32 protein-coding genes and 2 pseudogenes are annotated in these 49,375 nt (G+C 62.8%); 15 read left to right on the plus strand and 19 right to left on the minus strand.

Annotated features, from left to right (window positions below):
- Positions 1–278: 278 nt before the first annotated feature.
- Positions 279–1,163, minus strand: coding sequence for a DMT family transporter (locus VV867_RS25205; protein ID WP_328567867.1), 885 nt, complete (start codon positions 1,161–1,163; stop codon positions 279–281).
- A gap of 270 nt (positions 1,164–1,433) precedes the next feature.
- Here VV867_RS25205 and VV867_RS25210 point away from each other — a divergent pair, with 270 nt between their 5' ends.
- Positions 1,434–2,132: a B3/B4 domain-containing protein gene (locus VV867_RS25210; protein ID WP_328567868.1), complete on the plus strand. Its 699-nt coding sequence runs from the start codon at positions 1,434–1,436 to the stop codon at positions 2,130–2,132.
- Positions 2,133–2,237: 105 nt separating this feature from the next.
- Here the strand turns inward: VV867_RS25210 and VV867_RS25215 are convergent, their stop codons facing one another.
- Complete coding sequence (locus VV867_RS25215) at positions 2,238–2,510, minus strand: hypothetical protein (RefSeq protein ID WP_328567869.1); 273 nt, start codon at positions 2,508–2,510, stop codon at positions 2,238–2,240.
- Between the two features lie 789 nt (positions 2,511–3,299).
- On the opposite strand from VV867_RS25215, the gene VV867_RS25220 reads away from it, so the two are divergent.
- Positions 3,300–6,116 (plus strand): filamentous hemagglutinin N-terminal domain-containing protein, encoded by a 2,817-nt coding sequence (locus VV867_RS25220; protein ID WP_328567870.1) that lies wholly within the window; start codon positions 3,300–3,302, stop codon positions 6,114–6,116.
- 501 nt (positions 6,117–6,617) lie between these two features.
- Positions 6,618–9,728 (plus strand): annotated as a pseudogene (locus VV867_RS25225) (hemagglutinin repeat-containing protein); the annotation flags it as partial.
- Between the two features lie 721 nt (positions 9,729–10,449).
- Here VV867_RS25225 and VV867_RS25230 read toward each other — a convergent pair.
- Both VV867_RS25230 and VV867_RS25235 read right to left on the minus strand, forming a co-directional pair.
- Positions 10,450–11,340, minus strand: coding sequence for a serine hydrolase domain-containing protein (locus VV867_RS25230; RefSeq protein WP_328567891.1), 891 nt, complete (start codon positions 11,338–11,340; stop codon positions 10,450–10,452).
- Positions 11,341–11,541: 201 nt separating this feature from the next.
- The gene (locus tag VV867_RS25235) at positions 11,542–12,393 is read right to left on the minus strand and encodes an AraC family transcriptional regulator (protein WP_328567872.1); all 852 of its coding nucleotides are present in this window, start codon (positions 12,391–12,393) and stop codon (positions 11,542–11,544) included.
- 149 nt (positions 12,394–12,542) lie between these two features.
- On the opposite strand from VV867_RS25235, the gene VV867_RS25240 reads away from it, so the two are divergent.
- On the plus strand, positions 12,543–12,926 hold the full coding sequence (locus VV867_RS25240; RefSeq protein ID WP_089391299.1) for a hypothetical protein: 384 nt from the start codon (positions 12,543–12,545) through the stop codon (positions 12,924–12,926).
- A gap of 19 nt (positions 12,927–12,945) precedes the next feature.
- Complete coding sequence (locus tag VV867_RS25245) at positions 12,946–13,302, plus strand: antibiotic biosynthesis monooxygenase family protein (protein ID WP_328567873.1); 357 nt, start codon at positions 12,946–12,948, stop codon at positions 13,300–13,302.
- Between the two features lie 654 nt (positions 13,303–13,956).
- On the opposite strand, the gene VV867_RS25250 is transcribed toward VV867_RS25245, so the two are convergent.
- The gene (locus tag VV867_RS25250) at positions 13,957–18,492 is read right to left on the minus strand and encodes a putative Ig domain-containing protein (RefSeq protein ID WP_442965052.1); all 4,536 of its coding nucleotides are present in this window, start codon (positions 18,490–18,492) and stop codon (positions 13,957–13,959) included.
- A 986-nt stretch (positions 18,493–19,478) separates the two neighbouring features.
- On the opposite strand from VV867_RS25250, the gene VV867_RS25260 reads away from it, so the two are divergent.
- Positions 19,479–22,472 (plus strand): hypothetical protein, encoded by a 2,994-nt coding sequence (locus VV867_RS25260; RefSeq protein ID WP_328567875.1) that lies wholly within the window; start codon positions 19,479–19,481, stop codon positions 22,470–22,472.
- A gap of 258 nt (positions 22,473–22,730) precedes the next feature.
- Here VV867_RS25260 and VV867_RS25265 read toward each other — a convergent pair whose 3' ends face one another.
- From VV867_RS25265 to VV867_RS25285, 5 genes are all read right to left on the minus strand, one after another.
- Positions 22,731–23,894, minus strand: a complete 1,164-nt coding sequence (locus VV867_RS25265) for a hypothetical protein (protein ID WP_328567876.1) — start codon at positions 23,892–23,894, stop codon at positions 22,731–22,733.
- Positions 23,895–24,225: 331 nt separating this feature from the next.
- Complete coding sequence (locus VV867_RS25270) at positions 24,226–25,302, minus strand: RES family NAD+ phosphorylase (protein WP_328567877.1); 1,077 nt, start codon at positions 25,300–25,302, stop codon at positions 24,226–24,228.
- 241 nt (positions 25,303–25,543) lie between these two features.
- Complete coding sequence (locus tag VV867_RS25275; RefSeq protein ID WP_328567878.1) at positions 25,544–27,937, minus strand: TonB-dependent siderophore receptor; 2,394 nt, start codon at positions 27,935–27,937, stop codon at positions 25,544–25,546.
- 75 nt (positions 27,938–28,012) lie between these two features.
- Positions 28,013–28,927: a FecR family protein gene (locus VV867_RS25280; protein WP_328567879.1), complete on the minus strand. Its 915-nt coding sequence runs from the start codon at positions 28,925–28,927 to the stop codon at positions 28,013–28,015.
- Complete coding sequence (locus VV867_RS25285; protein WP_328567880.1) at positions 28,924–29,436, minus strand: sigma-70 family RNA polymerase sigma factor; 513 nt, start codon at positions 29,434–29,436, stop codon at positions 28,924–28,926. Before VV867_RS25285 ends, VV867_RS25280 begins: the two co-directional genes overlap by 4 nt.
- A 355-nt stretch (positions 29,437–29,791) precedes the next feature.
- Between VV867_RS25285 and VV867_RS25290 the strand changes: the two are divergent.
- The 3 genes and pseudogenes from VV867_RS25290 (at position 29,792) to VV867_RS25300 (ending at position 32,710) form a co-directional block, all read left to right on the plus strand.
- Positions 29,792–30,563: pseudogene (locus VV867_RS25290) on the plus strand (NERD domain-containing protein).
- A gap of 177 nt (positions 30,564–30,740) precedes the next feature.
- The gene (mauJ, locus tag VV867_RS25295) at positions 30,741–32,069 is read left to right on the plus strand and encodes a methylamine utilization protein MauJ (protein WP_328567881.1); all 1,329 of its coding nucleotides are present in this window, start codon (positions 30,741–30,743) and stop codon (positions 32,067–32,069) included.
- Positions 32,070–32,209: 140 nt separating this feature from the next.
- Positions 32,210–32,710: a hypothetical protein gene (locus VV867_RS25300; RefSeq protein ID WP_328567882.1), complete on the plus strand. Its 501-nt coding sequence runs from the start codon at positions 32,210–32,212 to the stop codon at positions 32,708–32,710.
- Between the two features lie 35 nt (positions 32,711–32,745).
- On the opposite strand, the gene VV867_RS25305 is transcribed toward VV867_RS25300, so the two are convergent.
- Positions 32,746–33,750, minus strand: a complete 1,005-nt coding sequence (locus tag VV867_RS25305; protein ID WP_328567883.1) for a hypothetical protein — start codon at positions 33,748–33,750, stop codon at positions 32,746–32,748.
- 282 nt (positions 33,751–34,032) lie between these two features.
- The gene (locus tag VV867_RS25310; protein WP_109933073.1) at positions 34,033–34,722 is read right to left on the minus strand and encodes a GNAT family N-acetyltransferase; all 690 of its coding nucleotides are present in this window, start codon (positions 34,720–34,722) and stop codon (positions 34,033–34,035) included.
- A gap of 282 nt (positions 34,723–35,004) precedes the next feature.
- Between VV867_RS25310 and VV867_RS25315 the strand changes: the two genes are divergently transcribed.
- Positions 35,005–35,247 (plus strand): YdcH family protein, encoded by a 243-nt coding sequence (locus VV867_RS25315; RefSeq protein ID WP_058488385.1) that lies wholly within the window; start codon positions 35,005–35,007, stop codon positions 35,245–35,247.
- A 164-nt stretch (positions 35,248–35,411) separates the two neighbouring features.
- Here the strand turns inward: VV867_RS25315 and VV867_RS25320 are convergent, their stop codons facing one another.
- The 3 genes from VV867_RS25320 to VV867_RS25330 all read right to left on the minus strand — a co-directional run bounded on the left by VV867_RS25320 (position 35,412) and on the right by VV867_RS25330 (position 38,613).
- Positions 35,412–36,410: an NAD(P)H-dependent flavin oxidoreductase gene (locus VV867_RS25320; RefSeq protein ID WP_328567884.1), complete on the minus strand. Its 999-nt coding sequence runs from the start codon at positions 36,408–36,410 to the stop codon at positions 35,412–35,414.
- Positions 36,411–36,621: 211 nt separating this feature from the next.
- Positions 36,622–37,716, minus strand: coding sequence for a polyamine ABC transporter substrate-binding protein (locus tag VV867_RS25325; RefSeq protein WP_109933071.1), 1,095 nt, complete (start codon positions 37,714–37,716; stop codon positions 36,622–36,624).
- 81 nt (positions 37,717–37,797) lie between these two features.
- Positions 37,798–38,613, minus strand: a complete 816-nt coding sequence (locus tag VV867_RS25330) for a carbon-nitrogen hydrolase family protein (protein WP_109933070.1) — start codon at positions 38,611–38,613, stop codon at positions 37,798–37,800.
- 130 nt (positions 38,614–38,743) lie between these two features.
- Between VV867_RS25330 and VV867_RS25335 the strand changes: the two genes are divergently transcribed.
- Entirely contained in the window at positions 38,744–39,535 is a 792-nt protein-coding gene (locus VV867_RS25335) for a helix-turn-helix transcriptional regulator (RefSeq protein ID WP_109933069.1), read from the plus strand.
- A 395-nt stretch (positions 39,536–39,930) separates the two neighbouring features.
- Here the strand turns inward: VV867_RS25335 and VV867_RS25340 are convergent, their stop codons facing one another.
- A complete protein-coding gene (locus tag VV867_RS25340) occupies positions 39,931–40,563 on the minus strand; it encodes an acetyl-CoA hydrolase/transferase C-terminal domain-containing protein (protein WP_263901696.1) in 633 nt (210 codons plus the stop codon).
- Positions 40,564–41,126: 563 nt separating this feature from the next.
- On the opposite strand from VV867_RS25340, the gene VV867_RS25345 reads away from it, so the two are divergent.
- On the plus strand, positions 41,127–41,336 hold the full coding sequence (locus tag VV867_RS25345) for a DUF6434 domain-containing protein (protein WP_328567885.1): 210 nt from the start codon (positions 41,127–41,129) through the stop codon (positions 41,334–41,336).
- 59 nt (positions 41,337–41,395) lie between these two features.
- Here the strand turns inward: VV867_RS25345 and VV867_RS25350 are convergent, their stop codons facing one another.
- On the minus strand, positions 41,396–41,617 hold the full coding sequence (locus tag VV867_RS25350; protein WP_089391266.1) for a DUF1654 domain-containing protein: 222 nt from the start codon (positions 41,615–41,617) through the stop codon (positions 41,396–41,398).
- 320 nt (positions 41,618–41,937) lie between these two features.
- Here VV867_RS25350 and VV867_RS25355 point away from each other — a divergent pair, with 320 nt between their 5' ends.
- Together VV867_RS25355 and VV867_RS25360 are read left to right on the plus strand one after the other, a co-directional pair.
- Positions 41,938–42,720, plus strand: coding sequence for an alpha/beta fold hydrolase (locus VV867_RS25355; RefSeq protein WP_328567886.1), 783 nt, complete (start codon positions 41,938–41,940; stop codon positions 42,718–42,720).
- 187 nt (positions 42,721–42,907) lie between these two features.
- On the plus strand, positions 42,908–43,558 hold the full coding sequence (locus VV867_RS25360) for a cell wall hydrolase (RefSeq protein WP_328567887.1): 651 nt from the start codon (positions 42,908–42,910) through the stop codon (positions 43,556–43,558).
- A gap of 322 nt (positions 43,559–43,880) precedes the next feature.
- Here VV867_RS25360 and VV867_RS25365 read toward each other — a convergent pair whose 3' ends face one another.
- A complete protein-coding gene (locus tag VV867_RS25365; RefSeq protein ID WP_328567888.1) occupies positions 43,881–46,055 on the minus strand; it encodes a TonB-dependent siderophore receptor in 2,175 nt (724 codons plus the stop codon).
- Between the two features lie 910 nt (positions 46,056–46,965).
- Positions 46,966–48,675 (minus strand): amidase, encoded by a 1,710-nt coding sequence (locus tag VV867_RS25370; RefSeq protein WP_328567889.1) that lies wholly within the window; start codon positions 48,673–48,675, stop codon positions 46,966–46,968.
- A gap of 239 nt (positions 48,676–48,914) precedes the next feature.
- Here VV867_RS25370 and VV867_RS25375 point away from each other — a divergent pair.
- Positions 48,915–49,375: alpha/beta hydrolase (locus VV867_RS25375; protein ID WP_328567890.1), on the plus strand; the 461-nt coding region annotated here is incomplete at its 3' end.

A 49,375-nucleotide genomic window follows, 5' to 3' on the forward strand; every position in this document is an offset into this window, starting at 1 on the left:
TTTACGGCTCATGAATGACTCCTCTATTCAGTGGATTTTCCACCTATCGAGGTGTCCGAGGAAATTGAACCACCACACCGTGCTTGCCGGCTGACTGTGAAATACCCAAGCACTCCGAACGGTCCCCTCTCCCTTCAGGGAGAGGGTTAGGGAGAGGGAGCGGAGTTAATCCAAAATGCCACAACCACCGGCAAACACCATTCGCAAACAAGCCCACCCCTACCATAACCTGAAGCCTGAAGCCTGAAGCCTGAAGCCTGAAGCCTGAAGCCCCAAATTCAACCCGTCCCCCGCCGCCGCACCCCAGGCACCAACCCCAGCACCAACGCACACCCCGCCAGGATGATCAGCGCCCCCAGCCCCTGCACCAGCGACAGCGGCTCGTGCAGCCAGAGCGCCCCCACCAGCACCGCCACCACCGTCACCACGAACTCCACGCTGATGGCGCGGGTGGCGCCGATGCGTGACACCAGGCGGAAGTACACCACGTAGTTGAAGGCGCTCATCATGCAGCCGCACAGCAGCAGGTAGAACACGTCCAGCGCCGAGGGCACGCCCGGTGGCGGCACCCAGTACAGCAGCGGCAGGGTCAGCAGCCCGCCCACCAGGAAGGCGCCGCAGGTCACCTCCCAGGAGCCCGCCGTGCGCAGGCGCAGCGCCGCGTAGTTGCTGCCGTAGGCCGCGCACAGTGCGCCGAAGATGGAGCCGGCGCAGCCCAGCACGAAGGCGCGCGTCACCGGCACCGCCGGGAAGCCCACCAGCAGGAGCATGCCCAGCAGCCCAAGGGCCAGGCCGGTGAGCCCGGCCAGGGTGATGCGCTCCAGCCCCCATAGGCGGCCGATGACCATGGAGAACAGCGGGATGGCCGCCACGAAGATCGCCGCCATGGCGGTGCCGATCAGCGGGGTGGCGAAGGTCATGCCGATCAGCTGGCCGGCCACCGTGGTCGCGCCCACCACGCACAGCGGCCGCCACAGGCCGTGGAAGTCCAGCACCCGGCCGCTCAGCCGCGCCGCCGCCAGCAGGGTGAGGCTGGCGATCAGTGCGCGGAAGCTCACCGCGCCCACCCAGCCGAAGCCGGCTATCGCCTTGAGCAGCACCAGGAACGACAGGCCCCAGGCCAGCGCGAGATACAGGTAGGCGACGAGATCGCGAGGTTGCATGGGGCACCGGCAGCAAAGGGAAGGGGAGGCGCGCGAAAGCGCCCCGGCGGGGCGCGCCTATCTTGTCCGAACGGCCAGCTCGGCGGGAAGGGGGCTGTCGTTCCTGGCGGGTTGCATGCCGCAGCGGTGCCTGCCGGCCTATTAGCAAAACTGATCGTGCATTCGCTGAAATCATCGGAATCGATATGGAACCCGCCCGCCCCGCGGTGCTAGAAAGGGCCCGCGTCATCCAGGTTTGGCGCGCTCGACCACCGACATGGAGACGCCACAATGCAACCCGTACTGCCCCGAATCGACCCCCGGGTCGCCACCCTGGCCCCCGGCTTCCGCGCCCTGAGCCTGACGGTGGAGGCCGCGCCCATCCTGCACCCGGTGGTGCCCGGCCAGGCCGTGGAGCGCGCCTGCCGGGTGCTGCTCGATGGCGGCCCGGCCTGGGCCGAGGCCCATATCGCCGCCTGGGCCGAGGTATTCCGCGGCTTCGGCGCCAAGCCCCAGCGCACCCCCTGTTCGGTGGAGGCCCTGCGCAAGCGCGTGCTGCGCGACGGCAGCCTGCCGAGCATCGACCCGGTGGTCGACCTCTACAACGCCATCAGCATCCAGTACGCGCTGCCGGTGGGTGGCGAGAACCTGGCGGCCTACGTCGGCACGCCGCGGCTGACCCTCGCCGACGGCAACGAGCCGTTCGACACCTTCAAGGAAGGCCGGCCGGCCAACGACCCACCGCTGCCCGGCGAAGTCATCTGGCGCGACGACCTGGGCGCCACCTGCCGCCGCTGGAACTGGCGCCAGGGCGTGCGCACGCGCTTGAGCGCCGAGGCCCGGCAGATGTGGTTCATCCTCGAAAGCCTGCCGGCCATGCCGCTGGAGGCCCTGCACGAAGCCGGCGAGCGCCTGGCCGAGGGCCTGCGGCAGATGATGCCGGGGGTGCGGCTGGAGCGGCATCTCGTGGGCGCCGTCGAGCCGAAATGACCCGGCGATCGCCGACTTCATGAAGCCGAAGGCCGGGGCCCGCCACCTCCCGCAGGAGAAGTGCAGGCCCCGGCCTTTGGCCATGCGGGCAGGCAACCGGCGTGATCAGCCGGCGCCATGCTCGAGCCGCAGCTGGGCCAGCTCGTACAGGTGCCGCGCCTCACCGGCCAGCGGCACCAGCGCGGAAGCCAGCCGCGAAGTCTCCTGCACCAGCACGTCGTCGCCATCGTGGCATTCCAGCACGCGCAACAGGTCTTCCAGCGCCGCCAGGCGGCGCACGGCGGCATCGTACAGATGCGCCGCGGGCGCACCGGCATTCACGAACAGAACGTCATCGAAGGACTGATGGTGCAGCGGCACCAGTTTCCGATCAGCCATGGCACACCTCCAGGGCGAGGGCGCAGGGCAGGGGGGACGGCAAGGCGAACACAGCAAGGCAAGAGCGGCAGTGCATTTCCGTTGCTCCTTCTGGGAGGGAGAAACCGCCAACCCGGAAAGAGGGGCGGCGGATCGTGCGGGGGTCGCAGTACCGGGACGAAACGCGTAAAGAACCGGCCAGGCTTCGGGGCCTGCCCCGCACGACCCGCCATGACTGCACAATGCAACAGGCAAGAAAAAGCGCCTTTGCTGGTGCCGAGGCGCTTCGTGCACGCAATTCATCCGACGGGCTGCGACACCCGGCCACGGGATTGACCATGATATCGGAGGCGCTTACTGGTCTATGGACGTTTACGCGCTTCCCGTTTTTGTCCTGGCCTATACAGCCGCTGATTGGAAACTCGCACGCACGTCATATGGCCGAAGGCATCCTTCGTTGACCTGTGCAGGTCTGTGCGTTCTGGGCGTCGCCCTCTATTGGCCAGGCACCATGGCTGTTCTGTGGGGTGCCAGGTACCTCGCTTCATACGGATAGCAGTGGCTGGTCTGTCCTGTCGGCGATCGGTCTGTTCCGTGGAGCAGCCCCGTAGGATGGGTTGAGCGAAGCGATACCCATCGCCACAGCCGCGTGCGAAGTGCGCCCTGGCGCCCCCTGGGGCGAGAAGTTCCGCCAGGCGGCTTGATTCGGAAAAGGCCTACAAAAGGGCGCGGGAAACCCTCAAGGCCCCACGCCATGCAGGGGAATAGAGTCCGTCGGGTCAAGGTCCACCCCCGTGCGAGCCCCCCGATATGGACATCCGCCGCCCCCTCCACCAGGCCATCGCCAGCGCCCTGGCCGGCCTCCTGTTCCTCAACCCCATAGTCGCGGCCGCTGCCCAGCTGGCGGTGGATGCGGCCGCCGGTGGCAACACACAGCTCGGCGCGGCAGGCAACGGCGTGCCCATCGTCAACATCGCCACGCCCAATGGCGCGGGGTTGTCGCACAACAAATTCAGCGACTACTCGGTGGGCCAGCAGGGCCTGATCCTCAACAACGCCACCGGCAAGACCGCCAGTACCCAGCTGGGCGGGATCATCATCGGCAACCCCAACCTCAAGGGCCAGGCGGCGCAGAAGATCCTCAACGAAGTCACCGGCGGCAGCCCCTCGCAGCTCAAGGGCTACACCGAAGTGGCGGGGCAGGGTGCCCACGTCATCGTCGCCAACCCCAATGGCATCATCTGCAACGGCTGCGGCTTCATCAACACCCCGCGGGCCACCCTCACCACCGGCAAGCCGATCCTGGCCGGCGAACGCCTGCAGGGCTACGACGTGGACGGCGGCGAGATCGCCGTCGAAGGCGCCGGGCTCAACGCCAGCAACCTCGACCGGTTCGAGTTGATTACCCGCAGCGCCAAACTCAACGCCGACCTGTACGCCAAGCAACTGACCGTGGTGGCCGGGCGCAACCAGGTGGACGCCGAGACCCTGGCTGCCAGCGCCAAGGCCGACGACGGCCGCGCCAAGCCGCAACTGGCCATCGACAGCGCGGCATTGGGCGGCATGTACGCCAACACCATCCGCCTGGTGGGCACCGAGCAGGGCGTGGGCGTGAAGCTGGCCGGCAACATGGCCGCCAGCGCCGGCGACATCCGCATCGACGCCAACGGCAAGCTGGAACTGGCCCAGGCCGCGGCCAGCGGCGACCTCGCCCTGAAGGGCCAGGACGTGGCCCTGAACGGCCCGGCCTATGCCGGCGGCAATGCGAGCGTGCAGGCCGGTGGGGCGTTGAGCAATACGCAGAGCCTGGCCGCGGGCTCGACCCTCGAGCTGAAGGCGAACCAGCTCAGCAACAGCGGCGTGATCGAAGCCGGCGTGAATGCCGACAACAGCCGCAACGCCGCCGGCGATCTCTCGATCACTGCGCAGCACCTGCGCAACGCCGGCAGCCTGATCGCCTCGCGCAACCTGGATGCCCATGCCGCGCAGCGCCTGGACAACCGCCAGGGCAAGATCGGCGGCCAGCATGTCCGCGTCAGCGGCGGCACCCTGGACAACCGCCTCGGCCTGTTCGCCGCCGAACAGGGCCTGCGCCTGGACCTGGCCAGCCTGGACAACCGCGAGCAGGGCCTGCTGAGCAGCCAGGGGCGGCTCGAGGGGCGCGTCGGCCGGCTGGACAACCAGCACGGCGGCATCACCGCCCAGGCCGTCGAGCTGCAGGGCGATAGCCTCGACAACCGGGGCGGCCAGATATACGCCGAGGCCGGGCTGGCGCTGGACCTCGGCGCCAACCTGGACAACCGCGGCGGGCGCCTGGAAGGCAATGGCGTGCGGGTGCGCGCCACCCGCCTGGACAACTCCGCCGGCGGCGTTCTCGGCAGCGCCCAGGGCCTGCTGCAACTGACCGTCGGGCACTTCGACAACCGCGACGGCATCGCCCAGGGCGCGGCACTGCTGCTCGACGCCAACAGCGTCGCCAACACCGATGGGCACCTGGCGGCCACCCATGGCGACGCCCGGGTGAACAGCGCCGGCTTCGACAACCGCTCCGGCGGCCTCTTCGCCAGCCAGGCCCTGCGCCTGCATGGCGGCGACTTCCTCAACCACGGCGGCCAGGTCGGCGCCCAGGACATCGACTTCAGCCTGCGCGGTGCGCTGGACAACGCCCACGGCCTGATCGAGGCCGGCAACCAACTCACCCTTGCCGCCGCCGAACTGTCCAACGTGCAGGGCCGCGTACGTGCCCTCGGCCAGCAGGGTGCCACGCACCTGAGCATCGGTGGCCTGCTGGACAACAGCGACGGCCTGCTGGAAAGCGCCGCCGCCGACCTGCTGCTCGCCAGCGGCGAACTGCGCAACGACGGCGGCAGCGTGCGCCACCTGGGCAGCGGCGGATTCGGCATCGACCTGGTGCAGCTCGGCCAGGCCGGCGGCAGCTTCGTCACCAACGCCGCGCTGAGCCTGAGCGCGGCCAGCTGGAGCAACCGCAGCAGCCTGCAGGCGCGCGAACTGACCCTGGACATCGGCCAACTGCAACAGGCGGCCGGGGGACGGCTGCTGGCCAGCGAAAAGCTCGAGGGCAGCGGCGGCGACTGGAACAACGCCGGGCTGATCGCCAGCGACGGCGACCTGGCACTGCACCTGGGCGGGCGCTACAGCGGCAGCGGGCAACTGAGCAGCCTGGGCGAGCTGGGCCTCGATGCTGCCAGCCTCGCCCTGGATGGTAGCGCCAGCATCACCGGCGGCGCCGCCACCCGCATCAACGTCGGCGGCAGCCTGGACAATGCCGGCCGCATCACCGCGGCCGGCGACCTGCTGGCCCGCGCGGCGAACCTGAACAACACCGGCACCCTGGGCAGCGCCGCCAACCTGCGGATCGAAAGCGCGGAGCTGCGCAACGAAAACGGCCTGCTGTTCAGCGGCGGCGACATGGCGCTGCGCGTGCAGCGCTTCGTCAACCGCTATGCCGACGTCTACAGCCTGGGCGCCCTGGACATCGCCGCGGACGACCAGCAGGGGCGCGCCGGCGTGGTGGAGAACCGCTCGGCCACCCTGGAGGCGCAGGGCGACCTGGCGATCGCCAGCGCCAGCCTGAAGAACACCCAGGACGGCTTCCGCCTCGGGTAGAAGCTGATCTCCGGGGAAATCATCGTGCGTTGCTACGACTGTTCCGGCGACCACTACAACGTCGACTACATCGCCCGGGAGGTCTACGCCAGCGAGGTGCAGGAGGCGTCCCCGGCCGCCTTCATCCAGGCCGGCGGCAACCTGCGGGTGGACGCCCAGGACTTCGAGAACACCGCGAGCACCCTGGCCGCCGGCGGCGACATCGCCATCAGCGCCGCCAGCTTCGTCAACCAGGGCATCAGCGGCGGCGAGAGCATCCGCACGCGGCTGTTCAACAGCGGGCGGGTCACCGACGGCACCATCGAGCGCTTCGTCGGCCATTACGTCCTGCCCTACAACCTGGCGAACAACGCCGACCCCTCGGTGTTCAGCTACTGGGACGACCTCATCGGCGGGCTCAACCAGGGCACGGTAAGCCCCTTGGAGCTGGCCAACGGCATGCTTCTGCACGTCTACCGCGACGCCAATGGCAACATCTACCGGCCGCTGCACGTGCCGGACTACCAGGCCAACCACTACGACCCGGACAACCTGCTGGAACTGCCAGCGGCGCTGTACGACCTCGGCCTGCTCAGCGACATCTGGGAATACCGGCCGGGCGGCGCCACCTCCGCCAACGCCGTCATCCAGGCGGCCGGCACGGTGGAAATCAGCGCCGGCGAGCGCCTGGACAACGGCGTCATCCACCCGGGCATCGCCTACGACGGCGGGGTGGCACGGGTCGAGGACGTGCAGGTCGACGGCCAGTCGCAACCCCTGGTGGTGGTGCTCAATCCACAGCTGCCGCCGGACCTGGCCCAGCAGGCGGTCAACCCCATCGCCCTGCCGGGCTTCCGCCTGCCCCAGGGCGAGCACGGCCTGTTCCGGCTCAACGCCCCGGACAGCGGCCACCCCTACCTGATCGAAACCAACCCGGCACTGGCCGGGCTCAAGCCGTTCCTCGGCTCCGACTACCTGCTGGCCCAGCTGGGCTACGACCCGGCCCGGGCGCAGCAGCGCCTGGGCGACGGCCTCTACGAACAGCGGCTGATCCGCCAGGCCCTGGTGGCGCGCACCGGCCAGCGCTTCATCGCCGGGCTCTCCAGCGACGAAGCGCTGTTCAGGTACCTGATGGACAACGCCATCGCCCACAAGGACAGCCTCGGGCTGAGCGTCGGCGTGGCCCTGAGCGCCGAACAGGTGGCGGCACTGACCCACGACATCGTCTGGCTGGAAGAGGCCGAGGTGAACGGCCGGAAGGTGCTGGTGCCGGTGCTCTACCTGGCCCAGGCCGAACATCGCCTGGCGCCCAACGGCGCGCTGATCCAGGGGCAGGACCTGGCCCTGATCAGCGGCGGCGAGCTGAACAACGCTGGCACCCTGCGCGCCAGCAACGACCTCGGCGCCACCGCCGCCAACATCGGCAACAGCGGCCTGATGGAGAGCAACCGGCACCTGCAACTGCTGGCCACGCAAAGCATCCGCAACGCCGCCGGCGGCATCCTCAAAGGGCGCGACGTCAGCCTCGCCACGCTGACCGGCGACGTCGTCAACGAACGGACATTGACCCAGGTGCAGGGCCAGGCCAGGGGCGCCAGCCTGCAGACCAGCCTGCTCGACAGCGCCGCGCGCATCGAGGCCGACGACGACCTGTCGATCAGCAGCGGGCGCGACCTGCTCAACCTGGGCGGCCAGCTGCAGGCCAAGGGCGACATCCAGCTGCAGGCCGGGCGCGACGTGCTGATCGGCGCCGTCGAGTCCGTCGACGGCAATGCCCGTCGCGACAAGCGCCATCACTGGGAACAGACCGAGGTGCGCCAGCACGCCGCCGGCGTCCGGGCCGGCGGCGACCTGCAGGTCAGCGCCGGCCGCGATATCGGCGTGCAGGCCAGCCACCTGGAAACCGGCGGCGACGCCAACCTGGCCGCCGCCGGCAACCTGCTGCTGGGCGCCGCGCAGGAGCAGAGCAACCGCGAATACCACTACCGGCGCAGCGGCAAGAAGATCGACAGCGAAGACAGCCGCGTCAGCCAGCGCGGCACGACACTGGACGCCGCCGGCGACGTCACCCTCAGCGCTGGCCAGAACCTGACCCTCGAAGCGAGCCGGGTGGACGCCGGCAAGGAAGCCTTCCTGGTGGCCGGCGACAAGCTCCAGCTACTGGCCGGCCATGACAGCGACTACTCGCTGTACCAGAAGCAGAAGAAGGGCAGCCTCGGCAGCAAGAGCTTCAAGCGCGACGAAGTCACCGACGTGAAGGCCGTCGGCAGCCAGATCAGCGCCGGCGGCGACATCACCCTGCTCAGCGGCGGCGACCAGACCTACCAGGCCGCCAGGCTCGAAAGCGGCAACGACATCGCCATCGTCAGCGGCGGCGCGGTCACCTTCGAAGCGGTCAAGGACCTGCACCAGGAAAGCCACGAGAAGAGCAAGAGCGACCTCGCCTGGCAGTCCGCCAAGGGCAAGGGCCAGACCGACGAGACGCTGCGCCAGAGCCAGTTGATCGCCCAGGGCGAACTGGCGATCAAGGCCGTGGACGGCCTGAAGATCGATATCAGGCACATCGACCAGAAGAGCGTCGGGCAGACCATCGATGCGATGGTGCAGGCCGATCCGAACCTGGCCTGGTTGAAGGAGGCCGAGGCGCGGGGGGATGTGGATTGGCGGCGGGTGAAGGAAGTGCACGATTCCTTCGATTACAGCAGTTCGGGTATTGGCACCGGGGCTGCAATTGCCATTGCCATCATCGTGGCTGCTGCAACCTACGGAGCTGCAACCAGTGCAGTAGGTTCTGCTGCAGGCGCTGGGGCCGGCTCTGGAACTACGATGGCGGCTGCAGGTAATGCCGCTCTGGTTGAAGCTGGTGCTGCGGTTGGCACTGCTGCCGCAGGTTGGGGGAACGCGATGGCGGCGACTGCTATTTCTTCTGTCGCTGGAACCGGGGCCGCCAGTTTTGTTGGGAACAAGGGCGATCTGAGGCAAACACTCAAGGACATCACCAGTGAGGACAGCCTGAAAGGTTTTGCCACTGCAGCACTTATTGCGGGATTCGGCGCTGGCTATACGGAGGGCTGGGGTAGGGAGTTGACTGCCGAGGGGAACTACAAACTGATCAGCTATGGCGACCGGATCAAGGCTTATGCTGCCAATACAGCACTAAAAGGCATCCTTAATGGGAGCGACAAGGATACGTGGCTGAGTATTGCTGCTACGGGAGCCTTGATGGAGTTGTACCAATATTCGGTTGGGCGAGGGCCAGATGCAAGGCCTGGTGTTGATCGACCTAATGGCTCGGCCTTTGATAGTGATGGTGGTTTTGTCCCGATGGTACTTGATCGAGAGGGAAAGAATATTGGGTTGAACCTGCCTCTAAATGATCTCGCTTGCTCCAGCTTTTATTCGATCTGTCATGGTACTCCTATAAGTGATGCCTTGAATCAAGTCCCAGGCTTCAATTCTTTTGCAACTTTGCATGACCAATGGATGATAAGTTTGGAAGCTCTGAAAGGGAGTAATATGAGTGTCCTTGAGAACTTGGGAAGTATGTCGCCGGCTATGCTGGTTAACTATGGGGCCTTGTATGATAAGTATCGAGAGATGATAAAGAGTATCCGAAATGCTGCCGATCATTAGTAAGTGGATGGTTGCTTCATTCTTAAGTGCCTTTTTGTTTTTAGGGCTTTCAGGGTGTCTGTCCTATGATGCTTGGGAGAAAAGCAGAGATACATTGATAGGAATGAAGTTCGATCCGAAAACATCATTGGTGGGAAAGGAGAGAGTCTATTTTGTTAGGGGGGTCAATAGCAGACGGTCAATTGACTATTCAAAGGTTGAGAGTGGGGGGATTCGCTACTATATAACATATACAGTCCCATTTTGTCAGTACTCCATATTTGTATCCTCCGACGGTATTATACGCTCATGGCGTCGTGAGTCTGTCGACAGAAAAAGCTGTTATGTTTATTAGAAGGGTAAGCCTGTCCGATGGGCTGTAGAGAGTGTGCGTGATCTCTGATCGCTTTCCTTTGAGACAAGAGGGTAGCCTTCTAGATGTTTGAGGATGAAATGGGGCTGAAATGGAGCGAATTTATTTCGGTCATCCCAATTTTGGTCGGAGATAAGCTCGGTGTTCGCAACTAATCTCCCTGGCTGGCTGATTGTATGCTTTCGGGTCGCATTATTTATATGTTGTTTGGGGGCGTTACCTGGTCTTCTGAAAGCGTCGCGAAGAAGGGGCGATTTCGCTGCTGACCGGTTTCTGCTGCCAGTGAGCGATTTTCTTTCGACGCTAAACGAACGTCGAATCGGCGAGTGGGTGATATCCATCGCAGGCTGCGACAAGACCTACGACGTCTCAGCGCGCCATCTCAAGTGCCTCGCGTATTTCCTGTACGGCCAGCGCTTCGACACTTCCCTCATCTGACCCCGTCGAGAAAACTGCGCAGCAGGCGGCTGTTTCTCCAACTGCGCATCGATAGACCGCCACCACGCTTCCGGGGCCACACCCGGTATGCCCGGCCAGGGTCAGGCCGCCCTCGATCGTCCCTCGCATCAGGCCCAGGGCATATCCTGGCGTGACCCACGGCCGGCCGGGCATCGGGCCACCCAATGTCCGTGTCGCCTGCATTTCCTGAAGCAGGTTGGCAGGGAGCAGTTCTCCGGCGAGCAGGCGATCCAGGAAAAGGGCAGCCTGCGAAACAGGGCCCGTCAGCAATCCGTGGTAGACCCAGCCGGGGTCGTAATTCAACGAATTGCCGAGGTACGCCCCGTTCAGGTCTGCGCGTTCCGTTGCGAAGCGAACCGCCGAGATGCCGAGCGGGGCCAGGACTTGCTGCCTGAGCGCTTCTTCAAGCGGCAGGTCTGCGGCACGCTCGATGAGCCGGGCGACAAGCATGAAACCCACATTCGAGTAGCGCCAGCCAGCCCCAGGGCTGTAGCGGAGCCGGTGGCCATCCAGGCGCTGCATCATCTCGTCCGCGGGCCACGCCGGTTCATGATTGGCAACGGCGGCGTGGTACTCGGGAAGCTCGCCATAGTCAGCGAGGCCTGCTTCGTGGCGTAGAAGTTGACGCAAGGTGCAAGCGGTTTCAGGAAGCGCAGCATCCAGAGCGAGTCGACCGTCGCGTACCAAGGTCAGGGCGGTCGCGGCTAACACCGTTTTGGTGAAACTCCACCATGGCACACGGGGTTCGACCTGCGGGGAGGCTGTTATTGATCGACCGTTGGAAAGGGTGGAGATCAGCATCGAATACTCAAGCGGTAATGGCGGGCCGGTGCGAAAGCGTAGAGGCAGCAACATACCCCATTCCCGGCGATGCAGGCCCAGTTGGCTTTCTTCTTCTACCGGGACGGGTTCGCGACGTCCGCACTTTGACGAAAGAGAACCATGGTTCGCTTATCCAGGACGAACCGTCGATCGTGACGCTTAACCTGCCCAACCCGACGCTCAAGGCGCCAGCACGATGCCGCCCCCAGGCATGGCATCACCAGCACTCCCCGCAGTGGCTGCACGCTCCAGCAGGTAGCGCGCCGGTGGCTTGCCCATCGCCTTGCGGAACATGGTCACGAAGCCGCTGGCACTTTCGTAGCCCAGGTCCAGTGCAACCGCCTGCACGCTCTCTCCATTGGTCAGGCGCCGCAGCGAAAGGATGATGTGCAGCTGCCGGCGCCACCGGCCGAAACTCATGCCGACTTCCTGCATCAGCAGGCGGCTCATGCTGCGTTCGCTCATGCCGATGCATTTGGCCCATTTAGCCATCGACGTCTTGCTCGAAGGATCGGCAAGCAGCATTTGCGCGAGCTGGCGCAGGCGCTGGTTTTGCGGCATCGGCAAATGCAGGTGCTCGATGGGCGCATTTCGCAGCTCGTCCAGCAACACGGCGATCAAGCGCGCCTCCGGGCCGTTCTCGGCGTACAGCTGCTCGAATCCCGTCGCTTTGAGCAGCAGCTCGCGCAGCAGGGGCGAGACCGAGAGGGTGCAGCACTGGGTAGGCAGGCCTTCGATCGCGTCCGGTTCGACGAACAGGCAATAGCACTCGGTTTCTCCCGAGCCCCGGGTCGAATGCGGCATGTCTCCGGGAATCCAGATTGCGCACTGTGGCGGAACGATCCACACGCCCCTGTCCACCTCGCAGTTGAGAATCCCGCGTACCGAATAGATCAACTGCGCCTTGCGATGGTGGTGAAGCGCATGTTCCCAGTCCTTGGCAACCTGCGATGCATTCAGCGCAGTGACCTGGCGCGCGATGCTATCGATGTCCCACGTGAGCGATGGGTCGTCAGCGGTAGTGGAGTCCATGACGCTTCCCCGAAGCTGTTGGCTGAAATGAGAAACAGTGTGGCTAGATTGTGCAATGACGCACTTCAGCCGGGCTAGTTATCTTGCAGGTGAATTGATGGCGCCCTGTATCCGGGACGCCACCCACCTCAACGCAGGGGACGGCTCGCATGGTTATCGATTCCACACACTTTCCGCTGGTCTGGATGAAGGTTGGCGCATCCGGGATTCACACCGACGACGAGGGGTTCAAGGCTTTCGAAGCATTGCTGGCGCGTGCGGAACCCTTCGTCCTGCTGGATGAGCGAGCGCAACAGGAGGAGCACGAACATTCCCACGAAGAAAGAAAACAGTTGTCCCTTTGGATGAAACGCCACAAGGCCGCCTTGCGGTCGTTCGTCAAGGCGCAGATTTTCATCGAGCCGGATCTCGCCAGGCAGAAGGCAGCCGAACTGTTTGCGGGCAAGTTCGAAGCGTTCTGGGGCTACCCATTGCTGGTCGTCGCTACCCGGGAGGAAGGCCTGGAGTTGGCGCGCAAGTTACTGGGCCGGTAAGCGGCAGGAGATGACGCCCATGTGCCTAGTTGCAATCAGCACCGTCGAGATCAGACCAGCCAGCGGCTCGGCAGCGGTGCTGCGAACGAGATTGGAAGCGTTGCTGGCGAACTTGAACCGCGCCTCGGGCTGTGCTGCCTACCGCCTTGCCTGCGAAAACACCCCTGGCGACACCTGGATCCTCACCGGGTACTGGGATTCGACCGAACACATGACCGCGCACTTCGACCTGCCGTGCCTCGCCAGGCTGTTCGAACTGCTGGTGCAGAGGCTGATTGTGGGGCTCCGGTTCGGGACATTCTTCGTGTCATCCCCAATCGAACGCGCTGGCGGGGCGGCAGTGCCAGGGCACCTTGAGTCTCCCAGGCCCGGATGACGGGCGGGTTCTGGCGGAAAGCGGCGCATGGTTCGTTTATCCAGGGCGAACCATGGTCACCGGTAGCAATCGATCCATAGCGGACTCACTCAGTTGCGTTTTATTGTACGCCCCGCCTTGAGCCAATATGTTTTGCCCCTGCATCTATCAGGAAGAATGCCGAAACAGGTAGCGATAGCCAAAATAGGATTGGGCTCCAGAACATGCTGAGGCCTAACCAAGGCAATAGGTCAAAGCTGCCCGCTGAGCAAGGGGCGAGGCCTTTGATACTCCCATGGCAATCAAAGTGGTGATAGGCGAACGTTCCTAGCTTCCAGATCGCAAAGAAAACTGCGGGAGGAGTAACTGCAAGAGCGTATCTAGACATCCATGACATGTTGATTCCTGCCTATGAGTAAGTAGCCTACGCGGGCTCTGTGTCTACGCCGCGGGCGTCGCAAACACTTCTTGTTCATCAGTCACCACTCTCTCGAAGCGCCACATCAGGGCGAAGGACGAGTTGGAGTGAGGCTACAAAGCCGTTTGGGCTGTGCCGGGATTGGGTAAACCTTGCAGTTGCTGTATGTCCGCTGGCCGATAGCTGTCGTTCAACAATGCCCCTGAGCCAAAGATCAAGGCCCACCTTGCGGTGGCCTTTTTGTTGCTGGACCTCGATCAGAATTTCCCGTCCAGGCCGATGCGGAACATCTGGTTGCGCTCGTTGGTGCCCAGCGCGGTCTTGTACGACAGGGCGACGCGCCAGGCACGGCCCAGGCTCAGGCCCAGGCCGGAGTCCATGTCGATGAAGTTGGTGTCCATCGGGTCGGGCGACAGCCGATAGAGCATGCCGTCATCGCCCTGGTCGGCGTAGCGCATGCGGTAGCCCTGATTGCGGTTGAAGTTGTGGCCCCAGGCGAGGCCCACGCGCGGGGTCAGCACACCCAGGCTGGTCTGGATGTCATAGCTTGTGCGCCATCCCAGGAACGAGGTGAAGTAGCGCAGATCCTGTTCTTCATAGGACAGCGCATAGATCCCGCCACCGTGCTCGCTATACCCGTCGAGGCGGGTGTAGCTGCTGTTCACCCGGGCGTATGGCGCCAGTGATAGCGCGCCCTGGCGATATTCGTAGCTGGCGGTCAGTGAGGCGAACAACTGGTCGGCGTCGCGGGAACCGCTGGCATAGCCGTTGGAAGGGTCGGCCGTGACGTAGCGCCGCGAGTCGAAACGGATGCGGTTGTAGCCCAACAGGGCATCGATATAGACCTCCGACAGCGGGTTGGCGCTCAGGTAGGCCGCCAGTCCCAGAGCATCGCCTTCGCTACGGCTGTCGTGCTCGCCGATGTCGGTACGGTCGTTACCGTAGCCGACGCCTAGACCGACCACGGTACGTGGCGAGAGGCGATAGTCCATGCCGGCGCTCAGGCCAAACGTGGTGAAGCTGTTGTCCTTGGCGCCGCGTGCCTGGTTGGAACCGCTGTTGATGAAGCCGTCGGTCCAGAAGGCGAGGGCTTCTTCGGAACATTCGCCGGCACTGGCGCGAGCGCTGTCCTTTTCCTTGCGACGTTGTTCGTCGTCGTCCGCGTCGACGCCGTTGCCTTCGAGTTCGTCGCGCAGCGCCTTGCCCAGGCCGCCGAGGTTCAGGTTGTCGCGCCCGCGTCGTACATCCGCGTTGAACGAATCGCGGTCGCAAGTCGGGCGGTGCAGTTGCTCCAGGCGGCGGTTGAAGTTGTCCATCTGGGTACTGGCGAAGCGCTCTGCGGCCCGCGACTGAGCGTTGAGCAGGCCGATCACTTCGGCGTCGCGAGTCGGGTCAGGGCGCGGTTGCACGCTGAAGGTCACTGTACTGGTTGCCGTGTTGCCGCCTGTGTTTTCCAGGCTGAAGCTCACCACTGCGCTGCCGGCGAAGGCGGCGGCCGGCACGAAACGCAGGGTGAACGGACCACTGAGGCTGGCGGTGCCCGCCGACGCCGGGCTCACCGACAACAGGCGCGCGCGCAGGAACGGACCGCCGCTGGCATCGCGGGTGAGATCGACACTGGCGCTCTGGCCCGGGGCCAGCGTTTCGCTGGAAGGCGGCACCACGACGGCCTGGGCCACGACCGTCAGGCTGTAGCTGCGGGTCCCGCTGGCGCCATTGGCGTCCGTCACGTTGATGGTGAAGTTGCTGTTGACCACCGCCGTGGGCGTTCCGGTGATGGCGCCGGTGGCGCTGTCCAGGGACAGGCCTGCTGGCAGGCTGCCGCTCAGCGCATAGCTGTAGGGCGCCATGCCACCGCTGGCGGCAAGGCTGGCGCTGTAGGCCATGCTCTGGGTCGCGCCGGGCAGGCCCGGTGTGGACGGCGTGATGACCAGTGTCGGCGCGGTGACGGTGATGTTCACCGTGGCCGCTGCCGAGGTGCCCCCTGGGCCGGTGACGGCATAGGTGAAGCTGTCGTTGCCCGAATAGCCGGCGGTGGGGGTATAGCTGAGGTTGGTACCGCTGACTGAAGTGGTGCCGTGGCTTGGAGCGCTGGCCACGCCGATGCCGGTGATGCCGCCGCCGCCCAGGTTCAGGGTGATGGGATTGGCGGAACTGTTGGCTGCCACCGTGACGCTCACCGGCCCGGCGACCGGCGCCTGGTAGGCGACCGTCAGGGCAAGCGCCTGCGAGCCGGTTGCGCCGAGGCTGTCGGTAGCCTGCACGGTGAAGTTGAAGGTACCGGCGGCGCTCGGAGTACCGCTGAGGATGCCGGCGGACGACAGGCTCACGCCGGAGGGCAGGGCGCCGCTGGTCACGCTGAAGCTGTACGGCGCGGTGCCGCCGTTGGCAGCAAGGCCTTGCGAGTAGGCCGTGTTCGCTGTGGCGCTGACCAGGTTGGCCGGCGTGAGTGCCAGGGTCGGTGCCGAGATGGTAAGGCTTACCGTGGCTGGCGCCGAGCTGCCGCCGCTGCCGGTGGCGCTGTAGGTGAAGCTGTCGCTGCCCGAGTAGCCGGCGGTGGGGGTATAGGTGATGGTGGTGCCGCTGACCGAGGTGCTGCCGTGGCTCGGGCTGCCGGTCACGCTGACGCTGGTGGCGGCGCCGCCGCTCAGGTTCAGGGTGATGGGGTTGGCCGAGCTGTTGGCCGCCACCGTGGCGCTCACCGGGTCGGCCACCGGGGTCTGGTCGGCGGTGACCACCAGGGTGTAGGCCTGGCTGGCGCTGAAGCCGCCGTTGTCGGTGGTGCGCACGGTGAAGCTGAAGGTGCCAGTGGCGGTCGGGGTGCCGCTGACAACGCCGGCGGACGACACGTTCAAGCCCGCTGGCGGGCTGCCGGTGACCACGCTGAAGGTGTACGGCCCGGTGCCGCCGCTGGCGGTGAGGGTCTGCGAGTAGGCGGTGTTCTGCGTCGCGTTGGTCAACGTGGCTGGGGAAATGATTATGGTCGGTGCCGTGACCGCGACGCTGACGGTGGCGACGCTGGAGGTGCCGCCTGGGCCGGTGGCGGTATAGCTGAAGCTGTCGCTGCCGGCAAAGCCCGGGTTGGGGGCATAGGTGATGCCGCTGCCTGTTGCGGTGGCGGTCCCGTTGGTGGCGAGGGTGGTGATGGTGACCAGAGTCACCGAGCCGCCGCTCAGGTTCAGGGGAACCGGGGTGCTGCCGCTGCCGCCCTGTACGGTCAGGCTCGAGTTGCCGGCGACTGGCGCCTGCTCGTTGACCGTCACGCTATAGCCGCGCGAGCCGGGCGAGCCCAGGCTGTCGGTGGCCGTGACGATGAAGCTGTAGTTGCCGGCGGTGGTCGGTGTGCCGCTGACCAGGCCGTTGCTGTTGACGGTGATACCCGGCGGAAGCGTGCCGCTGGTCGACCAGATGTAGCTGCCGTTGCCGCCACTGGCGCTCAGGTTCTGGCTGTAGGCCGAGCCGACGGCGAGCGAGCCGAGGGTGGTAGGCGTGATGGCGATGGTCGCGGCATCCACCGTCAGGCTGTAGGTGCGGTTGCCGGTGGCGCCGTAGGCGTCGGTGGCGGTGATGGTGAAGTTGCCGGTGGTGACGGCGCTGGGTGTGCCGCTGAGAGTGCCGCCGCTGTTCAGGGTGAGCCCGGCCGGCAGGGCGCCGGCAGTCACGGCGTAGCTGTACGGCGCCGTGCCGTTGGCACTGCTCAGGCTCTGGCTGTAGCTGTTGCTGGCGGTGGCGTTGGGCAGAGTGGTCGGACTGATGGCCAGGGTCGGCGCGTTGACGGTGATGGTGACGGTCGCTGGGGCCGAGGTGCCGTTAGCGTTGGTGGCGGTGTAGGTGAAGATGTCGGTGCCGGAATAGCCGGCGACCGGGGTGTAGGTGATCGAGGTGCCGCTGGCTGTGGCCGTGCCGTGGCTGGCCGCGGAGGCGACGGCCACAGAGGTGGGGGAGCCTGTGATCGCCAGGGTAATGGCATTGTTGGTCGAGTTGGCTGCCACGCCGGCTGTGACGTCGGTCGCCAGCGGGGCTGCTTCGGTGCGTGTCACGGTGATGGAATAGGTTTTGGTCGTCTGGCCATCGGCGGCGGTGACCCCCACGGTGATCGTGTTCGCTCCGACCGCCAGGCTGATCGCCGACGAGTCCGAGCCCGAGGCAACTGCAGCGCCATTGACCGTAATGGTGCTGTCACTGGCCCGGGCGGTAGGTCGCACCACGACCGCGCTGGCGCTGTTGCTCACGGCTGCCGTGTAAGTGGTGGTGGCGGTTGCGAACGTCGGCGACAGCGTGCCGACGGACAAGCTCAGGCCGGCCAGGGAGGCGTCGGCGACTACGGCCGCGGAGCAGGTGATGCTGACCGCACTGATGTACGTGCCGGTGGAAATCTGCGCGTAAAGGCCGCCAGCCGCCAGTTGGGCGGAGGAAACCGTCGCCGTATACGACCCGGCGCTGCCGGTATAGCTGCGGTAGTCGGAATAGACAGTGGTTATGGTGCGTGAACGCAGGTTCACGAGATCCGAGGTTATCGGACTGCCACCTGCACCCTGGCCATTGTCGGTATACGAAAAAGTGATGCTTTCGCCGCTGTCGAAGTCGGTGCTGGCGAACCGCCCGGTGTAGGAGGTGGTGCCACTGTTCGCGTTCAGTGTCGAACAGGCCGTGGACAAGGCATGTGCGAGGGTGGCCTGGAGCAGCATGACCAAAGCGACTACGCATCGAAGGGCTGGCCCCTTGCGCGTCATGCCTGATACACGGTTGTTTTCCCTGTGCGAAAGTAACGAAGAACTCAAGGTAAATTCCATTTAGAAAAATCTGCCAGGGCACTTCGAATGACTGGCGTGGGATTGAAGCGGAGACCACGGGGATAGGGGTAGGCGACCTGTCCTGGGCAGCGGAGGCGGGTGATGGCATTATGCCTTTACCATGAAGCAATTGCATCAGCCAGCGGTCGATACTTGCCCCCGACCAGCCCGTCTCAAACGGGTTGTTTCCAGCTCATTGCAGCCCGCCGCCGATCCTGCCTTCGGAAGCAGACCTTGGCGTCAGCCCACTTCCTGGTCGGCTGCTGCCCCAGGTAGCAGCAATTCCGAGTCGACAGGGCACTCTCGACCTAAGCGCATGTTCTCCAGTGCCTCCAGGGCAATCAGCAGTTCAGCGGCTGACTTGGAGGCATGCAGATCGACGCCGGTTTTGCTCTCCACTAGTTCGAGGAGAGCATCCCGCTTCAGCCCTGACTTCCGGGCCACCAGAAGGGCGCACGAGCGCGCGTGCGAAGCGCGGTGCGAGAGCTTTCATCCAGCAGCTTTCGTCTATGTGAATTGAACGACATTCCCTTCCCTGGCTATCAATGGTGTTCCCCTGTGCAGGGGCTGCTTCCGACCCATAGCTGCATTTCGCAGGGGCCGGCTAACAGCCAGAAGCGGGCGCCCGACGGTGCGCAATAGCGGTGGCCTGACTCGCTTTGTGTGGGCATGTGAAAGGGGCAAGACTGCCTTCACTAGAAAGGCCTAGAAAACAGTGCCCGGACGAACTGACGTTCTTGAGACAGCCGGTTGATGAGCGCAGCGAAATCAGGAGCGTGGCGATGGTGAAATCCGCCAGGGCTAACAATCGTTTTGCAAGCTATCTTCCTTCTATTGGCCGTGCGCTGCTTTGAGTATGCCGGATGCGGGCTGTCATCAGAGCTCAATTCGGCAACCAACTCGAGTTGCGAACCAATCCCTATCTTTATTGATAAAGCTTTAAAACCGCCGCACTGAACTACAAAGCCGCCCAATGTGAGCCGTCAATGACCGAGACTTTGAATGAAAAATCGACCCGGAGGGTGTTAATAACTGTCCACGGTATTCGAACGTTTGGGCAATGGCAAGAAAGACTAGGAAAGTTGTTTAATGAACATGAAGTTGATTCGGAAATAGAGCACTTTAAATACGGATATTTCTCAATTTTCGCGTTTCTTTTCCCACCACTGAGATGGTTGGCGGTAAATCAATTTCTTTCCTCGCTGACTGCGGCGCTAGAGCGGTATCCCGCACATAGAATTAGTTTGGTCGGACACAGCAACGGTACCTACCTAATCGCCTGGGCGCTTAACAAACTGCCAGGCAAATATGTCGGGCGGGTCGAGACAGTAATCTTGGCCGGTAGTGTGCTCAGAACGGATTTTCCGTGGAATCAACTCATTGATAGATTGAAGATTGATAGAGTAATCAACGACTGCGGTACCGGAGACAACATACTAATTTTGAGTCAAGTCGGCGTGCTTTTCACTGGCATGGCGGGAAGACTTGGATTTAGAGGAATGACTGGCCGAAGGCTAATAAATAGATACTTCAAGGGCGGACATAGTCACTATTTTGAACCTGTTGGAGATAACGCTTCATATTTCATGGAAGAGTATTGGGTTCCGGTGCTAAAGGGAGGGGAAGCAACGCTAGTCGACCAACGGCAGGGTAATAGTGATCTAAGCGGCCTCCAAGCTTGGCTACTACAAAACGCTGATTTTAGCAAAGGCGCAGCTTATTCATTGATGATCTATATTTTTATTAACTTCTTATACCTTGAGCCGCGGATGGCGGCGGAGACAACAAAAAAAATTAATGCCGTTCAATTCGCTGTTAGCGCCTTTTCGGACGAGCAGTTCCCAGAACGGGGCCTTGCAGAATTGGCGATTAATTTTTCGCCCAAAGAAAGGGACTTGGGGAATAATATAGAGTTGCTGTCATACTATTTGCCTCGATTCGTCGATATAAGGGATATTTTTAAAAAGAGCGGCTTATTTAGAGTCGACAGGCGCGAAAGCGAAACATATATGTCAACAGGGACCACCGTTAGGCGCCTGGATGTAGACCCAGAAAACCCAATTTGGCCGCTGGAAAACATTGGATTTATTTCGGTAAGCAGAGATAATGATGAAATTGATTTAATTCCTGACAAGGGCTATCTGGCGTCGACTCTGAAATCCGATATAAGGAACCTCGAATATACGCTATATCTAAGTGGCGACTGGGCAAAACCAGTGCCCTCCGAAATTCGAACTCTGTCGGGCCGGATAACAGGTGGGCCGCTTCTATTGCCTGTTCGATCCAACGCAAATGTCGTCCGCTTTATTTTCCCATTTCAACTCGAAGAAGGCCAATCTCCGAACGAAGAAGAGGGCTACAACAGTTTACTCGTGACATACGAATTAAAAACAGGCGCTGCTTCGGCGCTTATATTGCCCGGCTCCTCGGATAATCAGCTAAGCAGCGATTGCTCTACTTTGCTATATGGGGGGTACGACATTTGGAACATGGTTGTAAGTTTAAGTGATGAGCAGCTGAAGAGCATATCTTCTGAGGTTTATGAAAAACGCGACCATTTGTTTATCCCAGTTATTGAATTTTCAAACAACGATGGTCCGAAAGAAAGAATTAGCTACCTCACACTTGAACAGGCAAGAAAAATTGATTGGGATCGCAATGACGGTTTCATTGAACAAACAAACGAATGCAGGAGACGCGCCAAAATTGGCTCCTCCAATTCAATATATTCAGCATATGGATACCCTTTCGCATTCCAGTTTCCAAGTTTTCTTGATGAAGCAAATTTTTGGGTGCGCGCCGACTCCACGAAATTTAAACCGATTCAGCGCGGGTATAAGTTTGTTACTGGAGAGGACAGGAAACTTATTGAGCAGCGTGTGAGGCGGATCGTCGACGCATTACCGCAAGGCACCGCGGAAAGCGAGCAGCACGTTGCTCAAGATATATCCTTGCTACTGTCACTGACTTATGTTAGCTATCGCGAAAGCGGAGATTATCTATTTCTAATGGGGCAAAGTAATTCTCAAAATTTTGGAATTTCTAGTTGGGCTTTTGCGACATTAAATGAAAAGAAAAAATCAGCTTCTATTATTGGCGGAGTTGCTAATACATATGACACGCCGATAACGACTTCAGCAGGTGGACGTTATGCAGTCATTAGGACAGAGAGAGAGTTGAGTGGCAAGAGTGCGATTGTGATTGACACCAATGAACCATCTGAACTGGACTTAGATTTGGTTCATGCCCAATATACGATCGCACAAGCTTTTAGTAGCGATGAAAGCAAAGTGGCTATTCTCGGAAGTGACGGCAACCTCGTTATAGGCTCTTTGCCAGACGGAAATATCGTCAGCTCGACCAATATCAGGTCGTCTACCTTCAAGCCGCCGGGGCATTCCTTCACGAATGAAGTCGCGTTTTCGACGATGGCATTTGTAGGGCCATCTGTTGAAATCGTCACACAAGCCAAAAGCTTGTACTCGATTAACGCCAAAAATGGAGCAGTAAATTGGTGGAGCAAGCCGTTTACTGAACTGAATGAGCTAAGAGAGGCGCGACTTGCCTCCGACGAGAACGCAGGACTCATGTTTTTGCACGACGATAAAGTCGGGAGGCTTATATCTTCGACAACCGGAGATTGGTTGTCAGGCCCAATAAATGTTGCAAACTTAGTTGATTCGGCAAACGAAGATTGCTTCCCTGGCTCCGCGGAGAAAACTTGGGAAGAGAGAGAAGCTCAATTCACAATATCCTCGGTTAGCTTCAATGAAACAGCCACGATCGGAATAAAGATCGGTAAATGCTGGTTCACACGAAAGCCACCACTTTCCATTGAAAAAACGCTTAAGACATTTAGAGATGTAAGATTTCTCCTCGGCGAGGATCTTAAAATAGACGGCGCGCTCGGTGATTCAAGTATGCCGATTGAAAGCCGGGGTGAACGGGTTGTTGAATGGCTCTCTGAAGAACGGGATTAGGCAGCAAATTCACGCGAGCCGTCTTGGCTAGACGACCTTGATGCTGAGTGTTCTTGCAATCGAACGTCCGTCTTTGGCCAGTGTCGGCCAGTCGCGAGTGGCTGCAACCGACCCATAGCTACCGATCATGAGGGGAGAGACCGGCCAAAAGCTCATCCATCTCCCAAAACTTTCGCGTTGCATCGATGGTGCTAATCTCCAACTAAGGACGAACGAAGCATCAGTAGTGCTTGCCAGAAATTCCGCTACGCCGCCAACTCATGCAGCGTACAACTCCCAAAAATAGATATTGTTCGTATTGTCACGCTGAAGCTCTTCAATCGGCACACCATGAACCGCTGAGTAGCGTACGAGTGCCGCGATGCCAGCAGGAATTGCGTACTTCAAGCCAAGGATCGATCCCAGGTCGTGAACGCCACCGATGAAGTAGCGCGGGTCATATGTTTTGCACTGATCCTCGAAAGCAGATCGATCTTCAGCATCGATATCAATATAACCGACGAGTTTAGGATGAGCTGGGATACCGATTTTGAGAGGCAGGCAGTTGAGGCGCGAAATCGCTCCAGCAATGACCTGAGGCATAAGCCGCCGCATTGTGGCAGCAGTTTCAAGCCAGCAGGCGCCGACTAGCCAAGGCGAGCGAAGTACTTCGTCAGTAAGGAGAAGGCGGGCTGCGACTTCCGCTCTTCGTATCTTTGGGGATAGGTGGGTTAAATATTCCCGAAGTCCAGACCGTGCTGTCCGTGCTTTGGCATCCAGGATCTCCATGGCCTCGATTTCTGAGATCATCACTATGGCACGCTGTTCGTCAACGTGATCAATAGCGAATACGACGCTAGGATCGTTCTTCAACTCCCAGCTCGCTTCTGAGCAAAATAGCGCGAGTTCTTCATCAGAGAGCATGATGTTCAACTCGCTGTCCAGCGGCAGGCGGAGAGCAGGAGACGGAGGTTCCATAGCTCTGTCGGCCGTACTGAAGAACTCGGGGAAATGCTTGTGAGCGACCGATTGATGATCTTCAAGGATACGCAGCAGATCGTCCCAGCCATGGTAGGAAACTGAGAACAGATTTGACTGCTTGTGCTGCCTTGTAAGCGTTTCGGTATAGCTCACGAGCTTTGCATCGTGAGGCGCTGTGGTAAGGACCACGAGCTCACTGATCGAAGGCGTGAACCTTTTTGCTCGGTCAACCTCAGCTTCTATAGTTATTTGATCCAGCTTTCTTACTGCCTTGCACTGTAAACCGATTAGGCAGTCGCCGCTGTGAACCACGACATCTACACCATTTTGTCCCTGTCCATTCCTGCCGTACAAAGTCGACTTGGAGCCCGGGTGCTGAGCTCCCCAGAGATCCAGGGCGAATTTTTCAAACATCGTGGGATCTGAGATTTCTGGTAGTCGTTTACCTTTGAAGCTACTCATCCTGGGTCATTACTCGTTTAGATAATGTGGTTATTTGCTCAGAGGAAGCGGCTTGGCATTAGCAGGCCAGCAGCGGCTGCTGATCGCCCGTCAGGTGCATGCCGATCATCGCAAGATAATGCCAATGTTCCGCTCCCCTTTCTCTTACTTTTAGTCAATGTATCTGGGCAGAGCTTAGCCGCGACGGCACGAATCGTGAATCACCGCCTCTGGCCGCTTGCTGTCCCTGGTGAGAGGTAACTGCCATTGCAGCCGCTCACAGGTGACCTAAACAGGCCAGAAGAGATCATTGCTGGCTATAAGATTTGGCTCGATTGACCTCGCCAGTCGCTTAATACTCGACTGGCCCGAAATGCCCCCGATAGCCAACTTGGGTGAGGATCAGGCGATTGATGCACTCGACGCTGACCAAGCCACTTTCCATGGGCCTACCAAATAGGGCGAGATTACGAATGGTAGTCGCCTCAACATATTTCTCTCTCTCTTGATGGAAGCGTCGAACCGACATGCCATAAACCGTCTCGAAAGGATGGCTGCCAGTGCGAATCAGGCTGAAAAATGACGGATAGATCACGCCATCAAAGCCGGCCACTTTCGCAGCAAGAGCAATGTCTCGGGCGATCTCATATGAGTGAGAGCGAGCAAGAAACAGCATGTGAATTGCCATGTCTAGGCTTTCGAATTCGGTTTCTGTTTCCTCCAAAGGGTAAGACAGATCCAATAATTTCAGATCCTGCCGATTCTTTAATGTTGCGACGTACAGTTCATCCTCCGTTGATGCCCTGCATTCATGGATGCAGACATCAAGGTCTTGCGATCCGTACATCACGGAGAAGCCTGGAGAATCTAAGCGCCCTCTACCTGCGAACGCTACTGGCGGGCTGTCGTACTCGGATGGATTTGCTGGATGGTCTGGGTTGACACGCAGACGGTAGAACTTGCTGCCTTTGCTAAACGTTATTTCTGGATACTCTCTCAGCACACGTTCGATGAGCTGAGGACGTGTCGCCGGATCCTGTAGCGCCTTTAGTGGCTCGACTTCACCGACCATCCACAGTCGCGGGCCGTAATGGAAAAATCCAATTTTAGCGGCCTCCTCCATAAGCTTGATGTCATTCTCAAGCCACGCTGACGGAGTGATGTCGCTCCTACCGTAATGGTACTCGTTGAACTGAATCACTGGCGCTGCGCCGTAGTCACACCGGACAGTAGTTCCGCTCACGAAGAAGCGCCACGCCAGACCTAGAATGTGCTCTCGGGTCAGCTTTTGACCATCCAGGCTTTGGCAATTCGGACACTCGCCTTGTTGTTCAACGCCATGCTTTGCAGCATCGATCCTCAGCCCTTCATCTGTGAAGCAATTTGAGCAGAGCAGAACCTGACTGGTTGGCTCGGTTACGTCGGACATACAGGCTCCCTGCGATTTTGTTGCCGGACTTAGCGGTTAAATTGGCCTGAATATCCTAAACGTAAGATGACTGCTTTTGGCCGATAGCTTCCCTCTACCAGCCACGACTTCCGACCTTCAGCGCTCAGTCATACAGCGGTGATCTGACCGCCCCAGTTGGGGAGGGGACTTGCGAGCCCGCGCTTTGCCTCGTTCCCCGGGGGCGGTCACGTTCCCACGCGGAGCTTGGGAGCGGTCGACGTCAATAGGTACCGCGCAGGGTCAGGACCAGGTTCCGCGGCTCGCCGTAGAAGTTCGAGCCCCAGGCGCTGTCGACGCGGTCGTAGTACTTGCGGTCGAAAATGTTGTTGGCGGTCAGCGTCGTGCTCAGGTGCTCGTTGAACCTGTAGCCGAGCTGGGCGGTGGATACCGCATAGCCGGGCTGCACGAAGTCGGTGTCGCTGCGGGTGTAGAGCGTCTCGCTGACCACGCGGGTGCCGCCGGCGACATGGAAGCCCTTCAACGCACCGTCGAGGAATTCGTACTTGGACCACAGGTTGAAGTTGTGCTTCGGCGTGATGGTGCTGTAGGTGTCCCCCGAGCTCAGGCCGTTGTTCGGGTCGTCTTCCAGCAGGTGCGTCATGGTGAAGGCATAGCCGGTGACGATGCTCCAGTTGTCGGTCAGGTTGCCGGTCAGCTCGGCTTCCCAGCCCTGGCTGCGCACCTTGCCCTGGGCCTCGTAGGCGTTGACCGGGCTGCCGCTCCACTGGGCGCGGTTCTCGTCGTAGATGCGGAACAGCGCGATCGAGGCATTGAGGCGGCCGTCGAGCAGTTCCTGCTTCAGGCCCACCTCGTATTGCTTGCCTTCATGCGGGTCGATCATCTTCTGGCCGGTGGCATCGGTCTCGCTCTGCGGCTTGAACACGCTGGTGTAGCTGGCGTAGGCCGATAGCTGCGGGGTCAGTTTGTAGACCACCGCACCGTAGGGGATGGTCTTGGCGCTGACCTGGGTGGACGGGCTGCCGAAGTTGTTGAAGAAGGTATTGGCGTTCTTCGCGTCGGCGTCGTACCAGGTCACCCGGGAGCCGAGGATCAGGTCCAGCTTGTCGGTCACGCTGAGCCTGGTGCGGCCATAGACGCCGTATTGCCTGCTCTTGGTGTAGTTGAAGTTGGTGTGCGGCATGTCCAGGCGCGGCAGGTCGTTGGGCCCATCGATGCCGATGGGCAGCTCGTCGGCGTAACCATCGCCGTCGAGGTCCACCGAGCCATAGGTGAAGGCCTTGTCCAGGTGCTGGTACTCGCCACCGAGCGTGAATTCGTGGGTGCGGCCCGCGAAGTCGAATGGCGTGGTGACGAAGCTGTCCAGGCCCAGCGTCTTGATGCGCTCGTAATACGAGTAGCGCGCCGCGTCCGCGGTCTGGGTCTGCGGGTCGATCACCCAGGTGGTCCAGCTGAACTCCCGCAGGGGCAGGCGCGCGTCACGATAGGTCAGCGAGGTCTTCCATTGGCCGCCGTTGTCCAGGGCGTGGTCGAGTTCGCCGAAGGCCTCCCAGGTTTCCTCCTTCATCCGGTTCCACCTGGCATCGATGTAGGTGGAGCGCGGCATGTCGAGCAGGGTGCCGTCGGCATAGGCCGGCAGGCCGAATGCGGGGGTGGAGTTGTTCTTCTGGTAGGCGCCCCCGAGCGACAGGGTGGTGCTCGGGGCCAGGTCCACTTCAAGGCGGCCGTAGAACATCGGGCGCTCGTTCTGCACGTAGTCGACGAACGACTGGTTGTTCTCGTAGGCCATGATCGAACGGCCACGTATCGTGCCTTCGGCGTTCAGGGGGCCCGTGACGTCGACCATAGTGCGATAACGGTCCCAGGAGCCGGCGGAAACTTCCCCGCTCAGGCCAAAGGTGCCCAGCGCACGCTTGCGCACCAGGTTGATGGTGCCGGCCGGCTCCCCGGAGCCGGCGTACAGGCCGCCCGGGCCGCGCAGGACTTCGACGCGGTCGTACATGGCCAGGTCGAAGCTGGTGGCCATGTCGCCCTGGCCGGTGATCTGCGACACCCCATCGACCTGCACCTGGTCCACCAGGAAGCCGCGCATGTACACGTCGTTGAGGCTGGAGCCGGTGTTGTAGGTCTTGATGGTGGCGCCGGTGACCTGGCGCATAGCGTCCTGCAGGTTGTTCATGTTCTGATCATCCAGGCGCTGGCGGGTGATCACGGTTACCGACTGCGGGGTTTCGAGCAGCGGGTGCTCGCCCTTGCCGATGGTGACGGCCTTGCTGGCGTAGGAGTGGGTGCCTTCGGTGGTGGCGCCCAGGTCCCGGCCGCTGACGGTGGTGGAGGAGAGGTCCAGCACATCGGAGGCGTTGCGACGGACGATCAGCCACACGCCGCCCTGCTGGCGAACGCCCAGGCCCGAGCCTGCGAGCAGCTCGTCCAGCGCGCGGCTGAACTCATAGTTGCCCTTGAGGGCGGGCGCGGAATGGGCCGCCACCAGTTGGTCGTCCATCGCCAGGGTCACGCCGGCGAGGTTCGCCAGCTGCTTGAGCGAGGCTGCCAGCGGCTGGCGGGGCAGGTCCAGCGCCACCGGCGCGGCGAGGGCGTTGAGGGTGAAGGCCAGGGTGCTGGAGGCCGCCAGGGCCTTGAGGGAAATGTACTTCATGACACAGCTCGTCAGGGATTTGGATAACCATTGACGGAGCAGCGCGAAGAAACCCCTACCTGGTCGTGAAGAAAATCAGCGAGGCACCAGCAGCGTGGCTCCGCCGCGCTCCTCGATACGGACATCGGCCAGCTCGGGCAGCAAGGCGAGGAAGCTCTCCACATCGGCGAGCTGGACCACCGCCGTGATCGAGCGCGAGGCCGGTTGCAGCGCCTTGACGGGCGTTTCCCGGTAGCGCGAAAGGTTGGCGGCGATCTCGCCCAGGTTGGCGCGGTCGAAGGCCAGGCTGCCGTTGGAGAAGCTGAAGGCACTGGCCGCCGAACGCTGCAGCAGGTGCAGCTTTCCCTGGGCATCGAGCTCGCCGACCTGGTCGCGCTCGAGCACCATGCGCTGGCCTGCGCTGGAGAACTCGACGCGCCCCTCGGCCACGCTGACCTGCACTTGCGGCTCCAGCCGTTCGACGACGAAGCGCGTGCCCAGCACCCGTACCTGCGCGGCGCCGGCATCGACCACGAAGGGGCGCGAGGGCGCGTGCTGCACGCTGAAGATGGCGCGGCCGCGAAGCAGGAACACCTGGCGGGTCGACTCGCCGAAGAGCACATGGAGGCGGGTGTCGGCGTCGAGGAAGAGTTCGCTGCCATCCTCCAGCGTGACGCGGCGCCGCTCGCCGATGCCGGTCGCCAGCATCTGCTCGCCCTGGCGGCTGCGCAGCGACACCAGCCAACCGGCGGCTACCGCCAGCAGCAAGCCGCCCAGCGCGCCATTGCGCACGAAGCGTCGACGGCTCAGGTTCTCCATGGCACTCGCGAGCGCCTGGGTCTGCGGGGTGCTCGAGAAGTTGCCCCAGAGTTCGCTGAAGGCCTGGTATTCCTTGGCGTTCTGTGGGTCGGCGGCAAGCCAGCGGGCGAAGGCCTGGCGCTCGGGGTGGTCGTTCGGCAGGTCCAGCAGGCGGGTGAACCAGCGTGCCGCCTGGTGGCGTCTGGCGCTCACGGGGACAGCAGCTCGCGGGCTTCGCGCAGGTTCAGCAGGGCGCGGACCAGGTGGCGCTCCACCATGGAAACGCCGATGCCGAGCATGCGGGCGACCTCGACCTGGCGGTGGCCTTCGATGCGCGCCAGCCAGAAGACCTCCCGGCAGCGCGCCGGCAGGCACTCGAGGATGCGCTGGATGGCTTCCAGGCGCTGCTGCAGGTCGGCCAGGTGCTCGGCGGAAGGGGCGAACTCGGCATCCTCGCGGGTATCCATCCAGGGCTCCAGGTCACCGTCCGGCATGGGATACAAGTGCGAGGCGTTGCGGTAATGATCGATCAGGACGGAATGCGCGACGCGCCGCAGATAGGCGTTGGGCTGGTCGATGGAGGTGCGCTGGCTGGCGAGGATGAAACGGATGAACGCGTCGTGCAGCACGTCATAGGCGAGCTGTACGCATTGGGTCTTGCGGCCCAGGCTCAGCAGCAGATCGGTGTAGGCCCAACGCAGATTGATTCCGTTCCATTCCATTCTGCAGGCCTTCACGAACAGTGGCTTCCGGTGTCAGGCGGCAGAGTCTACTGTTTCGTATCAGGCGTGTAAATGAAAGTGATTAGCATTTGGTGTGCGGCCAATTCTGGGCCGGGGACGACGAGTGGGGGCTGTGCGGAAGCTTCTCTGTCAGGGGCGTCTGGGGTAGGGGTGAAACCCGGTGAGACCCCGTCGAACGGGTATGGGCCGTCTGACTGGTGGAATCTATGGTCACTGGTAACTATCGGCCAGGAGAGGACATCGAGCGTCTACAAAAGCAGTGCCATTTACTTTCGCCCCTTTGCGCCGGCCTTAGGTAATATCCGGCCAACTCAGGATTGCCGAAGGTCAGGAAATGGACTTCACCCCCATCATGGCTCAGGTCTGGGGCACGCTGGGCTGGTTTATCCCGCTGATGCTGCTGATCGGCCTGCTCAAGTCACCTTGGGCCAAAGGGCATATTGGCGAACTGCTGGTGCGGCTCTTTGCCCACTGGCAACTGGACAAGTCGATCTACCGTCGCCTGCATAACGTCACGCTGAACACGCCCGACGGCACCACGCAGATCGATCACGTGTTCCTCTCGCCCTACGGCATCTTCGTGCTGGAAACGAAGAACATGAGCGGCTGGATCTTCGGCAGCGAAAAGCAGGCGCAGTGGACGCAGAAGATCTACAAGCGCACCTACAGATTCCAGAACCCGCTTCGGCAGAACTACAAACACCTCAAGGCCCTGGAGGCCTCCCTGGGTGTTAGCCCCGAACACCTGCACTCGGTTATCACCTTTGTCGGCGGCAGCACCTTCAAGACCGAGGTGCCGGCCTGCGTGACCCAGGGCATCGGCTTCATTAGCTACATCAAGTCATTCCAGCAGCCGGTATTCAACGAGGCCGACGTCGACGCCATGCTGAAAGCTCTGCAGACCGGCCGCCGCGCACCCTCGTTCACAACTCACCGAGAGCATGTGCAGAACCTCAAACGCCGCAGCGACCCGACCGCCGAGCAGCAATGCCCGAAATGTGGTAGCGCGCTGGTGATTCGCACGGTGAAGTCTGGCCCGAAAGCGGGGCAGCAGTTCTGGGGTTGCTCGGGGTTCCCCCCGATGCCGAGTGATGCAAAGCCTCTAGCAGGTGAGCGGTAGCTTTCGGCCAGAGGCGGTCATTGAGCATCTACGAAATCAGGGCATATTCAGAAACACCGAGTTCGGCCATCTTTAGTCCATGCCTCACTCCACTCGGCAGCTGCCTCGCGGGCTGGGCGTAGATTTATCCTGTACAGCACAAACTCATCCTGAGGCTATGCCCATGCTGGCGACACAAGACCCTTTCGAAGAAGCTGAAAAGCTTCAGCAGCAGCGCGGACACTGGATAACGGCAGGCGTGGAAACCAGAGCCTTTTGGCCCAAGCGGGCACAAGTTCTCTCCTTCGAGGGCATACGGTTCTTGCTCCAGCCTGCAGAGCGCGGTGAACGCGGGGACGCTCTACCCGCTATCGCGCTTCGTACCGATGGTCTAGACCTGACTGACCACCAGTGCAGGGCAGTAATCATGCGGCTCGCAACCGCCATAGCTTGGCGTGAAGGTCAAAAAGTAGAGCTGGTCATGTGGGCCGGTGGGAGTTCTCCTTTCCGATTAGGTATGTCACGAAACAATGCAATTACGGACTACCTTCCAGCTGACAACCTTTGCGCACCTGCCAGCGACGAGGCTCGCAAAGCGCTGGCTTATTATCGGGAGGGCCTGTCCATAGATAACCCCTTTTACTCGTTTCTGGGGTTCTACAAGGCCTTTAGTCGATCATTGCCCAATGGGAAGGAACGCGGGCCCTGGATCGCCGCGGCGCTACCGCGGCTAACCGACAGGGAGGCCATCGAACGAAGAAACGAATTGATACGAGCAGGCGAGGACATTTCAACCTATGTAGCCAACCAAGGTCGTCACGCGATCGCTCACGCTGAGCGGGATGACATTGTTGATCCTGACGATCCCTCCGACCATCAACGAATCATCCAGGACCTTCCTCTCATGCGCCATCTGGCTGAGATTGCCATGGAGGAACGTCTTGAAATTACCCGACCTGACGCTTACCAGAGAGACCACCTCTATGAGCTTGCAGGCTTCAGGGAACTCTTCAACGATGTCGAGCTGGAAGCACTTCGACGTGGAGCGTTGGCGCCAGGTGAGAAGTACGAAGGTCCGGAGCACTACTTCGTCCTTGCCCGTAAGCAAGGCAAATTCTTTCCGTTGGGGAAAATGAAAATGTCCGGGGGCGGGCTACTCGAAGGGAAGCTGGTTATTGATCTCGAAAGTGAGAGCCAGAACGTCCTAGTTCGAATGACGCTCGATTTCGTTAACGAGCGCTTACTGTTCGATCCATTGCGGGATGTAGGTTTCCGCCAGGATCGCAACAGCCGCGCCTCAATTCTGGAGGAACTGGCAGTCCACGCATTTCTCTGGTGCATGTACTGCAATGGTCGAATAGAGGTGTGGGATGAAACGGGGGAACAGCGAATGGCAATGTCGCAACCTTGCATCCTCACGAATATGGATCTGAACCCAGCAGGTCATCAGCGTATGGTAGACGAGCTGACCGCGCTGCTTGATCAATTCCCGCCTGACGAACCCACCGCATGATCCTGTAAAGAAGTCGCCGGTATCGGGCTGTTCTTCCTGGTGCCGCTGGCCGACCTGCTTGAGAACCGTAAGCTGATTCTGCACATGCTCGCTTGTCCAAGTTAGGATTCAGTAACCCATAACCACTGCATGGACGCTCTATGAAACTTGATCGTGATCTACAGCGTAAGCTGCTGGAAGAGTTGCGCGAACACTACCCGGCGCCATTTTTCACTAACCGTATGGACCATCTACACGCTGATCCTCAGCATCTGATGGCAAACGCTGCTTATCTGATCGAGCACGGTTTGGTGGCCGGTGATTTACGGATGACCTCCACAGGTCGTGGCGACTTCTTGCCGACGAAACTTGCACTGACAGCCAACGGATTGGATTTCTTGGAGGATGACGGCGGCCTCACAGCAATTTTGGGCACCCTGACTGTTCGGCTGCACGCTGACAGTGTCCGCGACCTACTTGCCAAGCAGATCGAAGCTTCGGAAATGGAAGACAGCGTTAAGAGCCAGTTGATCGCAGAGGTGAAGGGCTTGCCGGCAAAAGGTTTGGAAGCAATGGTAACCGGGCTCGCTAAAGAGGGACTAGCTCGCTTGCCAAACGCCATTCAGTGGCTGCAAACATCGCTAACTGGTATGCAGTGGTAAAGTCCGAGTCCGGCCAAAACCAGCTGTGGATGAGCTCACCGTTTATCCTTGGCGTCCTCGCGGATGCCATGCGTCAATTGCTCGACCAGAGTAAGTGCTTCAGCCACAGCCTCGCGCTTGATCACCAACCGCTGCCCAGACTTATACCGTGTGTCACCGGTTTTCCGGATGTAATCATCATCGACGACGCCCTGTGTGTGAGCGAGCAGGTGACGCTGTTGGAAGGCCGTTGTCAGTTGTTCCATCTCGACGGCCGTAAGATGCTTATCGTAACCGCGCCCTAGCGCGGCAGCCCAAAGAGCTGAACCCTCGGCAAGGTTCTGAAATGCGTTGCGCCGGATCTTGATTGTCGGCTCTACGCGCGCGTGAAGCGCTTCTGCAATCCTCTGGAATGCCGTCACCGCGTTCTGCAAAGCGCTCTCAACGATTAGACGACACGTGTTCTCAGCAGTGTCTGCATCTGCAATGGCAGCTCTGATGGCATCAACGGCTTCAAGCGACTGCCGGATGCCCTGGGCCGTGAGATCGAAGACAAGTTCCGCAGCGTTTGCCCCGCAAGACGGACAGAAATACGCCGCACCGACAACGGCATACCGACATCCGCATTCACCACAGGTGATCTTGAGACGCATGGGCGCTGCCGCGGCATAGGGGATCGGGACATGCTGAGGTCTGCTGTCCACCTTCATGCTCATCGAGATGAATCCACCCTTGGGCTGCCTCCGATTGAATCTCTGCGCGTCAAGGCGAAGTGCACCGCCTAAAGCCGCTTGAACCTTTGCCAGAGCGACGTCCCGCGCGTGGTTCAGCTGTTCCTGCGTCCACCACTTCTGAGCATCAGCGGTGTGGCCGCAGAACGGACAAAAGACCTCCTCGTCCCTCACCTTGTCCTTCCAATCTGCCATCAGAACCTTGAACTGAGCTAAGCATTCTGGGGCGGGACATTCGCGATCGAAGTAGTTGTCATCGTCTGCGGAGATGGCGACGGTAGATTTTTCGTCGCCAAGCTTTTTCAGTGCGCGAATTGTTTCTTCAAACATAGCCAGTCTCCCTGCAGAGGCACCGTGAGTAAGCATTTCATCCCATCCAAGCTAGCATCGCCGCATCCCCCGAGCCATTTTCCTAGCCGCCTCTAAATGCCTTACCACATTGTTGCGGAGGGGGATTCACTGGGAGCCACATCGTTTTTTATGCAGACACATCCGCAGATATCCCGCAATGAAGAAAAACCACGTCGAACTACTACTTTGGGTAGGAAGCTGCCTCCGGTGAGAGGCGGCTATTGGCCGGAAACGGACATTCAAGGCAGGAAAAATCGACCCTCAGTGAAGCGTAGGGAAACGCTCTTTCACCAATGCCTGAGCCTGGTAGGCCAACTGGTCGAGCAGGCGGTCGCGTTTGTTCTCGGCGTCGCTCATGGCCTTCTTGCCGCGTTGCTGCAGCAGGTAGGCGTGGATCTGCCGCACTTCCCTGGATTGGTAGATCGGGGCCAGGTCCTGTACCGCCACCATGCCGTCCGAGCGGTGGTCGCGGGTGTTCAGCAGCACCTGCGGCCCCTGCGCCGCCAGTACCTGGAAGCCCAGCGACTCGAAGACCGGCACCTTGCCCGCTACGCAGGCCAGCTCGGCGTGGGGCCGGTGCTCGACCATCTGCCGCAACATGGCCCGGGCAATGCCGCGGCGGCGGTGGCTGGCCTTGACGGCCAGGTAGGCCAGCGTGCAGGCCTCGGCGTCATCCAGGCTCGGCAGGTACAGGGCAAAACCCAGCACCTGGGAGGGATCGTCGTCATCCAGGGCCAGGATCAGCCGCGCGGGGCTCTCCGGGGTGCCGTTCATGGCCTGCAGGTACAGGTGTACCTCGTAGCCGATCACGTACTGGTACAGCTGATAGAGCGGATTGCTGGGCGTCAGCGGCACCGGGCTGATGTCGCTGAAGTAGTCCACCACCATCTGCAGAACCTGGCTCTTCAGGGATTCGGGTGGCGATGTGTCGAGGTTTGCAAGGGTGAACATCTGAAGCTGGCTCCGGGCATGCCCGATCGGGAAATCGGCGTTGGCGCCATTGTAACGCCCGCGGGCAGCCGGCGTTCTCGCCGTATCTGCGTGGGCGCTCAACGAAGGGGAGGGCGGATCGATTGTTGCCGTTGGTTTTCGGCTCGAGTCAGTCGGTGGGATCCGGCAGACACCGGCCAGGAGCGGACACGCCCTTTCTTTGCGCTGCCTTCAGTGATCTACCTCAACACTGGCCCAGCCCGGATCCTGCAAAGTGCTTTTTCACTCTCCTGGAGAACCCTCATGTTTCCCGAATTCCGCGAAAAGATTTCCCGCCTCAAGACCGAGGATCCGCATTTTGCAAAGCTCTTCCATAGCCACAACGATCTCGACCAGGAGATCAAGAACATGGAAGCTGGCATCACTCCCGCAACCCACGACACCATCGAGTCGCTGAAGAAGCAGAAGCTGCAGCTCAAGGACGAACTCTACGAAATTCTGCGCAAGAAAGACGGCTGCCAATGTGGACATGGCTGCGGCGGTTGATTAGCCCTGGGGCATAGATCTCGGCCTTCGATGCAACGGCAGAAATGCCGTGCACATATGTAACGCCCGCGGGTATCCGGCGTTCTCGCCGTACCTGCGTGGGCGCTCAACGAAGGGGAGGGCGAATCGATTGTCGACGTTGGTTTTCGACCTGCAGCGGACGTTCAGGCCTGGCAGCGGAGCCCTTCAAAGCGAAGCATCGCCTGCCGTGCATCGTCGAGAACTTCATCGAAGATGGCTTCCACCGGCTGTACGGCATCGGCAAATACCACTGACGGGCCATAGTCGAGCATGCCAAGGCTACTGTCGCCGGTCAGGTATGCCTGGGTGGTCAGCGCCCCCATGACATGCGGGCGGTAGCGTTCGAAGTCGCTGGTCCCCGTCGCATCCAGGGCTGCAACTGCTTTTGCGCTTTCGTTGTTCAGCACCCTGTGATGCTGTCGCAGCCCGGTCTTTACAATGACGCTATCGGTACCATCGCTTTCAACCAGCAGATCCTTGTATTGGCGGTGGATCCACAGTTCCTCGGAGACCAGCATCCTCGAACCCATCAGGACGGCGTCCGCCCCCATCATGAGCGTGGCAGCCAACTGGCGGCCGGTTCCCATTCCTCCGCCAATCACCAGCGGAATGGATATCTCTTTTGAGGCATGGGGCGCCTGGACCATGCTGCTGATGCCATAAGTACCCGGATGGCCTCCACAGTCATTGCCGACGACGATCACTGCATCCACGCCAAGCCGTTCAGCCGAACGCGCGTAACGGACCGCGGGAACCTTGTGCAGCACCTTGATACCCGCATCCCGCAGGGCTGGAAGAATACCTTCGGGACTTGCGCCAGAAGTCTCGACGCAGAGGGCATCCTCTTCCGCGAGAATCTTCACTTGCTCCTGCAGGCGATCAGCCGCCTTGGCTTGCCCTGAAATGTAGAGGTTCACGCCGAACCGCTTTCCGCAAGTCAGCTGGCGGCACTTCCGAAGCTGCTCACGAAATTCTTCCGGATCAGGGAAGCCGGCGGCAACGATGAATCCCATTCCGCCGGCGTTGACTACAGCCGCGACATAGGTCGCGTCGGAGAGACCAGGCCCCATGCCTCCGCAAAGGATGGGATGGCGAATGCCGAGCATTTCAGTGATACGGGTCTTGAACAATGGGCTTTGCATGGGAGCACTCCAGTTCATTCACGACACGGGGCGGGCAAGCCGAGCCGGGCAAAGGAAATCGACCCCACAGGGTGGTGCCGCGCAGAGCCGGAAGGTTGCGATCTTATAACTGAACAATTGTTCAGCAGTAAAGTGCCCTGCGACGCCAATCGACCCAAAAAGGATGCGCAAGACACTCCTCGCACATCCTCCATGGCCTGGACCCAGCCCGTCAGGTACCTGTCTTGATCCTGGTCCACATGCGGGTACGCACGCGCTCGAGCCGCAGGGGCAGGGTTTCCAGCGGGTACAGGGTGCTCATGACTTCCTTGGACGGGTACAGCGCCGGGTTGTCGCGCAGCTGGGCGTCGATCAGGGCGGTGGCGTCCTTGTTGCCGTTGGGGTAGCCCACGTAGTTGGAGTTCCTGGCGGTGATCTCCGGGCGCAGGATGTAGTCCATGAAGGCGTAGCCCTGTTGCGGGTGAGGCGCGTCCTTCAGCAGCACCATGTTGTTCACCCACACCGGCGCGCCCTGGCGGGGGATGCTGTAGGCGATCCTGATGCCGTTGTGGGCGCGCTCGGCGGTCTGCTTGGCGCCGTAGACCGAACCTCCCCAGCCGACCACGGCGCAGATGTTGCCGTTGGCCAGGTCGGAGGGGAATTTCGAGGAGTCGAAGTAGCGGACATAGGGGCGGATGTCGCGCAGCAGCGCCTCGGCCTTCTTGTAGTCGTCGGGGTTCTTGCTGTTGGGCGGCAGCCCCAGGTAGTGCAGGGCGATGGGGATGATCTCCACCGGCGCGTCGAGCATGGCCACGCCGCACTCGCTCAGCTTGCTGATGTTTTCCTTCCTGAAGATCAGGTCCCAGGAGTCCACCGGGGCATCGGGCCCCAGCCGTTGCGCGACCTTGTCCAGGTTGTAGCCGATGCCGGTGGTGCCCCACATGTACGGTACCGCGTAACGGTTGCCCGGATCGTTCACCTGCAGCTTGCGCAGCACTTCGGCGTCCAGGTGCGGCCAGTTGCCCAGTTGCGAGCGGTCCAGCTCCTGCAGCACGCCGGCCTTGGCGAAGTTGGGGATCAGGTCGTCCGGGATGATGACCACGTCGTAGCCGCTGCGGCCGGCCATCAGCTTGCTTTCCATCACCTCGGCATCGTCGAAGACGTCCTGGACCAGCGTGGTGCCGGTGGCGGCCTGGAACTCCTTGGCGGTTTCCGGGGCGAGGAAGTCGGACCAGTTGTACAGGTGCACGGTCGGCGGCTCGGCATGGGCATTGCCCAGCGCGAGCAGGGAGGCCAGGCCGAGCGAGAAAAGACGCAGGTGTTTCATGGGGGCTCCTGGCCGGCCTGTCCCAGGGGAGACGGCCGGCGGTGTGCTTTTGTTGGCAGGTAGCGAAAGGTGCTGGTGAGGTCAGGGAATCAGCAGTTCATGACGCCCATCGGCGTGCTCGATGCGTTCCCCGGGCAGGCGGAAGCGCTTTTCCGCGTGGTAGTCGTAGAGTCCGCGGGCGCTGGCGACCTGGCTGAAGTCCAGCTCGACGAAGTGCCGGCACTCGCGGTTGCCGGCCTCGAACAGGGTATGGCCGAAGGGGTCGACCACCGCGCTGCAGCCGGCGAAGGTGATGGCGTCCTCGCCTTCGCCCACGCGGTTCACCACCACGGCGAACACCTGGTTCTCCTGGGCGCGGGCGGCGATCGAGGTGCGGTGCACGTGGCCGAAGGGCTCCATGTTGCCGTCGCTGACCAGGATCAGCTCGGCGCCCAGCTCGGCCAGGGCGCGGGCGCTTTCGGGGAACTCGCTGTCGTAGCAGATCAGCAGGCCGATGCGCACGCCGCGCCATTGCAGCGTGGCGAAGCGGTCGCCAGGCAGCACCAGGCCCGGCTCGGAGACCCACAGATGGGTCTTGCGGTAGCTCAGCAGCAGGCCCTCGGGGGCGACGAATACCGTGGTGTTGTAGAACTTGCCGCCGTCGTTCTCGATCAACCCGACGACCACTGCCACGCCGCGCTCCCGTGCGGCACGCTGTACCGCCTGCAGGCTCGGGCCATCCAGCGGTTCGGCGTTGCCGGCGATGTTCTGCGCGTTGAGGAAGCCGGTGATCTGCGCCTCGGGGAACACCACGATGTCCGTGTCCGGCGAGCAGCCGGCGATGGCCTGCAGGATGCGGTGGAGGTTGTACGGGGTGTCGCCGTCGCGGGCGGCTTGTTGCACGAGTTCAAGCTTCATTGTTCGGACCTTGTTGATGAACCGGGGCCACAGTGGGAAAGTCGGGGACTTTTCCGAGGGGCCGCTGCAAGTATGCGAACCGCCACCGAATTTCCTATTCCGCCGATTGATTAACCCCGGGGGTACCCGCATGAACCTGACGCTCCTGGACGTGGGCTGGCACCGGGCCTTCGGGCAACTGGCCGAACGCCTCGACCAGCCCGATTTCTGGCGCGCCATGGCCCAGGTGCTGGGCGACCACATGGCGCTGGGCAGCTGGGTGGCGCTGCTGTTCAGCGACGACCGCCCGCGGATATTCGCCGAAAGCCCCTACGAGGGCGGCGGTCCCGACCCGCTGTTCCACGACTACGTGCAGGGCCTGTACCTGCTCGACCCCTTCTACGTCGCCAACCGCGAGAAGCCGGCAAGCGGCCTGTTCCGCCTCTGCGAGGTGGCCCCGGAATGCTTCCGCGACACGGAATACTACCGGCTGTACTTCACCCACAACGTGGTCGAGGACGAGGTGCAGTACAACGTTGCCCTCGATGGGGAGCGCAGCCTGTGCCTGTCGCTGGGCAGCCGCTCGCGCTTCGAGCCGCAGCAGATCGCGCTGCTCGAGCTGATACGCCCCTGGGTCTGCGCGCTGATGCGCCAGCGCCTGTTCTTCGAGGCCGGCGTCAACGAGCCGCCCTCACGGCCAAGCGAACGCTGGCAGGGCAACCTGGAGCAGATGATGGCGCGCCTGGGCACGCCCCTGACCGCCCGGGAACTGGACGTCATCCGGCTCGTCCTCAGCGGCTGCTCCAACAAGGAGGCGGCGGCGAAGCTCGACATTTCCGCCGAGACCGTGAAGGTCCACCGGCGGCACGTCTACGCCAAGCTCAAGATCAAGTCGCAGTCGGACCTCTTCAAGATCTTCCATAACGCGCAGAGCACTCGCTAGCCCGGGCCGATAGCGGAGGGGCACAACGGCGGCTATCGGCTGTACTTGCCTGGGCCGCCAGGCATTCGAGAGGCGATGGATAGATTGCGGGGCAATCCCATTTTTCCGTGGTGGACGCCATGAGCACCGGTCGACGACGCCGAACCTCGACAACCGGTTCGACAAGGGCTGCCACCAAACCGTCGGCACTTCCGCCAACGGCAACCTCCACGGTGAACCGCGCAAGCCGGTGCTGGCCGTGCATGGCAAGTTCCGAGGAGGGCAGTTGCCTGGGTGGGGCCGGCGTCAAGGATCGTTTCCGAGCCTCAGCGGACATTCCTTCGAAGCTTCGATTTCTTCATGGCGGATTGCTGGGTCGTTAAAAGCGGAAGTCGAGCGTCATGCCCAGCGCGAGCTTAGAGCTGTGCCTCCAGCGCCGCACGGTGTCGCGGGTGGGCGATTTCCAGCATGCATGCCACTCTTTCCCGAATAGTCTTGCCACGTAAGTCGGCGACGCCGAATTCGGTGACGATCAACCCGGCGTCACTGCGCGGGATGGTGGCGGGGCCGTTGAGTCGGGCGACGATGCGGCTGCCGCTGCCTGCGGTGGAGGGCAGGGCGATGATGGGCAGGCCGCCTTTGGCGCGAGCAGCGCCGCGCAGGAAGTCCAAGGCGCCGCCCACGGCGCCGACGTAGCTGCCGGCGGCGACTTCCGAGTTGATCTGGCCGGTGAGGTCGACCTCCACGGCGGAGTTGATCGCCACGAAGCGGTCCAGGCTGGCGAGCACGTCCGCGTCGTGGGTATAGGCGGTAGAGCGCAACTGGATGGCCGGGTTGTCGTGGGCGTAGTCGTGGATCACCCGGCTGCCCAATAGCACCCCGCCTACGCTGGCATGCCGGTCGCGGCTCTTGCAGGCGTTGGTGATCACGCCGGCCTGCATCAGTTGCGCGACGCTGTCGCCCAGGCTGCCCGAATGCACACCCAGGTCGCGATGGGCGCGCAGGGCGCCGAGCACCGCGTCGGGGATGGCGCCGATGCCGATCTGCAAGGTGGCGCCGTCGTCGATCAGCTCGGCTATGTGCGCGGCGATACGGGTGTCCGCTTCGCGGATGCGCGCCGGGGGATTTTCCAGTGGGGGCCGGTCGGTGTGCAGGATGGCATCGAGGTCTGCCTCGCCCAGTGTGCGTTCGCCGAAGGTGCGTGGTGCCTACATGTACAACTTCCGCCACATCACCAGGGGAACAGGCGCGAGCGAGGGCGTGGAAGCCGGTGGGGAACTGCACATGCTGACAGTTGGCTTCGGCTACAGGTTCTAGCGATCCGCTTCGTTTCATGGACATCGGTGGATCGCACCGATGAACAGGAAGACCGCCGGCAGGAGGCCGGCGGGGCGGCGCAACCCACCAGGTTCGACGCTGGAAACCATGCCAGGCCGGCATGTCATCGCCCGGTGCCACGACCGCCGGGCGATGCTCTTCGCCTTCATCGGGGCCCTGCCACAAGCGGGGCCTTTCTCATGCCATCTTGCCCCTGACGCGGTACGGAGCCTGGCTGGCCACGCCGCATCATGGCAGGCTGGTTCCCTTCATGCCGCAACCAGGGAGTGGCCTCATGAGCTTCGATTGGCACAGCCAGCCGATCACCCGGCAGACCCCGGTCGGCCCGGGCTACCGCAACACCCAGAACGTCCGCCGCTTCCTGCGCGAGCAGTGCGGCGAGGGCTTCCGTTTCGATCGCGCCTTCATGGCCTGGATACGCAGCGGCGCCCCGGCGACCATGGGCGAGGTGGTGGACGAATGGCTGCGGCGGCGCGGCCCGTAAAAGGCTGCCGCAGGAGAGCTGCCCGGCGATAACCGACCTGGTCTGCCGCAGTACCCGGCTCAGTCCAGCCAGCTGTGCCAGGCGAGTCGCACCGCGCCGTCGCGCAGCGGCAGTACGGTGAGGTTGTCCGTGCCGCGCAGTTCCGTCAGCACCCGTTCCCAGGCCTTGGCGTCGTCGCCGGGGACGCGCTGCAGGGTCAGGCCGGGGCGCTGGCGGGCGTCATGGGCGGCGATCTGGGCGTTAACACGGGCAGCGAGTTGCTGGTAGGTGTCGGCGTGCATGGTGTCCCCCTGGTGTCTGGGAAGTGGCTGACGGGTACTGTGGAAAATACTGTATGCACATACAGTATTCCTGTAAAGCCTCTCCTGCGACGAAGGGATGGCCGGCATGGGCGGCGTCTACATCGCTGGTGCGGTGCCGGGGATGGCGAAATGCACCAGGGTGGTGACGTGGCTATCGGAAGCGGGAACAGCCAGCCGCTCTGGATCGAAGGCGCTCCCGGGTTGCATTCTTCCCGCCGACGGCCTAAAAGCGTGTCCCTTCAGCATGCCGCCGCTCCCGAGCGGCGGCCGGGTTCGGACGAAAAGAGGAAGCCAGCGCCATGACAGCGGTCAGCACCCGCGAACACTGGATCGATACCCCGCACGGCCGGCTCTTCGCCCGGCGCTGGACGCCGGCCGGGATCACCGTGGCGGCGCCCATCGTGCTGTTCCACGATTCCCTGGGCTGTGTGGCGCTGTGGCGGGAGTTCCCCGGGCAACTGGCCCGGGCCAGCGGGCGCGAGGTGATCGCCTATGACCGCCTGGGCTTCGGCCAGTCCGATGCCCATCCGGCGCTGCTGTCGCGGTGGTTCGTCGAGGACGAGGCGCAGCAGGGCTTCGCCGCGCTGCGCGAGCAACTGGGCCTGGAGCGTTTCGTCGCCTTCGGCCACAGCGTCGGTGGCGGCATGGCGGTGGGCTGCGCGGCGGCCTTCGGCCCGGCCTGCGAGGCGCTGGTGCTGGAGTCGGCCCAGGCCTTCGTCGAGGATCGCACCCTGGAAGGTATCCGTGCCGCCGAGCGTGACTTCGCCCGGCCGGGCGAACTGGATCGCCTGGCGAAATACCATGGCGACAAGGCCCACTGGGTGCTGCGGGCCTGGGTGGATACCTGGCTGTCGCCGGCCTTCGCCGACTGGAACCTGGATGCCCAGCTGGCGCGCCTGCAATGCCCGCTGCTGTGCCTGCACGGCGAGCAGGACGAGTTCGGCTCGGCCCGCCACCCCGAGCGCTTCGTCGCCCACGCCGCCGGGCCAGCCAGCATGAAGCTGCTGGCGGACTGCGGCCACGTTCCGCATCGGCAGAAGGCCGACGAGGTGTTGGCGCAGGTGTGCGCCTTCCTGGGTTGAGGAACCTGCCTACCGTCGCCCCAGAGCCTTCGCGAGCCCCCGCCGTTGCGTTACAGGCCGCGCCAGCCGCGGGCTGTGGCGAAATCAATGGGAATGATCGGGGCACGGGGCGGTCTACAGACCCTGTGTAGCCGGCCGGCTGCCGCGAATCGTCGCGGCGCGCCAGGTGCCGGCGAGTGAGGTCGATATGCGCTGGACAGTCAGGGTAGCGTGCATCGTCGCCTTGCTGTTCGGCGCCCCGGCATTCGCCGGGCCGGCCGCTCAGAAGGCTGCGGTGGCGGAGAACAAGGCCGAGGTGCTCGAGGAACAGGCGGCCGAGCAGGGGGCGACCGGGACGGCCGCCCAGGTCAAGCCCATCACCCGCAGTGAGGCCCGCGCCGTGGACCCGGCCGGGGAAGCGCCGCTGGACGACGCCATCACCTGCCTGGCTCGCTCCGTCTACTGGGAGGCCAAGGGCGCCTCGCGCGGGGACATGGAAGCGGTGGCCAACGTGGTGATGAACCGGGTGGCCAGCAAGGACTTCCCGGACACCGTCTGCGCCGTGGTCAAGCAGGGCTCGGAGAGCAAGAGCTGCCAGTTCTCCTGGTGGTGCGACGGGCGTCCCGACCAGGTGGTGGAGGAAAAACGCTACGACCTGGCCCGCGACATCGCCCGCCAGGCGCTCAACCGCCAACTGCGCGACCGTACCGATGGCGCGCTGTACTTCCACGACCGCCATGTCAGGCCGTCCTGGGCGAGAACCTACCTGAGGACGGCGCGCACCGAGCACTTCCTGTTCTACAAGCCGCGCCTGGACGGCGAGCCGATAGCTCGCCGCGGGGCAGGGCGGCGGCCGTGAACGGGAGCGGCGGTGATGCCGGGGAGCGGAGTTTGTCTGCGATAGCCGGAGGTATCGGCGTGATTCGCGGATAAGATCCGCTCCTACGCCGCCATTCCCATGTAGGAGCGCGCCCTGCGCGCGAATCGCGGGCAGGGCCCGCTCCTACAGGGAGGCACGGTGCAAGGGGCCAAACCGTAGGAGCGGATCTTATCCGCGATCCGGCCGGCAGGCCGGCGTGTATCGCTGACCGCGGATCAGGGTACGAGCGAGCACGGCCTCTCGTAGGCGCGAGCAAGCTCGCGCCTACGAAGAGCAGCCTGCAAGACATTTGCTCCTGGCGTTACATGGAGTACTTGACGCTGAACATCAGGTTGCGCGGCTCGCCGTAGTTCAGGTTGCCGAAGCTGATGCCGCTGTAATAGTACTTGTCGAAGATGTTGTTGAAGTTGACGCGGGTGTCGATGTTCTCGCTGACCCTGTAGCCGAGCATGGCGTCGACCACGGTGTAGCCGCCCTGCTGGAAGCCGGTCTCGTTGTCCTCGGTCTTGCTCTGGGTGGTCAGGTTGCCGCCCACGCGCCACTTGTGCAGGTCGCCCGGCAGGTTGTAGGTGGTGGCCAGCTTGAACAGGTGGCGCGGCTTGCTCGGGTCGAAGGGCTTGCCGACGTTGGATTCGTCGGCGTCGTGCTTGTACTTGGCGTCGACGTAGGTGTAGCCCGCCATCGCCTGCCAGTTGTCGGTCAGCGCGCCACTCAGCTCCAGGTCCACGCCCTGGCTGCGCACCTTGCCGGAAGCGCGCTGGCAGTAGTCGAAGGAGCTGGGGTTGGCCGGGCACGGGTTGGGGCTGCTGGTGTCGTCGGTGGCGCGGTTTTCCTGGTCCACCTGGAACAGCGCGATCTGCGAGTTCAGCGCACCGCCGAAGTGCTCGCCCTTCAGGCCGATCTCGTAGTTCTTGCCGGTGATGGGGGTGAGCACGTTGCCGCTGGCGTCCAGCGTGTCCTGCGGTTTGAAGATGTCGGTGTAGCTGGCGTAGACCGAGTAGGTTTCGTTGAGGTCGTAGATCACCCCGGCGTAGCGGGTGACCTTGCGGGTGACCTTGAACACGTCGGTGTCGCCGTGGGCGTCGGCCTCGTACCAGTCCAGGCGGCCGCCGAGGATCACCTTCAGCGGGTCGGCGATGTTCAGGCGGGTGGTGACGTAGGTGCCTTTCTGCTCCTGGTCGAGCTTCATGCCCCACAGGTTCATGTCGATGTTCGGCTTGAGGGTCGAGGTCGGGTCCCACTGGGTCGGGTCCATCGCGCCCAGGGGCGTGCCGTCCTTCTTGAACAGGTCGCCCCAGCCGCCGTGGCCGTCGAAGCGTTCCTGGCGGTAGCTGGCGCCCACCACCAGCTCGTGCTCGCGGCCCAGCAACTGGAAGGGGCCGTTGGCGAAGGCGTCGTAGCTTTCGTGGTCGTCGGTGTAGTCGTACTTGCCGGCGCCCTGGGTCATGGTCGGGCAGTCGTAGGTGTAGTAGCAGCTGTTGTACAGGCCGAGCATGTTGATGCGCGCCCATAGCTTGTCGGCCGCCAGCTTCATCTGCCAGCCGTTGTCGAAGCGGTGCGTCAGGTCGCTGAACAGGTGGGTGGTCTTGGTATCCCAGTAGGACCAGTCGGCGCCGTAGTAGTCGGAGCGCTTGAGGTCCAGGTGGCGGCCGCCCAGCGGAGCGGGCAGGCCCACCCAGTTGTCGTTGCGGTTGTCGTCCTGGTAGGAGGCGCCGATGGCCAGGGTGGTGTCCGGGCTCAGGTCGGCCTCGGTGATGCCGTAGAGCACGCCGCGCTCGCTGCTGACGTAGTCCTGGAAGCTGTCCTTGGTCTGGTAGGCCATCACGGCGCGGCCGCGGAGGGTGCCTTCGCTGTTCAGCGGGCCGGAGACGTCGGCCTCGCTGCGGTAGCGGTCCCAGGTGCCGGCGCTGCCTTCCAGGCTCATGTGGAAGTCCTGGGTCGGGCGCTTGCGCACCATGTTGATGGCCGCCGCCGGGTTGCCGGCGCCCTGCATCAGGCCGGTGGCGCCGCGCACCACTTCGACGCGGTCGAACATCGCAAGGTCCGCCGCGGAGATCACGTCCTGGGTGTAGGTGGAGATGCTGGTGGGCAGGCCGTCGTACATGATGTTGTCGACGTCGAAGCCGCGCGAGGCATAGCTCACCCGCGCCGGGCCGTACTGCTGCACGGTCAGGCCGGTAACGCCCTTCACCGCGTCGTTGAGGTCGTTCATGCCCTGGTCGTCCATGCGCTGGCGCGTCACCACGCTGACCGACTGCGGCGTCTCGCGGATCGACATGGGGATCTTGGTCGAGGTGCGCATGGCCTTGGTGGTGTAGGAACCACTGCCTTCGGTGGTGGCGGCCGCGGCGGCGTCCTGGGTGCCGAGCACCTCGGTGGCGCCGAGGTCCACGCGGTCATCCTTGGCCGCGGCCTGGATAGCCAGGGGGAGGGTGGAGAGGCCTAGCAGCAGGGCGCTGGATACTACTTGTCTCATTTTGCAGAGTCCTGGTCGGATGAAAGCCGCATGAGGCCGTGGCAGGGGCCGGCTGCGATTCTTGTTTACGTAGGAAATCGGAGAGGGATTTCTCCGTCGGCAAAATGGTATGTAAGGGTAAATATGTTGTAAATAAAAATAATTAGCATTTACAAACTATCGCCGAGCAGCCGCTGAGAGGGGCGTTTCCGGCGACGGATAATCGCGGACGGAGTCCGCTCCTACGTCACTGGCTGGCAGCGCTCTTCATGGGATGGGCTGAGCCTTGGCGAAACCCATGCGGCCATGGCGATGGGAGGAGCCCTGTAGGAGCGCGCCCCGCGCGCGATTCGCGGGCAGGGCCCGCTCCTACAGATCACTGTGAGGCACGGTATCTCCCGCATCCGTAGGAGCGAACTCCGTCCGCGATTGGCCCCGGCAGCGCGAATCGTCGGGCATCGGTGTTCCGGATGGCGGCGGATAACCGCGAACGGTTATTCGCCCTACGCGCGAGCCTGATAGGCGTGTCAGAGGCGTGATGTTCCCTGCGACCGGGCTTTCATTTCCTGCTGAAGGGGAACGTCGTAGGAGCTTGGCGTGGGGCAGGGCGGCTGCTCAGAGCAAGGTCGCGCGTGGCCTGGCGAGCTCGAAGCGATACTCGGTGCGGAACTTGATGGGCGTGTCTTTCAGCGGGGCCGATACGCCGGACACATGAGCTCTCAGCGCGGCGCGCCTGACTGCCTCGGCGAGTTGATCGTCGGGGCTCTGCACGATATCGACGGCGGTGGGGCCCCGGTAGCGCCGGAAGTGCGCAAAGCGTGGCCAGGGCGAGCGTCTTTTTGCCGTTCATCGTCCGTTCGTCATCCTTGTTTCGATGCCGTCCCGTATCAGGCAGAGCCGACGTCTGCGCGCCGGCCCTGCCCGTGCCCCGTCAGCCTTGCGCCAGCGGCGGGGTGCGCGGCGGGATCATGCGGCGCTTGCCGGTCGACTCGAAGGCCGCGGCGTAGCGCAGCAGGGCCGAGTCGTCGTAGGCGCGGCCGGCGAAGGTCAGGCCCACCGGCATGCCGATGTCCGCCATCACGCCCATGGGCACCGTCACCGTGGGCACGCCCAGGTGGCGGATGGCGAGGTTGCCGTTGGCCACCCACACGCCGTTGCTCCAGGCGATGTCGGCGGATGCCGGGTTGACGTCGGCGTCCGCCGGGCCCACGTCGGCCACGGTGGGGAAGAGCACGGCGTCGAGGCCGAGCTGGTCCATCCAGTCTTCCAGGTCGAGCTTGCGCGTCTTCTCCAGGCCGCGCAGGCCGTCGGGCAGGCTGGCGATCTGGTCCCAGGGCCTGATGCCGCGCTGGGCCATGCGCACGTACTCGTCCATGCCGGCGGCGAGGTCGCCCTCGCGGTTGGGCAGGGTGCCGGGGTCGTGGGGGAAGATCAGCTCGCCCCGCACGTCGGCCAGGCGGTTCAGCCCGGGATCGCCGTTGGCCCGCAGGAAGTCGTCGAAGGCCCAGCCGCTGAGCTCCCAGAGCTCGTCGTGGAGGAACTGCTCGGACACCAGGCCGCGGTTGAACACGGTCGGCGCGCCGGGGCGGTCGCCCTCGCAGTTGGAGACCAGCGGGAAGTCCACCTCGACCACTTCGGCGCCGGCCGCCTCCAGGGCCTTGCGGGCTTGCTCCCAGAGGGCGATCACCGAGGGCCGGGTATCGATGCGTTGCCCGGTGGGGCCGCCGATGCCGGGGTGCTCGCTGGTGCCGGCCGCGTCATCCTTGTTGATGAACATGCATGGCACGCCGAGGCGCTTGCCGGCCAGGGCGTCGGCCTTGGCGGCCAGTTCCAGGTAGGACGCCGGGCGTACCGAGGCGACGCCGGGGATCGGCACCCAGGGCTGCAGTCGCCAAAGGTCGCCGCGCTTGTCGGCATCCTCGGCCACCACCACGTCCAGCACTTCCAGCAGGTCGGCCATGGTCCGGGCGTAGGGCACCACCACGTCCATGGTCGGCGTCAGCGGCCAGTTGCCGCGCACCGAGATCACCCCGCGCGAGGGGGTGTAGGCGCACAGGCCGTTGTTCGAGGCCGGGCCGCGGCCGCTGGACCAGGTCTCCTCGGCCAGGCCGAAGGCGGAGAAGCTGGCCGCGGTGGCCGTGCCCGCGCCGTTGGACGAGCCGGAGGCGAAGGGCGCGGTGAGGTAGGCGGCGTTGTAGGGGCTTTCGGCGCGGCCGTAGACGCCGCGCTGCATGCCACCGTTGGCCATGGGCGGCATGTTGGTCTTGCCCAGGCAGATGGCGCCGGCGGCGCGCAGGCGCTCGATGGTGAAGGCGTCGCGGTAGGCCACCAGGTCCTTGAAGGCGGGGCTGCCGGAGGCCGCGGTCAGGCCTTTCACCAGGTAGCTGTCTTTGGCGGTGTAGGGGATGCCATCCAGCGGGCCCAGTGTCTCGCCACGGGCGCGGCGGGCGTCGGATGCTTCGGCCTCCGCCAGCGCATCGGGGTTGCGTACCACGACCGCGTTCAGGGCGGTGGGGGTGTCGGCGCCATCGTAGGCGTCGATCCGCGCGAGATAGGCCTCGACCAGCTCGACCGCGGTGGTGCGGCCGGATTCGAGCGCGTCGCGCAGCTCGGCAATGGAAATCTCGGTTACCTCGATCATGCTGTCACCGCCGCTTGCAGGTGGGTGGTCGCGAAATCGGCTTTCATACTGTCCTCGTTCACTTCTTGTTCGCTGCCCCGGCGTCCGGGGTGGGCCGCCGGGCACCGGGCCGGGGGCAGTTGAGCAGTGTATCAGTTCGCCCGGGAGGCGGCTGGGGCCGGCGGCGGCCGTCATCCACTCGTGTCCCCGCGCCCACCTGCAGTACCCTGGCCACCCGCTTTGTGAACGAGAACACCGCGATGCCCGAAGACGACCGCAACCCGTTGCTGATCGATGGCCCGGCCGGGAAGATCCAGCTGCTGATCGACGCCCCCACAGGTCCGGCCCGCGGCGTGGCGATGATCAGCCACCCGCAACCGCTGCTCGGCGGCAGCCCGCGGCACCTGGTGCCGCTGACCCTGGCGCGGCGCCTGAGCAAGGCCGGCTGGCTGGCGGTGCGGCCGAGCTTCCGCGGGGTGGACGGCACCGAGGGCGAGTACGCCGAGGGCATCGGCGAGGCGCAGGACAGCCAGGTGGTGGCCGCTTACCTGCGCGAACGCTACCCGGACCTGCCGCTGGCGCTGGTGGGCTTTTCCTTCGGCGCCTACGTGTTCGCCCGCACCGCCCGCGACCTGGCGCAGCCACCCGCGGCCACGGTACTGATGGGGTTGCCGGTGGGTACGGTGCCCGGCGCCCGCCACTACGAGCCCATGGCGCTGCC

This window comes from Pseudomonas sp. JH-2, assembly GCF_036231725.1.
GTDB lineage: Bacteria > Pseudomonadota > Gammaproteobacteria > Pseudomonadales > Pseudomonadaceae > Pseudomonas > Pseudomonas delhiensis.

Bases quoted from the DNA above. Each gene is read 5' to 3' on its own strand.
- VV867_RS25215 (WP_328567869.1), bottom strand. From the start codon at position 2,510: ATGGCTGATCGGAAACTGGTGCCGCTGCACCATCAGTCCTTCGATGAC.
- VV867_RS25365 (WP_328567888.1), bottom strand. From the start codon at position 46,055: ATGAGACAAGTAGTATCCAGCGCCCTGCTGCTAGGCCTCTCCACCCTC.
- VV867_RS25210 (WP_328567868.1), top strand. From the start codon at position 1,434: ATGCAACCCGTACTGCCCCGAATCGACCCCCGGGTCGCCACCCTGGCC.
- VV867_RS25230 (WP_328567891.1), bottom strand. From the start codon at position 11,340: ATGCTGATCTCCACCCTTTCCAACGGTCGATCAATAACAGCCTCCCCG.
- VV867_RS25270 (WP_328567877.1), bottom strand. From the start codon at position 25,302: ATGTCCGACGTAACCGAGCCAACCAGTCAGGTTCTGCTCTGCTCAAAT.
- VV867_RS25330 (WP_109933070.1), bottom strand. From the start codon at position 38,613: ATGAAGCTTGAACTCGTGCAACAAGCCGCCCGCGACGGCGACACCCCG.
- VV867_RS25235 (WP_328567872.1), bottom strand. From the start codon at position 12,393: ATGGACTCCACTACCGCTGACGACCCATCGCTCACGTGGGACATCGAT.
- VV867_RS25260 (WP_328567875.1), top strand. From the start codon at position 19,479: ATGACCGAGACTTTGAATGAAAAATCGACCCGGAGGGTGTTAATAACT.
- VV867_RS25240 (WP_089391299.1), top strand. From the start codon at position 12,543: ATGGTTATCGATTCCACACACTTTCCGCTGGTCTGGATGAAGGTTGGC.
- VV867_RS25335 (WP_109933069.1), top strand. From the start codon at position 38,744: ATGAACCTGACGCTCCTGGACGTGGGCTGGCACCGGGCCTTCGGGCAA.
- VV867_RS25370 (WP_328567889.1), bottom strand. From the start codon at position 48,675: ATGATCGAGGTAACCGAGATTTCCATTGCCGAGCTGCGCGACGCGCTC.
- VV867_RS25320 (WP_328567884.1), bottom strand. From the start codon at position 36,410: ATGCAAAGCCCATTGTTCAAGACCCGTATCACTGAAATGCTCGGCATT.
- VV867_RS25325 (WP_109933071.1), bottom strand. From the start codon at position 37,716: ATGAAACACCTGCGTCTTTTCTCGCTCGGCCTGGCCTCCCTGCTCGCG.
- VV867_RS25275 (WP_328567878.1), bottom strand. From the start codon at position 27,937: ATGAAGTACATTTCCCTCAAGGCCCTGGCGGCCTCCAGCACCCTGGCC.
- VV867_RS25220 (WP_328567870.1), top strand. From the start codon at position 3,300: ATGGACATCCGCCGCCCCCTCCACCAGGCCATCGCCAGCGCCCTGGCC.
- VV867_RS25315 (WP_058488385.1), top strand. From the start codon at position 35,005: ATGTTTCCCGAATTCCGCGAAAAGATTTCCCGCCTCAAGACCGAGGAT.
- VV867_RS25265 (WP_328567876.1), bottom strand. From the start codon at position 23,894: ATGAGTAGCTTCAAAGGTAAACGACTACCAGAAATCTCAGATCCCACG.
- VV867_RS25310 (WP_109933073.1), bottom strand. From the start codon at position 34,722: ATGTTCACCCTTGCAAACCTCGACACATCGCCACCCGAATCCCTGAAG.
- VV867_RS25305 (WP_328567883.1), bottom strand. From the start codon at position 33,750: ATGTTTGAAGAAACAATTCGCGCACTGAAAAAGCTTGGCGACGAAAAA.
- VV867_RS25245 (WP_328567873.1), top strand. From the start codon at position 12,946: ATGTGCCTAGTTGCAATCAGCACCGTCGAGATCAGACCAGCCAGCGGC.
- VV867_RS25345 (WP_328567885.1), top strand. From the start codon at position 41,127: ATGAGCTTCGATTGGCACAGCCAGCCGATCACCCGGCAGACCCCGGTC.
- VV867_RS25360 (WP_328567887.1), top strand. From the start codon at position 42,908: ATGCGCTGGACAGTCAGGGTAGCGTGCATCGTCGCCTTGCTGTTCGGC.
- VV867_RS25350 (WP_089391266.1), bottom strand. From the start codon at position 41,617: ATGCACGCCGACACCTACCAGCAACTCGCTGCCCGTGTTAACGCCCAG.
- VV867_RS25285 (WP_328567880.1), bottom strand. From the start codon at position 29,436: ATGGAATGGAACGGAATCAATCTGCGTTGGGCCTACACCGATCTGCTG.
- mauJ (WP_328567881.1), top strand. From the start codon at position 30,741: ATGCTGGCGACACAAGACCCTTTCGAAGAAGCTGAAAAGCTTCAGCAG.
- VV867_RS25355 (WP_328567886.1), top strand. From the start codon at position 41,938: ATGACAGCGGTCAGCACCCGCGAACACTGGATCGATACCCCGCACGGC.
- VV867_RS25250 (WP_442965052.1), bottom strand. From the start codon at position 18,492: ATGGAATTTACCTTGAGTTCTTCGTTACTTTCGCACAGGGAAAACAAC.
- VV867_RS25300 (WP_328567882.1), top strand. From the start codon at position 32,210: ATGAAACTTGATCGTGATCTACAGCGTAAGCTGCTGGAAGAGTTGCGC.
- VV867_RS25205 (WP_328567867.1), bottom strand. From the start codon at position 1,163: ATGCAACCTCGCGATCTCGTCGCCTACCTGTATCTCGCGCTGGCCTGG.